Consider the following 57,671-nt stretch of genomic DNA (forward strand, 5'->3'; position numbering starts at 1 on the left):
CTCGTTGGCCTCGAACTGTGTCTACGCGCTATCCACGGTCCTGCGCAATCGATGGAGCCCGATGAGCTGCCAGAACCCGGACCAATCGGACACGAGAACCAAAGCCGAGGAAGATCATGGGCGCTGTATGTAGGCGGTATTGTGCTCATCAGCCTCGCCGGAATGGTTAAAGTTACCGGTTTCGTGGCGCTCGGCTTTGCCGGCATGTGGCTGGCCAGAAAATTCGGCAGCACCTGGAAGGCCGTTGCTCTTTCCGCAGTAGTGACGGGCGCAATAACCGTCGTCACGGCAGTCGTTGTTTCCTTAGGAACTGGTCTGGGCTTTGGTTGGATCACCGCGCAAGGTGGCGCCGCGACGGTGCGCAGTTGGATGTCGCTAACTACCCTGCTCGGGATCATCGCTGGTTTCTTCGGGAGGCTCCTGGGGCTCGGCGATATCAGCGACAGTGCTTTGCTGTTTACCCGCGGCATTGGTGTAGCGCTAGTGGCTGCCTGGCTCCTACGCATGCTGTTAGCGACGTTCCGTGGTCGCATTCACCCGCTCGGCGGCTACGGCCTGGCGATGTTCGCTCTAGTAATCCTCTTCCCCGTCGTGCACCCCTGGTACCTGCTATGGGCCATCGTGCCGCTGTCCGCTTGGGCCAACCGGGTACAATTTCGCATTGCCGTGGTTCTGTACTCGGCAATTTTCAGTTTTGTAGTACTACCACGCGGCCTGGGGTTGCCTCCGGGCACCGTCGCTCAGATTTACCTACTGGCGTTGGTATTCTTCGTCGCAGTCATGCTCGTCATCTTGGCGTACTCGACGCGATCTAAGGTATTTCGCCTTCATTAAAACTGTGAGATTAGACTGACTAACCGTGAATAACGCTGCCAATTCTCCTGCTCTGCGCCTTGAGAACGTAACGAAGAAATTCGATGACGTTGAGGCTGTATCAGACCTTTCGCTTTCCCTGGATCGAGGTAGGGTTCTTGCGCTTCTCGGCCCCAACGGCGCTGGTAAGACCACAACCGTTGAAATGTGTGAGGGCTTCATCAAGCCGGATGAAGGGCGAATTCGCATTCTCGATCTCGACCCGGTCACTCAAACCACAGCACTGCGCAGCCGCATTGGCATCATGCTCCAGGGCGGAGGTGCCTACCCCGGTGTTCGCGTTGGCGAAATGCTGAACCTCGTTGCCAGTTACTCCGCAAATCCACTGGACACTGATTGGCTCCTTGAAGTCGTAGGCCTAGAACGCCATCGTAAGACGAACTACCGCAGGCTCTCGGGTGGTCAGCAGCAGCGACTGTCGCTCGCATGCGCCCTGGTCGGACGTCCGGAGCTGGTGTTCCTCGACGAGCCGACAGCAGGCCTCGATGCCCAGTCCCGTCTAGCCGTCTGGGATCTCATCTCGTCGCTGCGCCGGGATGGAGTCACCGTAGTCCTGACAACGCATCTGATGGACGAGGCTGAATCGCTTGCCGACGACGTTGCGATTATCGACCGAGGCCATTTAGTTGTGGCCGGCACCACCGAGGAAATCACTAGCGCAGGCGCATCGGCGCTCCATGGGACGTCGTCAAGCACTGCTATGAAGGTCAGCGTTCGAGGCAGCCTTGACTTCGAAGAGGTCAACCGCAGCTTTAGCGAGTCTGGTCTTTCGCAGCGTCTGCAGCTTTCTGGCGGTGGAGAGTTCTCCCTGATTGGTGAGGCTTCACCGCGCGCCTTGACTGTATTGGCGCAGAGTTGCGAGCGACAAGAGGTGTTGATCACCTCGTTGAATAAGGCGACGCAATCGCTTGAAGATGTCTTCTTGCAGATCACTGGAACGGAGATGAGGAGCTAATGACTACCGCACCGAGGTCTGATGCCTCCCGCTTTGCTAAGGGCACTTTCGCCCCGGAGCCGCAGCGTTCGGACATGGCGACGTTGGTCATGTCGCAGGCGTGGTTGGAGACGAAGCTCTTCTGGCGGCACGGTGAGCAAATGCTCCTCACCATCATTATCCCGTTGGCGATGCTCATCGGACTGGTGATGGTGCCTGTGTTGGAACTCGATGATCCGCTCGAGCGCATCTTCCCCATGGTGCTGGCGATTTCCGTCATGTCTGCAGGTTTTACGGGGCAGGCAATTGCCGTGGGCTTTGACCGTCGTTACGGAGCCCTGAAGCGCATCGGTGCCTCAGGCGTGCCACCGTGGGGCATTATTGCAGGCAAGATTGTGTCGGTCTGCACTACTGTCACGTTGCAATACATACTGTTCAGCCTCGTGGGGCTCGCTCTTGGCGCAGAGCTCTCGATTGGCGGCTGGCTGTTGGCTTATGTGGGGATGCTTCTGGGAACGTTCGTTTTTACTTCATTGGGCTTGCTCATGGGCGGCACGTTGGGGGCCGAGCTAATCCTAGGTCTCGCCAACCTGATCTGGTTCCTCCTTATTGGTGCTACTACTTATGTGGCCGTCGCACCGTCGCTAGATGGCATCAGCTCTGTACTGCTGCACCTCTTGCCGTCCGTCGCGCTTACCGACGTGATCTCCGCGGCATTGGCCATGTCCGTCCATTGGTCAGCTGTCGGGGTGCTGATCGTGTGGGGTGTCCTTGGCGCTGCACTGGCGGTCCGCTGGTTCCGTTTTGATATGCCGAATGACTAGGAATCTATCGGGGAGTCTGCATAGAAAAGCGCAGCCCAACGCAGGGGTTTCGCTTTTACCATTTTCCGCCAGCATGGGTAGAATTTCTTAATGTGAATACTGCAGATCGAAGTTTGCCCCTATCGTTTTTGCCGCTGACACCAATCGGGCGCCAGAAGCTCTATGCCCTGCTGGTTTTGATTGCACAGGCGGCAATTGCGGTAACCGGTTCTATCGTCCGTGTTACTGGTTCAGGTCTCGGTTGTGCTTCGTGGCCTGAATGTCACCCAGGCAGCTTCGTTCCTGTCGCGGGGGAAGCAGAAATGCTCCATCAGATTATTGAGTTTGGCAACCGGCTGCTCACCTTTGTGCTGGTTGCTCTGACACTTCTGCTCTTTCTTTCGGTTATGCGTGTCGGTCGCCGTCAGGAAATCAAGTTGCTGGCCTTCCTCAACGGTCTCGGCGTTATCGTCCAGGCTGTTATCGGCGGTATCTCCGTTTGGGTTGACCTGAAGTGGTACGCCGTAGCGTTGCACTTCCTGCCTTCGATGATTCTGGTCTGGCTCGCTGGCATGCTTTTCGTCAAGATTTCTGAGCCTGACGACGGCACTGCTACCCGCATGTACCCGCGCTATCTGCGCTATTTGGCTGCCGCCTCCGGCTTGGCCCTGACGATGACGCTGATTACCGGAACTATGGTCACCGGTGCCGGACCACACGCTGGAGATGCTTCGGTGCTCCCGGAGGATCGCCTCCAGCTACCGATTGTTGACCTGGCGCATATCCACGCTGGTTTTATGTACCTCTACCTTGGCCTGGTTATCGGCCTCATTTTCGGTCTGCTGGCCTCGGAAGCCTTTGCACCTGTGCGTAAGGTTGCCATCGCACTCGTTGTGTTCATTTTGGCTCAGGGCGTAGTTGGAATGATTCAGTATTGGTCCGGTGTACCGGAGGCATTGGTGCCGGTTCACGTTGCCGGATCTGGTATCTGCACCGCTTTGACTGCAGTACTTTTCCAGCACGGTTACCGCACTGTCGGTGGGAGCGCAGAAGTCACTGGCTCGCTTGAAGGCGATGCGGCTGCCGCCACTGTTGCTTCGGAGAAGAACGTCGAGGTTACCGCGTAGCTAGCTGCCGGTCAGCGGCTGTATTAACCACTGTGGTTACCGGCTGTTGATTCCTGCTTGAACCGCCTAAACACGCGCTTTGGTTGTGCGTGTTTAGGCGGTTCTGCTGTCTGCTCGGCTCCGTGTGCTCGGATGTGCGTTTCCCAGTGGCTAGCGGGCTGCGCGGGCGGTGCGGGCTGCGCGGGCGGTGCAAGGGGGCGGTCTGCCCACCTATCGATCCGAGTTACTGACTATGTTTATGACAGAAATCGCGCGAAAAATGGCCTGAAAGTGTCATAAACTCGCACAGTTTCACATTTGCAGCCCGTGCCCATCTCCACACACAAAAAGAGACCCTTCCCGCAACCGGAAAGGGCCTCTTCAAAGGAGCTCAGCAACTGCCCTAGAACATGCTCGAAATTGTCTGCAATCCGAGTACGGCATCGAGAGAAAGCGCCACACAGACGATAGACAAGTAGTTGTTCGACATGAAGAACAGCTTCATCGACTTAATCTTGCCGCCGGTCTTAACGTGGCGGTGCAGGTCAATGGCGCCCCACAGGAACCAAGCACCAGCGCCAACGGCGCCAAGCAGATAGATCCAACCCGCGTACGGAACCAATAGCAGAGTGGTAATCACGGTCGCGGCGGTGTAGTAAATAATGCGCTTGGAAACGACGATTGCCGGCTTGACCACTGGCATCATCGGCACGCCAGCAGCCTTGTAGTCCTCCTTGTAGCGCAGGCCCAATGCCCAGGTGTGCGGCGGAGTCCAGAAGAAGATAAGCAGGAACAGGATGAATGCCTGCCACCAGTGAGCCAGCCCCGTAATCTCCGGGTTGTTGTCAGTGATTACGGCCCAGCCGACCATCACCGGCATGCACCCCGCAGCGCCACCCCAGATTACGTTCTGATCAGTACGGCGCTTCAGCCACAACGTGTAGACGAAGATGTAGAAGGCAATCGTAATCAGAATGAAAACGGCGGCCAGTAGCGAGTTACACAGCAACCACAGCCATAGGAACGACGCAATCATCAAGACAGTGCCGAAAATCGCTGCCGCTCGACGGCTAACCTGGTTGCGCGCGAGCGGGCGACGGCGAGTGCGGCGCATCTTCTGGTCGATGTCGTAATCCATGACCATGTTGAAGGTGTGCGCAGCTGCGGCACCCAGCCAACCACCGAACAAGGTGAGAAGAATCAGTCCAACGTGAACACGACCGCGATCAGCCTGAAGCATTGCGGGAATGGCCGCGACGAGCAGTAGCTCGATAATTCTTGGCTTAGTCAGTGCAATATACGCCTTGACTGTTTCCAACAAAGCAATGTCCCTTTCACGCGCCATAAACAAACCCCCCGTTTACAGATAGTCGGATGCAACGGTCGGAAAGTTCCCGACGAGTTTTTCCGGAAAATAAAATGAGGGGCAGGCAATCAGTTTACCGGTAATCATAACGGTTCCAATAATGACCGTCGTGAAGCATGTGCGGCGCGCCCTCTGAGACTTACCTCTTAGCTAATCGGCCCGGTTTGAACCCGGAGCGCGCAATCCTAGTTAGTATGGAGAAGAACTTTACTAATCCATTTGGATACTAGGAGTCATTCACGTGACACTGTCGACTGAGCATGAAGCACGGGTTGTTCGCAACTACCCCTCGGACTGGTCTGACTTGGATACGAAGGCCGTAGATACGGCTCGTGTGCTGGCTGCGGACGCCGTGGAAAAGGCAGGTTCGGGACATCCCGGCACTGCTATGAGCCTCGCACCGCTGGCTTACTCTCTTTACCAGCGCGTTATGCGCCATGACCCGAAGGATACGAAGTGGATCGGCCGTGACCGTTTCATTCTCTCCTGTGGTCACACCTCTCTGACGCAGTACGTCCAGCTCTACCTCGGCGGTTTCGGCCTGGAGCTCGATGACCTGAAGGCACTGCGTACGTGGGACGCCCTCACCCCGGGGCACCCGGAGTACGGACACACTGACGGCGTGGAAATCACCACTGGTCCGCTGGGTCAGGGTCTGGCGTCGGCTGTCGGTTTTGCCATGGCTTCGCGACGGGAACGTGGGCTGTTCGACCCGGAAGCTGCCCCGGGTGAGTCTCCGTTCGATCACTTCGTGTACGTCATCGCTTCTGATGGTGACGTTCAGGAGGGTGTTACTGCCGAGGCCTGCTCGCTGGCTGGCACTCAGCAGCTGGGCAACTTGATTGTCTTCTGGGATGACAACGGCATCTCCATCGAGGACGACACCACTATTGCTTTCACAGAGAATGTCGCGGACCGCTACCGTGCTTACGGCTGGCAGGTCATTGAGGTCGACGGCGGCGAGGACGTCGCTGCACTCGAGGCTGCTGTCGAGGAGGCCAAGAAGGATACGGAGCGTCCGACCTTCATTCGCGTTCGCACTGTGATCGCTTACCCGGCTCCGACCAAGATGAACACCGGCGCTTCGCACGGTGCTGCACTTGGTGGCGACGAGATTGCCGGAATCAAGGAAGCTCTCGGCTTCGATACCGACAAGAACTTCAACGTCGCTGACGAGGTCATTGAGCACACCCGCAAGCTGGTTGAGCGCGGTGCTGAGGCTCACGCACAGTGGCAGGTCAAGTTTGATGAGTGGGCTGCGGCTAACCCGGAGCGCAAGGTTCTGCTGGACCGTCTGACCGCCGGCGAGCTGCCTGAGGGCTTCGACGCTGAGCTGCCGACTTGGGAGCCGGATGAGAAGGGCGTTGCTACTCGCAAGGCATCTGAGGCCGCGCTGCAGGCACTGGGTAAGACCCTGCCGGAGCTGTGGGGTGGCTCAGCTGACCTGGCTGGCTCCAACAACACCGTCCTGAAGGGCGAGCCGTCCTTCGGCCCGAAGTCCATCACCACCGGTACCTGGACCACCGACCCGTACGGCCGCAACCTGCACTTCGGTATTCGTGAGCATGCCATGGGCTCGATCCTCAACGGCATTCTGCTCCACGGTGGTACCCGTCCGTACGGCGGCACCTTCCTTATCTTCTCGGACTACATGCGTCCGGCTGTCCGCCTGGCATCGCTGATGGGCATCTCCCCTATTTATGTCTGGACCCACGACTCCATTGGTCTGGGCGAAGACGGCCCGACGCACCAGCCTATTGAGCAGCTGGCTTCGCTGCGCGCTATCCCGGGTGTGTCCACCGTCCGTCCGGCTGACGCTAACGAGACCGCTCAGGCTTGGGCCGCTGTTCTCGAAGGCGAGGCAGGTCCGAAGGCTCTGGCTCTGACCCGCCAGAACGTTCCGGTTCTGGAAGGCACGAAGGAAAAAGCCGCCGAGGGTGTCCGTCGTGGTGCATACGTGCTTGTCGACGGCGCCAAGGAGACCCCGGACGTCATCCTGATGGCTACCGGTTCGGAAGTCCACCTCGCTGTCGAAGCTGCTGACAAGCTGGCTGAAGAAGGCGTCAGCGCCCGCGTTGTCTCCGTTCCGTGTCTCGACTGGTTCGAGCAGCAGGACGATGCCTACCGCGAGCAGGTTCTGCCGAAGTCCGTCCGCGCTCGTGTCTCGGTTGAGGCCGGTATTGCAATGCCGTGGTACCGCCACCTGGGTGATGCTGGTCGCGCTATCTCCCTGGAGCACTTCGGTGCATCGGCTCCGTACAAGGAGCTGTTCGAGAAGTTCGGCATCACAGCAGAGGCTGTTGTCGATGCCGCCAAGGAGTCCATCGAGGCTGCTAAGTAAGTTTGTTAAAACCTGGCGCTATCGGCCGTTGTCGGGACGGGATTTGTGAAAACCGTACCGCGCTCCGGTAGCGCCAGTATTGTTTGTGACGCACAGTAGTTTAAGGACATACAACTTTTAGCGAAGTCTTTAGGCAACGAAGCGGTATTGACAGAAAGGCGTTAAACACTATGGGAAACACCACGATGGAAGCGCTCGCCAAGGTAGGGACTTCGGCGTGGCTCGACGATCTTTCGCGCCAGCGCCTCACCTCGGGCGATTTGAAAAATCTTATTGAAGAGCTTCGGGTTGTCGGTGTCACTACTAACCCGGCAATCTTCTCTTCGGCGATGACCGCCGGTGAGGATTACGACTCTCAGCTGGCGCAGCTCACTGCAGAGGGGGCGAACCCGGCAGATGCTGTGTTCGCGATGGCAATCGACGACGTCCGCGATGCCTGTGACCTTTTCGCTGGTGTATCCGAAGAAACCGACGGTGTCGATGGCCGTGTGTCCATCGAGGTCGATCCTCGCTACGCCGACAACTACGAGGCCACGATTGCGCAGGCCCGTAAGCTCTGGGAGCGCGTCGGCAAGCAGAACGCGATGATTAAGATTCCGGCGACCGATGCTTCCCTGCCGGCTGTCACCCAGGCTCTGTCCGAGGGAATCTCGGTAAACGTCACCCTGATTTTCTCGGTGGAGCGTTACCTGCAGGTCATTGATGCGTTCATCGAGGGCATTGAGCGTGCGAAGGACAACGGCGTGGACCTGGCTTCGGTCCACTCTGTTGCGTCGCTGTTTGTTTCCCGCGTTGACACCGAAATCGATGCTCGCCTGGACAAGATCGGCTCCGAGGAGGCCCTGGCTCTGCGCGGCAAGGCTGGTCTGGCCAATGCCCGTGCAGCTTACGCCAAGTTCGAGGAGACTTTCTCGGCGCAGAATATTCGCTGGGCACAGCTGGAAAACGCCGGTGCTAAGCCGCAGCGCCTGCTGTGGGCTTCGACCGGTGTGAAGAACCCGGCTTACCCGGACACCCTCTACGTCACTGAGCTGGCTGCACCGCAGACTGTGAATACCATGCCGGAGAAGACGCTGCGTGCTGCCGCGGGCTTCGAGGGCGAGGTTCGCGACGCCGTCAGCGGCCAGGGTGACGCAGCCAATGCCGTTATGACTCAGCTCAGCGAGATTGGCATCGACCTCGATGACGTCTTCGCTGTCCTGGAGCGCGAGGGCGTGGAGAAGTTCGTGGACTCCTGGCAGTCCTTGCTCGAGTCGATTGCACAGCGCATGGAGCAGCTGAAGTAAGCCTGCTGATTATCTAGGTGCCTGTTGGTAGTGGCTGCGTTTCTGGCTGGCGCCAGCAGGTCGCCTGGCGATCCGAGTTACTGACTGCGGTTATGTCAAAAACGGCCCGAAAAATAGCCTGAAGGTGTCATAAACTTGCACAGTTTCACATCTGCAGCCCGTAACTTTTGGGGTTGTCAGTTTCGGTTCGCCTGTTGTGTTACTTAACCCGCATGTTCAACGTTGGACATGAAAAAGCTCCCCTGCGCGGGGAGCTTTTCTATTGGTGCTAGGACGTGGCGAAGGTGGGACGCACAGAGGGCAGTGGGCGTTTGTCTTCCTTTAAAGCCCAGGCCATCACGAACGCAGAGATTACGGCGATGATTGAGGCAAAGATCGGCACAGCCGGCCAGGGGGCGCCCGGTACGGAGTTGGTCACGTCCAGCAGATAGCTAAAGAGGAAGAGCGTGACCAGGGCCAGGCCAATGGTGATCGATCCTGCACGAGTGCCCTTCGCGCCGGCGACGGTGCCGACTGCGGTGCTCGCCACGGTAGCCATGAGGAAGCTCAAGAAGACGCACAGCGCGGTGAGCAGAACTGTGGTGTAGTTCTGCCCGGAATCCTCAATCATGTACAGCTCCCCGTTAGTGTCCGGAAACAGGGCCGGTCCGGAGGTGACAATGAAGCTATCGAATCCGCGGTAGTAACCGGACTTGTTCTGTTCGATGACCATCGCCGTGACGATGAAGGCGGTAGCCACCAACGATGTGCCCAAGATTGCGATGATTGCGGAGCGTACCCAGCGGGCAGTGCTCACGCCGTAGTCACGCAGGGTGACCGAACGCCGGGCTGTGATGAGGAAGAGGATGCCCAGCGCGATAATGCCAAGCAAGGTGTTGCCGGTTCCGCTGCCTACGAGCATGCGCCCGAAGGCCGAGTACAGGATGGACACGGCGGCAACACCGAGGAAGGTTTTCTTGTTGGTCGCGATGAAAGGTCCGGTGCTCATTTCTTGCTCCGTTCGATGTAGGAGGAGGTGCTTGCGAGGTCGATGAGGGCCGCGGGGTCGAGGTAGCTCACCTCAACGCCGAGGGCGCGGGCATGCGCAGCGGCAGACGAACTGAGCTCTGTAGCCAGGATTGCCTCGCAGCGCTCGCCGAGGGTTTTCTTAGCGAGCACTGGGCCGGCCACCTGCGCCACGAGATCCGTAGGGCCTCGCAGCACCGGATGGCTAGCGCGCAGCTTATCGACGTCATAGGGCCCGTACGCATCCTGCTTGTGGATGACAATCAAGGTGTCGACTAGGCCGGCTAGATCCTGGGAGTGCTGCGAGGTGACCACAAGGTCGGCCGATTCGGCCGAGTCGATAAGCATGCCGCGCAATGTGGCGCGGTGCTCGACATCGAGGCCGTTGAAGGGCTCGTCGAAAAGCAATGCTTCCTTGCCCGATGCCAGGGTGGCAGCGGCGATGAGCAGCTGGCGCTGGCCCAGGCTGAGCTTTTTGATAGGGGTGTCAGCGGGGAAATCGAGGAGGGACTCCGCGTGGGGCACATCGAGCTGATCCCAGCCGGTGCGCAGGATCTGGAAATATTCGCGCGGGGTGGCACCGAAGACCTGGGTGTCGGGTGCAGCCTTCGCCAGGGCCGCCGTAGGCATCTGCGCGAGGGTACGCAGGTAGTAAGTCTTGCCGGCGCCGTTGGGGCCAATCACGCCGTAGATGCTCATTTCTCCTCCTCCAGCATGGCGATGATGTCGTGGAGCGTGAGGCCGAGAATGCCGGCCTCCGCTTTTAATGGCTCGATGTAGGTGCGCTGGAACGCTTCACGACGCTCAGCGCGAATGCGATTACGGGCGTCTGGAGTGACAAACATGCCGAGTCCTCTTTTCTTCTCCACAAGCCCCACCATCGACAGTTCCGTCATGGCCTTGGCGGCCGTGGTTGGGTTGACCTGATAGAACTCCGAGAGCTCCTTGGTTGAAGGGGCACGATCCTCAGCCGAGAGCTCCCCGGACAAAATCATTGATTTCAGATCCTCGGCGATCTGGACGTAGATGGGCCGAGGGTCCGCCTCCTTCGCCTGCATATACACCTCCGTGGTTTATGGGTATACCACCTAGGTCATAAACCTAAGGCAGAAGAAGGGACCCGTCAAGACCCCATCGGAGGAATCGGAAACGATTCCACCGGACTTTTCTCGATATGACATTATGTAAACCGTGAGTGATTCTCTGCAACGCAACGATTCGAACTCCCCTACTGCCAGCTCTCCGCACAACGGAGACGACAGCACCAACCACGACGGATACATCAACCCGCTGCGCGACCCGCAGGATAAGCGCTTGCCGCGTATTGCCGGCCCGGGCGGCATGGTGATTTTCGGAGTGACGGGCGATCTGGCCCGAAAGAAGCTTCTGCCTGCCATTTACGATCTGGCCAACCGCGGTCTGCTGCCTGCCTCCTTCGCGTTAGTTGGCTACGGTCGTCGCGAATGGTCGAAACAGGACTTTGAGGATTATGTGCGCACCGCAGTGGAACAGGGCGCCCGCACAGACTTCCGTGAGAGTGTCTGGCAGCGCCTGGCTGAGGGCATTCACTTTGTCACCGGTACCTTCACCGATGACGAGGCCTTCGATCGCCTGGCCGCACAACTTGAGGAGCTCGATCGCTCCCGCGGCACCGCTGGCAACTGGGCCTACTACCTGTCCATTCCGCCAGCTAACTTCCCCGATGTCTGTCATCAGCTCGATCGTTCGGGGCTGGCGCAGTCGGGCGAGGATTATTGGCGTCGCGTGATTATTGAGAAGCCATTCGGCCACGACCTAGCCTCCGCTCAGGAACTCAACCGGATTGTGAACTCGGTCTTCCCAGAAGACGCTGTGTTCCGCATCGACCACTACCTGGGCAAGGAAACCGTCCAGAACATTCTGGCCATGCGTTTTGCCAACCAGTTGTTCGATCCGATGTGGAATTCTCACTACATTGACCACGTCCAGATCACCATGGCCGAGGACATTGGTTTGGGCGGTCGCGCCGGCTACTACGACGGTATCGGTGCAGCTCGTGACGTGATTCAGAACCACCTACTCCAGCTCCTGGCGCTGGTGGCAATGGAAGAGCCCATCGCCTTTACCCCGGAAGAGCTGCAGGCGGAAAAGATCAAGGTTCTGCGTGCCGTCGAGCCAGTGCGTCCGTTTTCGAAATACACCGCTCGTGGCCAGTACACGGCGGATTGGCAGGGCAGCAACTTCGTGCCGGGGCTGCGCGATGAGGAAGGCTTCGACCCCGAATCCACGACCGAGACCTACGCCGCCTGTACGCTGCAGATCAACTCCCGTCGTTGGGCCGGTGTCCCCTTCTACCTGCGCACCGGCAAGCGCCTCGGCCGCCGCGTCACTGAAATTGCGCTGGTCTTTAAGTCCGCACCTCACCTGCCCTTCGCAGAGACAATGACTGCCGCACTCGGCCAGAACGCAATGGTCATCCGTGTTCAGCCAGACGAGGGCGTGCTCATGCGCTTCGGCTCGAAGGTCCCGGGCTCGGCCATGGAGGTGCGCGATGTCAACATGGACTTCTCCTACTCCGAGGTGTTTACCGAGCAGTCGCCAGAGGCCTACGAGCGCCTAATTCTGGATGCGCTTCTCGACGAGGCCAGCCTCTTCCCCACCAACGAGGAAGTCGAGCTCTCCTGGAAGATTCTTGACCCCATCATCGAGTACTGGGCCAAGCGCGGTCGTCCCGAGGGCTACCCCGCAGGTTCGTGGGGGCCTTCCTCCGCTGACCACATGCTCGAGCGCGACGGTCGCGCTTGGCGACGGCCATAGGTTGCCGACCTCTCAGTTCTTAAGAATTTTCTGACAGAAAGAACACTTTCATGATTGTCAATTTGCCAGACACTGACACCGCGAGCATTGCTCGTCAGTTGGTGCAGCTTCGAGAGCAGGGCGGCATCGTCACCACGGGCCGTGTCCTCACCCTGATTGTTTTGGCCAAAAGCGAAGACGACCTGGAAAACATTATCTCCACGGTCAACTCCGTTTCCCGCGAGCACCCATCCCGTGTGCTGGTATTGGTCTCCGATGATCCACGCCTGGACAATCGCCTCGACGCGGAACTCCGCGTCGGTGGTGATGCCGGTGCCGCTGAGATCGTCGTTATGCACATGTCCGGAGAGATTGGTCAGCACCACAGCTCTGTGGTGACTCCCCTGCTGCTGCCGGATACGCCGGTCGTGGCGTGGTGGCCGTCTGAGGCGCCGCAGGTCCCAGCGGCGACACCAATCGGCCGAATTGCCCAGCGCCGTATCACCGATTCACTCTGTGACCCGAATAGCAACGCTATCTACACGCGCCGTACGGGCTACACGCCCGGCGATTCCGACCTGAGCTGGTCGCGGCTGACGAACTGGCGCGGTGTGTTGGCATCCGCTTTCGACTTGCCGCCGCATTCGCCGGTGACCTCCGTGTCCATCTACGGCCCACAGGACTCGCCATCGGTCGAGGTCGCCGCCGGATGGTTGGCAGATCGCCTGGGGCTGCCGGTCAACCGTTACTCCACCGGTGAGAAGAAGATTCCGGTGGACGAAAAGGGCCGCGCCAAGCCACCGGTGACCTCCGTCGCCTTTGAGCGTGAAAATGGCCAGACTTTGCGCATCGATATTGAAAGCGCCACCACTGCATCGGTCACCAACGGAGAAAAACCCCCGTTCAAGGTCGCAGTATCGCGTCCAACACGCTCCGAATGTTTGGCAGAGGAGCTGCGTCACCTCGACCACGATACTGCCTACGGACGTGCCCTGCGTGGCCTCAGCCAGATTCACACGGTGGGAATGCAACCTCCGACGTCCACAACAACTAGCTTCGCTAACGAACCAGGAGTCTCTGACAAGTGACCACCGATAACGCGTCGAATACCGTCCCTGCCCCTCAGTTCCACCGCGCCGCTGACCAGGCGGGTATCGTCGAGGCTGCACGTCAGCGCTTCATCGATGCGGTTGTCGCCGTCCAACATGGCAACGCCTCTCCGGTCACCGATGACGGTTTCGTACGCGTCGTTCTCACCGGTGGCGGCGCAGGTACCGCTTTGCTCAGTGCGCTTGCCGACGATTCCGGAGACATCGACTGGAACCGAGTCCTGGTGTTCTTCGGAGATGAACGCTTTGTCGCTGCCGACTCGGCAGATCGCAATGCGTTGGCTGCTCGTAAGCGTCTCTTGTCCCCTGTCGGCGTGCCGGAGGAAAACATCTTCGAGTTTGCCGCTGCCGACAGCGGCGTGACCACCACGGAGGCCGCCGAAAGCTACGAAGCTATCGTTCGGGAGAAGGCTCCAAATGGCTTTGACCTTCACCTTCTTGGTATGGGCGGAGAGGGACACATCAACTCGATTTTCCCACATACCGCAGCGCTGGCTGAGCAGGAACGCTTGGTCGTGGACGTGCATAACTGCCCGAAGCCACCGCCGACCCGCATCACGTTGACGATGCCGGCCATCGCCAGCTCTCAGCGTGTGTGGCTACTTGTAGCGGGCGGCGAAAAGGCTGAGGCAATTGCAGCTATCGCTCAGCAGGACGACCCAGCGCAGTGGCCGGCGGCCGGGGTTCGCGGTGTTCAGGAAACCGTTGTCTTTGTTGACGATGCTGCGGCTGCGCAGCTCTAGGCTTCCGCTTCACCGCTAACAGCCCAGAAACAGCAAATTCCCGTCGATAAGCGAAATGCTATCGACGGGAATTTTTATTGCTTAAAGGCCTGCGGTGGGGCGTGCTGCGTGCGGAACCTACCAGCCGAAAGTATTGAACAGCAGCAACAGGACAATGCAGAGCAACCAGATAATCACGGTCACAATAGTGACGCGGTCAAGGTTCTTCTCCACCACAGTCGAACCGGACAGATTCGACTGCATGCCGCCACCAAAGAGGCTGGACAGTCCGCCACCCTTACCCTTGTGGAGCAGGATGAACAGCGTCATCAGGATGGATGTGATGACCAGGACAATCTGAATGGCGAGGTACACGCGCACTTCCTTTTGAAACGTCGCTTCTTTAAGAACTCCAACTATACTAGCGCAATTGCTCCGCTGGCTAGGTATCCCTAGCCGTATCCCTAGCCGGAGTTGCGCAGTGCAGTTGCCAGACCATTCATGGTCAGCTGAATGCCCCGACGCACCTTGTCGCGATTATCGCCGGCACGGTAGCGACGCAGCATCTCCAGCTGGATGATGTTCAGCGGCATAAGGTACGGGAAGCGCATGTCCACCGAGCGCCTGAGCAGCGGGTTGTCCTCCAGCAGGTGCTTGTACCCGGTTACCTTCAGGAACATCTCCAAAGTCAGGTCGAACTCAGCCTTGATGATGCCGTAGATGCGCTCACCGTCGGCCTTATCTTGGCACAGGCTAGCGTAGGCGCGCGCCAGGTTCAGGTCAGCCTTGGACATGACCTGCGCCATGTTCGACAGCACCGAATTGAAGAACGGCCAAATCTCGTTGAGCTGACGGAGCTCAGCCAGGCGGGAACCGTCTTCGTCCTCGCCGATCCACTCCTGCAGTGCAGAGCCGACACCAAACCAGCCCGGCACCATAGAACGCTGCTGCGACCAGGACAGTACCCACGGAATTGCGCGCAGGTCAGAAATGGTCTGGGTCTGCTTGCGTGAGGTCGGACGCGAACCGATGTTCAGGCTGCCGATCTCATCGACCGGGGTCGACGACGTGAAGAAGTCAATAAAGCCCGGGTCCTCGTGCATGAGCTTCGAGTAGGCCTCGCGAGACATGTCGGAAATCTCCGACATAATCTCGTGGGCGCGAGCTGGGTTCTTCAGGTCATCGACGTCGAGCAGAGTCGACTCAATCGTTGCCGAAACAAGTGCGGCGAGGTTCCTGCGTGCCGCTGCAGGGTGACCGTACTTGGCAGAGATAATCTCGCCCTGCTCGGTGATACGCACCGACCCCTGGACTGCACCCGACGGCTGCGCCAGAATTGCCTCGTAGGACGGTCCGCCACCACGGCCAACGGTACCTCCGCGGCCGTGGAAGAGACGCAGGCGAATGTCGTTGTCCTTCGCGGCTGCCACGATGGCGACCTCCGCGTCGTAAAGCGCCCAGTTTGCAGCGAAGTACCCGCCGTCCTTGTTGGAGTCGGAGTAGCCGAGCATGACTTCCTGCAGATCTCCGCGTGCGGACACGTATGCGCGGTAGACCGGAATGTCCCACGCAGCACGCAGGACGTCGGCACCAGCCTGCAGGTCTTCGATGGTTTCGAACAGCGGGATGACGTCAACAGAACCGGTCGGCTGCGAGCCATTCGGGCGAATCAGACCGACTTCCTTGAGCAGAATCATCGGCTCCAGCAGGTCGGAGACCGATGTACACATCGAAATGATGCAGTGCGGTACCGCGTCGTGACCGTACTTGCGCACCGCACGAGATGCCGCACGCATAATGCCTAGCTCGCGAGCCGTAGCTTCGGAAAGATCTGCGGAAGTCGAAACCAGCGGACGGGAGGACTGCAGTTCCTTGGTCAGCAGTTCGACCTTGTCGGCTTCCTTCAATCCCGCGTAGTTGTCCACCACACCGGCAGCGGAGAACAGCTCGGTGAGGATTTCCTCATGAGAGTCCGAATTCTGGCGGATATCAATCGAGTACAGGTGGAAACCAAATACCTCCACTGAATCCATCAGGTCGCGCAGGCGGTGATCGGCGATGAGGTCATCGTGGCTGGACCGCAGGGAGTCGTCGATAATCGAGAGCTCTTCAAGTAGCTCCTCGGCGCTGTCATACGGAGTGAATTCCGACCAGTCGCCCTCGATGATGGACTCGTCGAAGAAGTTCACCGCTGTTGCCGCCACGCGACCGCGGATACCGTGAACCGCACGACGGTACGGCTCATCTTCGCGGTTAGGAACGTCATTGTGGCCGCGGCTGGCCAGAGCGACCAAATCCACGGTGACCTTGGTCAGGCGGTCGCTGAGACTGAGCTCGCGCTCCAGCAGGTGCAGCTGCGAGAAGTAGTGACGCAGGATCGTACCCGCCGCCCTATCGGAGGCATAGCGCAGCGTCTCCTCTGTCACGTATGGGTTGCCGTCGTGGTCACCGCCAATCCACGAGCCCATGCGAATCGTTGGGTTAGCCGGCAACTTGTCCCCGCCGAGCTGACGCAAGTGCTTGACGACGTCTCGGTTAATCTGTGGCACAGCTTCCAGCAGAGAAAGCTGGTAGTAGCGAAGACCAACTTCGACCTCGTCGCGAATATCCGGGCGGTTCATGCGAATCAGAGCCGTTTGCCACAGCGTCAGGATCCGGCGACGGATATCGGCATCAATCTCAGCGAGTCGGTCCGCGGTGCGCGCATTCATCGGGGCTGCCTGGATCTCGTGGCGGCGCCGCATTGCGGCCGTGATGTGCTTCTGCACATCGAACACTGTGCGACGACGAGTTTCCGTTGGGTGTGCGGTCAGAACCGGGACGACCTCAATGTGGTCCATCATGTCCGCAATCGCGCCGCCGGAAACCTTGGCGTCGCGAAGCTTCTGCCATGTTGCCTCCAGCGTGGAGTCCTGCGGTGGATCGCCAGCATCGAGAGATGCCTCGATGCCCAGCTCCTCGTGCAAATCCTCAGCGAGGTTGGCCAAAAGTGCGAAGTGCGTGAAAGCACGGATGACAGGGCTTGCCTCGGCTGGGTCAATATCGCGGAAGAGGCCGGTGAGCTTCTCGATGTCGCCATCGCCACGATGGAGTTCGAAGGCTGCACGGCGAGCATTTTCGACCAGGTTAAAGACCTCGTCACCCTCTTGCTCGCGGATTACCTGCCCAAGAATTCGACCCAGGTGGCGAATATCCTCCCAGAGCAAGTCCTGCTGCTTCGCGGTAGCGGTCGATGAGGATTGCTCATTGCTTGCAGTGTGTCGGTCAGTGTCACCATGTACTTGTTCGTTCATTGAGCACGTCCTTTGAAAATTGCCGGGCATTCCAAGTGGAAAGCCTCGGGAAATGTATCGCGCTAAAACATTGCCAGTCGGTGTGCCTGGATTGAGTCCGCCTAAAGGCAATAACCCCGAATCGGTTTTATGAGAATCAATAAAACCAATCCGGGGTCGCGCATGGCGCCTATCTTATCAGTTGTTCTGAATTTATATGCACTTAGGCGTTCTGAGCGGCATCTGCAGCAAGTGCGCAGAGCTTCGCGAATGCTTCACCGTCGAGCGAAGCGCCACCGACGAGGCCGCCGTCGACGTCGGGCTTGCCGACGATCTCAGCGACGTTCTCGGCCTTGACGGAACCACCGTAGAGGATGCGCATCTCCTTTGCGATGTTCTCGTCCGCAATTTCTGCGACGGTCTCGCGGATAGCTGCACAGACTTCCTGCGCGTCTGCAGCCGATGCGACCTTACCGGTGCCGATAGCCCAGACAGGCTCGTAAGCGATGACGGTCTTGGCCAGCTCAGCGTTGGTCAGGTTAGCCAGGGAGCCCTTGACCTGAGAGACAACGTACTCGACGTGCTCTTCGGCCTCTCGGACCTCCAGCGGCTCGCCGACACAGACGATTGGGTTCATGCCCTCGCGCAGTGCTGCCTTGGCCTTCTTTGCGACCAGCTCATCGTCCTCTGCGTGCATATCGCGACGCTCGGAGTGACCGACGACGACCCAGGTGCAGCCGAGCTTTGCCAGCATCGATGCGGAAATCTCGCCGGTGTAAGCGCCGGACTCGTGGACTGAGACATCCTGCGCGCCGTAAGTGACGCCGAGCTTATCGCCCTCAACCAGAGTCTGGACCGAACGCAGGTCGGTAAACGGCGGGATGACAGCGACGTCAACCTTGTCGTAGTACTCCTTTGGCAGAGCGAACGCGAGTTTCTGCACCACACCGATAGCTTCGAGATGGTTCAGGTTCATCTTCCAGTTACCAGCAATAAATGGTGTACGTGCCATAGTGGTGGAATTCACTTCCCTATCAATTAGCGGATTTTTAAGCGATGAAAATCCGGTGGTGGAAAAATCTTAGTCTTCCAGGACGGAGACGCCCGGCAGAGTCTTACCCTCGAGGAACTCCAGCGAAGCGCCACCACCAGTGGAGATGTGGCTGAAGCCGTCCTCGTTCAACCCCAGAGTACGTACTGCTGCTGCGGAGTCGCCGCCACCGACGACGGAGAAGCAACCGTTGTTAGTGGTGGCATCGATGATGGCCTGTGCAACCTCGCGGGTGCCAGCTGCGAAAGCCTCCATCTCGAACACGCCCATCGGGCCGTTCCAGAACACAGTCTTGGACTCAGCGAGCACCTTGCCGAATGCCTCGGCGGAAGCCGGTCCGATGTCCAGGCCCATCCAGCCTTCCGGAATCTCGGTGGCGTCTACCACCTTGTTTTCAGCGTCTGCAGCGAACTTGTCAGCCACGACTACGTCGGTTGGCAGAACGATCTTATCGCCGTAGCGGTCCAGCAGATCCTTACAGGTGTCAATCATCTCTTCCTGCAGCAGGGATGCACCAACGGCGTAGCCCTTGGCAGCCAGGAAGGTGAAGCACATGCCGCCGCCGATGACCAGGGAGTCAACCTTCGGCGCGAGAGCCTCAATAACGCCCAGCTTGTCGGAAACCTTGGAACCGCCGAGCACGACGGTGTACGGCTTCTCCGGGGTCTCTGCGACCTTGCGCAGAACTTCTAGCTCAGCCTGAACCAGGTTGCCGGCGTAGTGCGGCAGCTTCTTAGCGACGTCGAAGACGGAAGCCTGGGCGCGGTGAACAACACCGAAACCGTCGGAAACAAATGCTCCGTCCGGAACAAGTGCAGCCAGCTCGGCTGCGAACTCGGCGCGCTCTGCCTCGTCCTTGGAGGTCTCGCGCGGATCGAAGCGGACGTTCTCCAACAGGAGTACATCGCCCTCGGTCAGGCCATTAGCGCGCTCGTGCGCGTCCTCACCGGAGACATCACCGGCGAGCGCGACGTACTGCTCCAGGCGCTCAGACAGCGCCTCAGCGACCGGGGCCAGGGAGAACTCGGACTTAACCTCGCCCTTCGGTCGACCCAGGTGAGCCATAACAACGACCTTGGCACCGGCCTCGACAAGCGCGGACAGGGTGGGCAGCGAAGCATCGATTCGACCCGGATCGGTGATAACGCCGTCCTTCAACGGAACGTTAAAGTCGGAGCGGACGAGGACGTAACGGCCTTCAATACCTTCGTTGATCAGGTCTTTGACAGTCTTAACAGTCATCTCAATGAAATCCTTGTGAAAGTGTGTAAAAAACGGGCCGTGGGTGGCGTGCCCTACCCAGGCACAGCCACCCCGGCCCGTTCGGGGTCTGGGATTAACCAGGTGTGTTATTAGAGGCGCTCACCGACGTAGACAGCCAGGTCGACGAGGCGGTTGGAGTAGCCCCACTCGTTGTCGTACCAGGAGACAACCTTGACCTGATCGCCGATGACCTTGGTCAGCGGTGCGTCGAAAATCGAGGAACGCGGGTCGCCCTCGATGTCCTTGGAAACGATTGGGTCCTCGTTGTAGCCCAGAACACCCTTGAGCTCGCCCTCTGCAGCTTCCTTGATGGCGGCATTGACGGACTCGACGGTGACCTCGCTCTTAGCAGTGAAGGTCAGGTCGGTGACAGAGCCGGTCGGGGTCGGAACACGCAGTGCGTAGCCGTCCAGCAAACCCTTGAGCTGCGGCAGAACCAGAGCAACTGCCTTTGCAGCGCCGGTGGAGGTCGGAACAATATTCAGAGCAGCAGCGCGGGCGCGACGCAGGTCCTTGTGCGGAGCGTCGTGCAGACGCTGGTCACCGGTGTATGCGTGAATGGTGGTCATGAGACCGCGCTCGATGCCGAACTTATCGTCCAGAACCTTAGCCATCGGAGCAAGGCAGTTGGTGGTGCAAGAAGCGTTCGAAATGATGTTGTGCTTCTCCGGGTCGTAGTCAGTGTGGTTGACGCCGACAACGAAGGTTGCGTCTTCGTTCTTAGCCGGAGCGGAGATGATGACCTTCTTGGCGCCAGCCTCGATGTGAGCCTTGGCAGCGTTGGCATCGGTGAAGAAACCGGTGGACTCAATGACGATGTCGACCTCGTGCTCACCCCACGGCAGGTCCTTCGGGTCGCGCTCAGCGTATGCCGCGATGCGCTTGCCGTTGACGGTGAGGGACTCATCGTCGTAGGTGACCTCTGCGTCAAGCTTGCCCATGATGGAGTCGTACTTGAGCAGGTGAGCCAGGGTCTTGTTATCAGTGAGGTCGTTTACAGCAACGACTTCCAGGTCAGCGCCCGAAGCGAGCAGGGAGCGGAAGAAGTTGCGGCCAATGCGACCAAAACCGTTAATACCTACACGAACCGTCACAATAATCTCCTTAATGGATTGGCGAATCGATGCCACTTGTCAGGGCGCTGATTGCGCTCCAACAGGTTCACTACAGAAGTGTACGTTGGGTTTTTCATTCGCGCAGCGATGCTTTCGCTCGAAAATCCCAAATAAACGGAGATTTATCCAAAATTATGCATCTGACTAGGCATGACAGGTGCTTTACTCGTCAACTTCTTTGTCAAAAAGTTCGTCTGTAACGACTGCAGTTGTGGGGGGAATTCCGAGTTCGTTTGCTCTTTTGTCCGCCATGGAGAGCAAACGACGGATTCGCCCTGCGACTGCGTCCTTGGTCATTGGTGGATTAGCGAGCTGCCCGAGTTCTTCCAATGATGCCTGCTTATGCTCAATGCGCAGCTGTCCTGCAGAAACCAAATGATCTGGTACATCGTCACCGAGAATCTCTAAAGCTCGCTCTACTCGCGCTGCTGCAATAACGGCCGCACGAGCCGAGCGCCGCAGGTTGGCATCGTCGAAGTTCGCCAAGCGGGTGGCCGTCGCTCGCACTTCACGACGCATACGCTGTTCTTCCCACTGCAGACGAGTAGTCTGGGCTCCCATTCGCGTGAGGAGCGCACCGATTGCATCGCCCTCCCGGATGATTACGCGATCGCCACCGCGGGACTTATTTTCCTTGCTCTTAGCCGTAATTCCGAGCCTACGAGCACATCCCACCAATGCAAGTGCCGCTTCAGCAGAGGGAGCAGTGACCTCCAAAGCTGAGGAACGCCCCGGCTCAGTCAATGAACCATGTGCCAAAAAAGCACCCCGCCATGCAGCTTCTTGATCAATCTTCTGTCCCATGATCAGCTTGCGTGGTAGGCCACGTACGGGACGTCCTGCAGAGTCAATCAGGCCAGTTTGCCTAACGACGAGTTCCGCGCCATCGGTTACCCGCACGATGTACTTCGAGGTCTTCCGCAAGCCACCGGGAGACAAGACATTGAGGCTGGCTTTGACATCGTAGAGTTCGGCCAGCATGGAGCGCAGGCGGCGTGCGACAGCGCCGGAATCCAACTCAGCCTCCAGCACTATCGAACCTGCCACCAGGTGGAGTCCTCCTGCGAAGCGGAACAGGGTCGCAATCTCCGCTGCTTGAGCGCTTTCCTGCGAAACTGACACGCGGGCTAGTTCGTCTTTGACCTTCGCCGTCAATGCCACGATGCTGTCCATCCTCATTTCATGTGTACGAGCTGGGTTTGGGCCTGGCTAATTTAGGTTTAATTAACCCCATTTGTGCTTTAGCAATAAATCTCAAGGATAGTATCCGGAACCAATCGAGTGGCAATTAGTTGATTGCCTGCTGCATCCCCGCAGGAGAATGCGTAAAACCCTCGACTGGCCGGACGCTTTAGAGGAACTGACGAAGTGCGATAGCTAGCTTCTCCGGGGAATGCCGACCCGTCAGAGCTCCGTGGTCGTCAACTTCTTGCACATCGGCGAAGACAACCTTCGCGTCTAGGCTGTCCGCCGCTCGCTGCAGGTATTCCCGTTCGGTATCCGCGAGCGGCGTGTTGTCGTCGACAAGTACGTAATTGAGCTTCAAGTTAGGTGCATGCTGTGTGAGCATGTGGATGTGCCGTTCAGATGAAAATCCAGCGGTCTCCCCCGGTTCGGCGACGAGATTCAGCACCACCACGGTTGTGGCATCGGTTTCTAGTAGTGCGTCCCGCAAACCCGGCACCTGAAGATGTGGCAGAACAGAAGTGAACCACGAACCTGGTCCAAGCGTCACCAAATCAGCATTGAGAATCGCCTCAATGGCCTCCCCGGATGCCGGCGGTGTCTCAGGGATGAGTCGGATCCGGCGCACCTGACCAGGTGTGGTGGCCACTGCGACCTGGCCACGGACTTGGCGCACGACGCGGGCATCCTGCTCCAGGCCAACGACCTCGGCCTCAATCTCTAGCGGGATTGGCGACATGGGCACGACGCGACCCTGGATTTGCAGCAATCGGCCAATTTCGTCAAGTGCGTCGACTTCATTTCCCATCACACTGGTGAGGCCAGCGATGATGAGATTGCCAATCGCATGGCCTGCGAGTGCGCCGGTTCCGCCAAAGCGGTGCTGTAGCGTCTCTTCCCACAGATTGCCTTTCTCCGTATCCGCGGAAAGGGCGGCGAGCGCCATGCGAAGGTCTCCAGGGGGAATCTGTCCCAGCTCACGACGAAGGCGACCAGAGGACCCTCCATCGTCAGCAACTGTGACCACCGCTGTGACATGGTCCGCAACCTGACGGTCAGCTCTCAGCGTGGCAAAGAGACCATGACCGCCACCCAGACTGGTAATTGATGTCAATTTCTACACCTCCACGAAAACCACTAGTTGCGGTCAATATCACGGTGGACGACGTTGACGTTGATCCCGGAAACTCTCTCGAGCTTCTTAGCCAGCGCCTCCGACATGGCCACACTTCGGTGATGGCCTCCGGTGCATCCCACAGCGATAGTCATAAAACCCTTTCCCTCACGGCGGTACCCGGGCAAAACCAATTCAATCAAGTTTGTGACATTATCCAAGAACCCCTGAGACTCAGGTTGGGACAGCACGTAGTCGGCCACTGCTTTGTTGGTACCGCGGCCCGCACGCAGCTCAGGTACCCAATAGGGGTTGGGGAGAAAACGGACGTCGAAAAGCATGTCGGCATCGCGCGGTGCACCGTGCTTAAACCCAAAGGATTCGATGGTGATCTGCTGAATCTTGCTAGCGGTATCCGACAGCTGATGCTCTAACTCACGGCGCAAATCGTGCACGCTCATGTCAGAAGTATCCACTACTAAATCCGACATGCCCTTTATTGGCAGCAGCATCTGACGTTCAGCGGCAATGCCCTGTGAAAGCGTGCCATTTTCCTGCAGCGGATGGGTGCGGCGGACAGAGTCGTAGCGGGCGATGAGGGTGTCGTCGTTGGCATCAAAGAAGATGACATAGGGCTGGCGCCCCTCATTGCGGAGTCCGTCGAGCACCTCCCCCAAACTGCCGGCGAACGCGCGCGAGCGCACGTCGGTGACGATAGCGAGGCGCTCTACGGGAGAGTCCGCCTCAAACGACAACTCGACCATGCGCATAATCAACTCCGGGGGCAGGTTGTCTGCGACATACCAGCCCATCTCCTCCAAGACGCTGGCGGCCGTATTGCGTCCGGAACCGGACATGCCGGTAATCAACACAAGTGACTTTTCAGCCTGAGGGGAATAACCCGAAGTAATCATGCCATCACTCTAATACAGTTCCGCCCAACCGCTCTCGGTTTTACTAGCGGAAGTAAACCCGCTAGCACTGTTTCAAGTGCGGTTTTAGCCACTTGTTTACCTACTTCTACGCCCATTCTCCGGTACCGAAATCCGATTATGGTTCCGACGATTTTTCGTCTGGGTGGAGGTAATCGTAGACAGTTTTCGCGAGCATTGGCCCGAAACCATCGACCTCTTCGATCTGCTCGACGCTGGCTTTCTTCAGCGCCGCAACAGAGCCAAAGCGCTTGACCAACTCACTGCGGCGTGCTGGCCCCAGCCCCTTGATGCCATCGAGTACCGAAGAGCGCATGCGTTTAGAGCGCTGCTGGCGGTGATAATTAATGGCAAAGCGGTGCGCCTCATCACGAATTCGCTGAATAAGGTACATCGCTTCCGAATTGCGCGGCAGAATAAGTGGCTCATCATCGTCGGGAATCCATAGCTCTTCTAAGCGCTTGGCAATCCCCACCAACGTCACATCGGTGACCTCTAGTTCATCGAGGACCGACTGAGCGGCTGCGACCTGCGGTGCACCACCGTCGACGATGAACAACTGTGGCGGGTAGGCAAACTTGCGGCTACTCCTCGACTGCTCATCGACGGCATCAGTCGTCTCTTCGACGAACATTTCGCTGGCATCATCGGGCATGGCGAGCTTGTCCTCGTTATGGCGCAGAAAACGACGACGCACCACCTCAGCGATGGAGCCGACGTCGTCGGAGCGACCGTCACCCGCTGCATCCTTGATTCGGTAGCGGCGGTAGTCGGACTTCTTGGGCAATCCATCTTCGAAGACCACCAACGAGGCCACCACATCGGTGCCCTGAATATGCGAGATGTCAGTGCATTCGATACGCAGCGGCGCTTCATCCATAAACAGCGCGTCCTGAAGTTCGGAGAGAGCCTGCGATCGAGTAGTTAGATCTCCACTTCGCTTAAGTTTGTGCTGGCGCAGCGCTTCAGCGGCATTTTTCTGCACGGTCTCCATGAGCGTCCGCTTGTCACCGCGCTGTGGGACGCGAATATCCACATTGGTGCCGCGAATATCGGCCAAAAATGCAGCAACCTCGTCAAGATCGTCGGGCGTGGTCTGGACGAGAATTTCGCGTGGCACAACCTGGGCGGCAGTGGTCGATTCATCGCCGTCTACATCGGCGTGCTTGGCGGCATCGCCATAGAACTGTGTCAGGAACTGCGTTAGCAGCCCACTCAAGCTGGGGTCAGTTTCTCCCTCTCGAAACTCAGTAGTCGCGTACTCGCCGGATTTCTCCACTACCCAGCCGCGCTGACCGTAAATACGTCCTGCCCGTACGTGGAAAATTTGCACGGCCGCTTCCAGTTCGTCGGTTGCTAGCGCAATAAAGTCGGCATCGGCGGCGTCGGAAAGCACGACAGACTGCCGCTCCATGACCTTATCGATGGCAGCGAGGTTGTCGCGCAGGCTAGCGGCGCGCTCGAAGTCTAACTCGCCGGCAGCTTCCTCCATTTCCTCTTTCAAGCGGCGGGTGACCGGGCCCGTATTTCCCGACATGAAGCTGGTAAAACCACGGACAATTTCGCGGTGCTCCTCGGCACTGACACGGCCTACACAAGGCGCCGAGCATTTGTCGATATAGCCGAGCAAACAGGGCCGCCCCAGAGCCTGCTGCCGGTTGAAAACTCCCTTTGAACAGGTGCGGGCTGGGAAAACTCGTGTAAGCAAGTCGAGCGTTTCCCGGATAGCCCACGCGTGCGAATAGGGCCCGAAATAACGCACGCCCTTCCGGCGTGGCCCTCGGTAGAGGAACAGCCGCGGGTACAGCTCTCCGACACTGACGGCCAACATCGGATACGACTTATCGTCGCGGTACATCACGTTGAACCGCGGATTAAAGCGCTTGATCCAGGTGTACTCCAACTGCAGCGCTTCGACCTCATTGTGGACGACAGTCCACGTCACCTTCGAAGCGGACTGCACCATCTGACGGGTGCGGGGATGCAGCCGAGTTAAGTCCTGGAAATAGTTAGACAAACGTGCACGGAGATTCTTCGCCTTGCCGACGTAGAGAACACGCCCGGTTGAATCGAGAAAACGGTACACCCCCGGCTCCGTGGGAATGGTGCCGGGGGCGGGACGGTACTGAGAAGGGTCAGTCACTTACGGTGTCCTTAAAACGTGTCCTTGGGTTAGTCCTCCGGCATGAACTTGTCTTCAAGTTCACGGAACCGGCGGATGTCTTCCACGACGCGACTGCCGTCGGCCGACTGGATTGCGAGCATCGGCACAAACTCAAAGTCAGGCAGCTCCAAGCGAGCCCAGCGGGACTTCTTTGGAAAACTCAGGCCGTAGATATCGACCCACGGGTAGAACTTCGCATTGAGTAGATTGCGGACTTCCACGCCCCTGGCATTTACGCGAACGCGAGCTCGAGTCAGCAGCAGGATTACCCCGGCGATGATCAAACCAATCAGTGGGAAAGCCAGCTGGTCAATAGCGGTCACCGAAGCGCCGGTGTTACCAAAGTCCACCACGATACCCATGAAGATATGGATAGCGAAGACCACGACTGCAGCGATAATCGCCCACATACGCAGCTTTTGCGAGGTGATTTCCAACAGCCATTTGTCTTCGCTACCGGTGTCGACGGCAGTCGAATTGCTGTGGCGTTCGGAGTTACCCATTCTTACTCAGCTCCACCTTCACGAAGGGACTTCAACACTGCGACGGTATGCAGCGCTGCGGCCATGGCCTCGCGACCTTTATTCTCCGCAGCGCCCTCACCGCCGGCACGATCAATTGCCTGCTGTTCAGTGTTGCAGGTCAACACACCATTGCCAACTGGCGTTTCACAGTCCAGTGCGATCCGCGTCAGCCCCTCAGTCACCGAGTCGCAGACATAGTCGAAGTGCGGCGTACCACCGCGGATAACGCATCCCAGCGCCACCACGGCGTCGTGAGTTCGCGCGAGCTGTTGTACCACAACCGGAATCTCCAGAGCACCGACGACCGTCACATCCGTAACTACAGCGCCGACCTCCTCGGCCTGTGCCAGTGCTTCACGACGAAGCTGCCCAGTAATCTCCTCGTTCCAGTGAGAGGTGACCAGACCGACGGTCACACCAGTGGAATCGGGAACGGAAATTTCAGGAAGACCTGCGCCACTCATCTACTGTGCTCCTTCTGTCGAAATGCCGTTGGTCTCCATGTACTCATCCAACCAAGGAAGTTCATGGCCCATGCGTTCGCGCTTTGTCAACAAGTATTTCAAGTTATCCTCGTTGACCTCAACTGGCACCGGTACCCGGCGGCTCATTTCCAGCCCATAACCACCTAGGCCGGCACGCTTGGTCGGATTGTTCGTCAGCAGCGCCATAGAGGTGACTCCAAGATCCTGCAGAATCTGTGCACCAGTGCCGTACTCGCGGGCATCCGACGGCAAGCCGAGCGCAAGATTGGCATCAACGGTGTCAGCGCCTTCATCTTGCAAGTGGTAGGCCTGCAGCTTCGGCATCAGACCAATGCCTCGGCCTTCGTGACCGCGCATGTAGAGGATGACGCCACGACCCGCTTCGTGAACCATGCGCATGGAGTTGTGCAGCTGCTGACCGCAGTCGCAGCGGCGAGATCCCAGTGCGTCGCCAGTGAGGCATTCGGAGTGCACACGCACGAGGACGTCCTGACCATCGTTAGAAGACACATCCCCCACAACGAGAGCGACATGCTCGACACCGTCGATAAGGCTGCGGTACCCAATGGCACGGAACTCGCCGTAGTCGGTCGGCAGCTTGGTTTCGACAACGCGTTCAATCAAGTGCTCGTTGTGGCGACGGTATTCAATCAGCTGCTCAATGGAGATCAGCGCTAAATCGTGCTTGTCGCAGAAGCGACGCAGTTCCTCCGCGCGCGCCATACCGGTCGGGTCTTCCTCGGAGACAACCTCACACAGCACGCCGGCAGGACGAAGCCCTGCCAGGCGGGCGAGATCGACCGCAGCCTCGGTGTGACCGGCACGGACGAGGACGCCACCATCGCGAGCTCGCAACGGAACCACGTGTCCTGGTCGGGTGAAATCGTGCGGACTCGACGTGGGGTCAGCCAAAGTACGAATGGTGTTCGCACGATCTGTGGCGGAAATACCGGTCGTACCGGTGTTGGCATCCACGGTCACTGTGTATGCGGTACCGCGGGCATCCTCATTCTCTGACACCATCGGTGGCAGATTCAGACGCTCGCAGTCCTCGACGGTCAGCGGCGCGCAGATGTAACCAGAGGAATAGCGAACCATAAAGGCAACAAGTTCAGGCGTTGCCTTCTCGGCGGCGAAGATGATGTCGCCCTCGTTCTCACGATCTTCATCGTCGACGACGACCACGGCCTTACCGGCTGCGATGTCCGCAATGGCCCGCTCTACAGAATCGAACTTAATCACAGTCTTGTAGCTTATCTTTCCAACATTTTCTCGACGTACTTGGCTAGCACATCGACTTCCAAATTGACCTTGGCACCTACCGCGGTCGAACCAATAACGGAGTCCGTCAGCGTCGTCGGTATCAGGCTGACCTCAAAGAACCCCTCGCCTACTGCAGAGACGGTCAACGAAGTACCATCCACGGCAATTGAGCCCTTTTCCACGACATACTTCGAGAGATGCTCCGGCAGCGAAATCCGCACTACTTCCCAGCGCTCCCCTGGCGTGCGCGAAATAACCTCGCCGGTGCCATCGACATGTCCCTGCACGATATGGCCGCCGAGGCGTTGACCGACTGCGGTTGCACGTTCGAGGTTGACCTTGGAGCCGACCTCAACCTGGCCGAGGCTCGACCTATCCAGAGTCTCTTGCATGAGATCAGCGGTAAAGAAATCATCGCCAAACTCCACGACGGTCAAACAAACGCCATTGACAGCAATGGAATCACCGTGGTGCACGTCGTCAAGCACGGTGGTCGCGCGAATGGCCAGAGTAATGGAATCGGCTTCGCGGTGGATTTCGCGAATTTCGCCGAGTTCCTCAACAATTCCCGTAAACATAGTGGTCAGGAAAATCCTTTACCGTTTGTTATAAATTGAAAGATTTTTACAAAATTAACTCTAGCCGGTCTACCCGCGATCTTTGCCACTGCGGAGTGCCGTGATCAAAATGTCATCCCCCAGAGTCTCGACCGCGACGGTACGGAAACGGGAGATGTCAGTGATGGTGGTCTCGTGGTTGGCCGATGCCACTGGCAGACCAGCGCCGAGAAACGCCGGGGCAATGTAGGACTCAATCGCGTCGACAGCGTCGGCTTCTAAGAAAGCGCTGGCGAGCCGTGGGCCGCCTTCTACCAGCACGTCAATAAGTCCCATATCCGCCATTGTCTCCAGCGCCACTTCCACATCGTGAGTGCGAATGTGGCGGAAGTTATCGCCGCGGATATTCGCATCGGCGGCGACCTCCGAAGTGCCAATCGCGATGCGCAGAGGTTGCGTTGACATCTCTTCGCCCTCTGGGGTGCGCGCGGTCAACCGGGGATTGTCAGCGAGTACCGTCCCCGTTCCGACGACAATCGCTTGCCGACGTGCACGATCGATATGTACCCGTGCCCGCGCCTGCTCCCCTGTGATCCACTGCGAGGTGCGGTCGGTAGCGGCGGCGAAACCATCCAGTGTGCCCGCAGTCTTTAGCGTGATATGTGGGCGCCGAGTGCGCTGCCAGTGTAACCATGGACGTAAGTAGCCGGCGGCTACTCGGTCACGCTGGAATTCTTCCACGACCTCGATGTCTTTATAACGCAACCACTCGCTGCCGCCAGCGGCCACGGGATTAGGATCGGCGACCGCAAATATGACGCGGGAAACACCGGCTGCCGCAAGTGCCTCGGTGCACGGTGGTGTACGGCCGATATGATTGCACGGCTCGAGTGTGACCACTGCAGTGCCGCCCTGAGCTCGAGGCCCCGCCATCTCCAATGCCTGTGGCTCTGCGTGCCGCCCGCCTACAGGCTCAGTTCCGGCCACACCTACCGCGATCCCGGTGGTATCGAGAATGACGCAACCAATCGGTGGATTGGGATAGGTGGTGCCTCGAACCCGCTGACCGGCTTCTATGGCCAATGCCATAGCTTGGGCGTCAGTCAGCGGCTGTGCGGAGACGAGATCCGGAAACTGTGCCACCGTTTCTCACCGCCGTCTACTTAGTTGCAGCAGCGGTGGCCAATGCGCGCAGCTCATCGACAGCCGCCGCACGATCATCAGCGCCGAAAACGGCCGACCCTGCAACGAAGGCGTCGCAACCAGCGGCGGCAGCGGATTCGATGGTCTTGGTGGAGATACCACCGTCAATCTCGATCAGAGTATCCAGACCTTCGGAATCAATGCGTTCACGTAGTTTCTCGACCTTGGCCAGCTGATCCGGCATAAAGGACTGGCCCCCGAAACCGGGTTCGACACTCATGACCAGCACCTCGTCGAATTCGGCGAGGTGATCCAGCCACGGCTCAATTGGGGTGCCCGGGCGCAGCGAGAACCCGGCCTTCACGCCCCGGGAACGAATGCGGCGTGCCAGTGCGATGGCGTCGTCGGCGGCTTCCACATGGAAGATAACGGAGCTCGCCCCCGCCTTAATGTAGGTGTCGACCCACTTCTCCGGGTTTTCAATCATGAGATGGACATCCAAGTACTTGTCCGTCACCGCAGCTACGGCCTCCAGCACCGGAGCGCCGAAGGACAGGTTGGGAACGAAGTGGCCATCCATGACGTCGATATGTAGCCAATCTGCATTGGCTACAGCCTCAACCTCGCGGTCGAGGCGAGCGAAGTCAGCAGCGAGAATGGACGGGGCAATAATTGGTGCGCTCATAACCTCTGAGCCTAGTCGTTCTTGCGCAAAACTGAGAAGAACATCGCATCGGTCCCGTGGCGGTGTGGCCACATCTGCACAGATGGATACGGTCCGACATCAGTCATCGGCGCTACCAACTCGTGTGCATTCAGCTCAGTCACCGGTAATTCCGTCACTGCCCTGTCGACAATGCCCCTGGTTTCCCGTAGATGCGGAGAACACGTGGAATAGACAATGATGCCACCCGGCCGTGCCAGACGCACAGCTTCGCTGAGCAGTTCAAACTGCAGCGTAGTTAACGAGTTCAGATCGGACGGCGACTTCCGCCAGCGCGCTTCCGGTCGACGGCGGAGCGAGCCCAAGCCAGAGCACGGTGCGTCTACCAAGATGCGGTCAAAGCCTGTGTCCAGCCCGGTATCACGACCATCCGCGACGCTTACAGTCACTGGTAGCCCGGCCGTGGCCTTTCTCACCAGTTCTGCGCGAGTCGCAGATACTTCAACGGCATCGAGCTTTGCGCCCTCAATTGCTGCGATTCCGCCGATAAACGCCGACTTCCCACCGGGGCCCGAACACAGATCCAACCAGCGGCCAGTGTCTGCGCCGGTCACTGGCGCCGTGGTGACGGCACGTGCAATGAGCTGAGATCCCTCGTCCTGCACCGCAGCCAAGCCCTGCCGGACCGGCTCTAATTCTCCTGGGGCGCCGGAGTCCAGGCGCACGCAGTACAGCGACCACGGTCCCTCTTCACCGCCGGTAATCAGTGCCAATTCCTCTGCGGTAATCTCGCCCGGACGAGCGACCAAGTGCACCAGCGGGCGGGCATCGTCGGCAGCGAGTGCCTGCTGCAGCTCACCGGCTTGTGCACCGAGTGCGCGGGCAAACTCCATCGCAATCCAGCGCGGGTGGGCATGCTTCATTGCCACGTAGCCAATCGGATCGGTCGCAGGATCCGGCGCAATCTCAGCCACCCATTCGCTTTCGGTCTTCGAGGAGACCTTCCTCAAAATGGCGTTGACAAAACCGCGCGCACCAGGTCCCGCCGCCTTCGCCACTGCCCGCACCGAGGTATCGACCGCCGCGTAGGCGTCGACGCGCGTACGCAGCAGCTGGTACGTGCCCAGGCGCAGCACGTCCATCACCGGTCCAGCAATATCGCTTAACGGGCGTGACGACGATGCCTCAATCACGGCGTCCAACAGGCCTTCCGCCCGCAGTGTGCCGTACGTTAGCTCCGTTGCAAAAGCAGCATCCCGACCCTTGAGCTTGTGTGCCTTCAGCAACTTGGGCAGGAGCAGGTTCGCGTAAGCATCATTCTCGCGAACGTCGGCTAGTACCTTCAGTGCGACCTTGCGCGGCTGGTCGATGCCACCGCGATTGTCCCCACCTCGGTTGTCACGGTTTCGGTTGCGGTCATTGCGGTTCTGTCCGCCGCGGTTGCTGCGCTGCCGTCCGCCACCGGTGTGGCGGGGTTTGTCGTTGCCCATTTACTCGCAGACCTTTCCGCCGGGTTGGCTACCTCGCGCCCAGTCGGACGCATCCATCATCTTCTTACCCTGTGGCTGCACCTTCACCAGCTGCACATAGCCATCGGCACAACGCACTGATACCCGGTGCTTCTCCACTACCAACTCACCCGGTGCGGCGGCTGCCGTCTCCGGAGCAGCCGCCTTTCGCACCTCGTCGACCGCGGCGCTGTCCTCGTCGGAAAGCGGGGCGAGCTCTCCGACCTTTAGACGTGAGCCGTCGAGAGTCGTCCACGCACCTGGGGCAGGCGTGAATGCACGAGCGCGGCGGTCGAGAAGATGTCGCGGCTGAGTCCAAACGATTCGGGCATCCTCCGGCCCGAACTTAGCGGCGTAGCTGACATCCTGTTCCGGCTGAGCGGTCGGACGCAACGCACCGGCTTCGATGCCGTCCATGGTGGTAGCTAGAAGATCCGCGCCGGAGTATGCCAGGCGGGTCAAAAGGTCGTCGGCATTATCGGTCGGGCGAATCGCTTCGGTGACGGTACCGAAAACTGGTCCGGTATCCAGACCCTTTTCAATCCGGAAGGTACTGGCACCCGTGACTTCGTCGCCGGCAGCGATAGCTGCCTGCACCGGCGCGGCACCTCGCCAAGCAGGAAGTAGCGAGAAATGCAGATTTACCCAGCCGTGCGTCGGTACATCGAGCAATTCCTCCGGCACGAGATTGCCGTAGGCGACCACCGGGATGCAGTCGGCGTTTAGTTCGCGGATCTCCTGTTGAATTTCCTCATCGCGCAAGGTCGTCGGGGTGAGAACGGGAATGTCGTGTTCCAAGGCCAGCGCCTTCACCGGCGAGGGCGAAAGCGACTTACCGCGGCCACGGCGGGCATCGGGACGAGTGAGAACAGCGACGATCTCGTGATGGGAGTCTTCGAGCAACTTCTTCAGTGCAACGACAGCGGGTTCCGGGGTTCCGGCAAAAATCAGGCGCACAGTAAGTGGATTCCTTCCTGGTGGACCTAGTTGTTCTAGTTAATCTAGTGATGAAACTCGGGGCGCCACACCCGGGGGCTAGGCGCAGGTGAGTTAACCGCGGTTGAGGAACCAGTCCTGCTCACGAAGAGAACGCATTGCGGTCTTGCGCTCGTCGCCCTCGAGACGCTTCAAAAACAGCACACCATCCAGGTGGTCGCTTTCATGCTGCACGCAGCGAGCCAGCAAATCATCGGCTTCGAAGCTCACCGGTGTGCCGTGGCGATCCTGGCCAGTAACGCGCACACGCGCGTGTCGAGTCACGGGTCCATTAATACCCGGGATAGATAGGCATCCTTCGATTTCGTGGACAGTCTCGTCGCCGATGGCTTCCCATTCCGGATTGACGATGTGCCCGCGGGTGCCATTGCAGTCGTAGACGAAAACGCGCTGCAGCACGCCGACCTGGTTTGCCGCGAGCCCGACACCCTGTTGCTCGTCCATCGTGTCGAACATGTCATCAATCAGGTGCGACAGCGTCGCGTCGAAATCAGTGACGGTATCCGCCTTGGACAGCAACACCGGATCGCCGAAAAGACGTACCTCACGAACTGCCATGAACTTAAAGCCTCCAAGAAAACTGGTGTGAATCAAGCGATAACGGAGCTATTTTAGCAGCTAGCCGAAATTAATCGGATCGACGACAACGCGCACCGGCGTCGGGTCCTTCCTGGTCGCTCGAACGACCTGTGCTGCCTTCAACGCCGCTCCCACTGCCCGTGCTTGCCGACGGTCACAGCGCACCAACATCCGCTGAATAGGTGTACCCGGTTCCACGCCTGCTGGTGGCCTGGCGTTGCGGGGAAGGTCTACCGGACCCAGGATTTCCGCACCCGATGGAATTTCCAGGGACTCCATGAAGCTACGCAGGCCCTCTTCAGTCCCATCCACCGCTGCCACGTGAAAAGCTGGAGGCAGAGCGGCAGCTGTACGGTCGGCCAATTCCCTGTTCGCAGCGCCTACCGCGTCCCATGCCAGAAGATCGGCCACAGTCGGGACTGCAGCATCCGCATCGATAACCACTGCCCCGCCTTGCTCCCGCGGGCGCGCAAGCGTGACAGCCCGAGACCAATGCGCATAGGCCTCTTCATGCGCGCGCAAGTCCTGCCGGCCGAGCATCGCCCAAGTGTCTAGCAGCATCACTGCACCGTAGCCCTCCGGCGCATAAGGCTCGGCTCCCGGCGTGGCCACCACGACCCTCGGGCCTTCGGGAATGTCGTCAACAATCCGTTCGCCAGAAGAAGCGATGACTGGGTATGGACTGAAAATTCGGCCAAACTCTTCCGCCGTACGTTCACTGCCGACCACGACTGGCCGAATCTTGGTGGAACCGCAGCTATGGCAACGGTGGTGGATGTCGATGCGACCACACCACCGACAGGTCGGCGGCGCCTGATCATCCGGGTTATCGGACGGTGGAATTCCCAGTGGACCGTTACACCAGCGGCAGCGCGCAGGCGCGCCACAGGAGCGACACGACAGTGTCGGCACATATCCCTTACGGGGTACCTGGACCAGAATCGGAAGCTCTTCGCGCAGCGCGGCTTTTGCCCGTCGGAAAGCGATGGCAGGAAGGCGTCCCCGACTGACGTCATCCGGGTCTTCGGAAGTGTCCGTCGAGGCGATCATCTCCGGCATGGACTCAGCCAGGGCGTCAGTGCCTGCGACCAGATTGTGCGCCCAACCTGAGGAGACCAGCAGCTGCACCTCGGCTGTACGGCTATACGACGCAAAAATAAGAGCGCACCCCTCCTGCGCACTTCGCGTGACCAGAACCTCGCGAGAGTGGACGTAGGGTGCGCGGGGGTCTACGAGGTTGTCATCGCCATCATCGACAATCACTGCTAAACGCAGGTTCTTCACTGGCGCGTACGCTGCCGAGCGCGTGCCGACGACTATGCGCCCCTGGCCGTGCAGGATATCCAGGTAGCGGCGATAGCGGGACTCGGGACCGAGACCAGCCCCGAGAAGAGTGAGCTGACGGGCAGAAATGAGCTCGCGAAAAGCGCTCTCGAAGCGCGCCTGCGTGCGTGCGTCCGGAACAATGATGAGAACACCGCCACCATCGCGGGCGACCGAAACACTGAGCGCGGCGAGCATGGCTGCCACCTGTTCGCCTGGAACCGGCTGCCACGCTGCGCGTGCCGGGGCGCCTTTGCGGACGGAATCGACAAAGGATTCGCCGAAGACATAGTTGCCCCAAGCGGAAAGGTCCGGATCTTCGGTGGCAAGCTTTCCCAATTCCTCCCACGTCGGGGGCATGTTCTCCTTGCGAGCACGTTCGGCCCGTGCATGACGGGTTGGGATGGCGGAGCGAATGATGTTGGAGCGCGTTGCGCCGTAATACTCCGCCAGAGAATCCACCAACCGTCGAAGCTGTGGTGGATATACAACCTCAGAGCTGATGACATCCTTGAGATAGGACAGTTTGCCGTCGTGAGTGGGCGTGGCACAGCGCTCCAGCACCAGCGCATTGACCAATTGGCCGTGGAAGCGAATCCGCACGCGGCAACCGACAACCGTTTCCTCCGCTAGCGCGCGCGGAATCAGGTAATCGAAGGGGCGATCTAACTGCGGCAGCCCCAAAAGTGGAAGCACCCGCGCGACTGGCAGCTTCTCAGCTGCGGCGGCGGGTGCGAAGGGGGCGTCGGTCATAGAGTCTTACTCTACTTCGCCACCCCAGGGTCATGCTGGCGGGTGGTGTTTATCCCAGGCCAGCGGCTGCGCGGAGCTCTTCGACGCGGTTGAGTTGCTCCCACGGCAGGTCCAAGTCAGTTCGGCCGAAGTGACCGTAGGTGGAGGTCTGCGCATAAATCGGGCGAAGCAAGTCCAGGTCACGAATAATAGCGGCCGGACGAAGGTCGAAGACCTTGTTGATAGCCTCGCGGATGGTGTCGTCCGAAACGTGACCGGTACCGAAAGAATCGACGTAAAGGCCAACTGGGCGAGCGCGGCCGATAGCGTAGGCGACCTGAATCTCCAGGCGGTCAGCCAGACCCGCAGCCACGGCATTCTTCGCAACCCAACGGGTGGCATAAGCGCCGGAGCGGTCCACCTTTGACGGGTCCTTACCCGAGAAGGCGCCGCCACCGTGTCGAGCCATACCGCCATAAGTGTCGACGATAATCTTGCGGCCGGTCAGGCCGGCATCGCCCATCGGGCCACCGATAATGAACTGGCCAGACGGGTTGACCAGCAGCTTCAATTCTTCGGTAACAAAGCGCTCGCGCAAGTTAGCGTCGTCGAGCACCCAATCGACTACGTGAGTCTTAATCTGTTCGGTAATCCACTCCTGGGTCACATCCGGGTCGTGCTGCGTGGACACCACAACGGTGTCCAAGTACACCGGGTTATTGTCTTCGTCGTAAGCGAAGGTGACCTGAGTCTTACCATCCGGCCGAAGTGATGGGACGATGCCTTCCTTGCGTACCTGCGTCAAGCGGCGAGCAAGGCGGTGCGCCAGCGCAATCGGTAGCGGCATGTACTCCGGAGTTTCGTTGGTAGCGTAGCCGAACATCAGACCCTGGTCGCCAGCGCCCTTGAGATCTTCTGCTTCGACTTCTCCACCAGAGCTGCGTGCTTCCAGAGAAGTGTGCACACCGTCGTGGATGTCTGAGGACTGCTCACCGATCGAAATGGAGACACCACAGGTTTTGCCGTCAAAGCCCTTTTCAGAAGAATCGAAACCGATCTCCTTCAATCGACTCCGGACAATACCGGGGATGTCGACGTAGCTTTTCGTGCGAACCTCGCCAACAACATGGACTAAACCGGTAGTCACCACAGTCTCGACGGCGACCATCGATGCAGAATCCTGCGCGAGCATAGCGTCAAGGATGGAGTCCGAAATCGAGTCGCAAATCTTATCTGGGTGCCCCTCGGTAACAGATTCACTGGAAAACAGTCGAAGATTAGAGGCCACGAGCAGTACAACTTTCTTCTAGATTATTTCCCCACCCCTGCGGTGTCGCTGCGGCGTGGGTTTTTCGTTTGATTCGATAATTATAGACCAAGCGGTTCAGTCGCCGTAGTAGGCACCGGCTACTCCGCTGGCTGAGGTTCCTGTCGCAGCTCGGAAACTGCATCCAAAATCGAACCGGCCACCGAGAATTTTGAGCCCCGCGGCACGTCCCACTGCTCGCCATCGAGAGACAGCAACCATCCGACATTGTCAGTCGCACCGAAAGTTTGCCCACCCGAGACGTCGTTACACATGAGCAAATCGCAGCCCTTGCGAACAATCTTCTGCTTCGCAAGCTCGAGCGGCGTCGTCGTCTCGTCACCGGTCTCAGCCGCAAAGCCCACCATCGTCGTGGTCGCCGGAATCTCGCCCGCTTTACGACGCTCCACAGTGGTAGCCAAAATATCTGGGTTTTCTACGAGCTGAATGTTGCTCAACGCGTCGTCTGCGACGCCCTTCTTCATCTTGGCCCCAGCGGTCGATGCCGGACGGAAGTCGGCGACGGCGGCGGCAAAAATGCAGACATCGGCCAGCTTGGAGTGTTCGTGCGCGGCCTCGGCCATCTCCAAAGTGGAATCAACCCTTACAACATTCGCGCCCAGCGGTGTCGGCAACTGATCCGTATGTCCTGCCACCACGGTGACCTGAGCGCCACGCTGTGCTGCCATCTCGGCTAGCGCGAAGCCCTGACGACCTGAGGAGTGGTTGCCGATAAAACGTACCGGGTCGATAGCCTCACGGGTGCCACCGGCAGTAATCATGAAGCGTACGCCCTCGAAGTCGCGGCGGAAGTGGCGTGGATTCTCGACCGCTGCCAATGCTAGTGAAACAATCTGCTCTGGCTCCGGCAGGCGACCTGGACCGGTGTCCTTACCAGTCAAACGGCCATGGGCCGGATCGAGGACAATAGTGCCATGGCGACGAAGAGTCGCGACATTATCCCGCGTAGCTGGATGGTTCCACATTTCGGTGTGCATCGCAGGGGCCAACACCACTGGGCAAGTCGCCACAAGCAAGGTTGCGGTGAGCAGGTCGTCGGCACGCCCGTGCGCGGCGCGCGCCATAAAGTCGGCAGTCGCGGGAACCACGACGACGAGGTCGGCCTCCTGCCCCACGCGGACATGCTGAACCTCATCGACTGCGTCAAAAACTGTAGTCGACACCGGGTTCCCCGACAGCGCCTCGAAAGTAGCTGCACCTACAAAGTTCAATGCGGACTCAGTGGGAACGACACGAACATCGTGACCAAGTTCCTTGAAGCCTCGAACAACGTGTGCGGCCTTATATGCAGCGATGCCGCCGGCAACCCCGACGACAACCTTTAAACATTCGGATACGTCAGCATTACCGGCGGCATGCATACAGATATCTCCCCTTAAGGAAATGCTCTAGCCCTCAGTGTGGTCCAGCAGACCAGCGTTGATTTCACGAAGAGCGATGGACAGAGGCTTCTCAGCGACCCCCGGAGTAACCAGCGGGCCAACGTACTCCAGCATGCCTTCGTCAATCTGCTGGTAGTAGTCATTAATCTGGCGTGCACGCTTGGCAGCGAAGATAGCCAGAGCGTACTTCGAAGAAGCCTTACCAAGCAGCTCATCGATCGGCGGGTTGGTAATACCAATTGGCGGGTCGAACACTGCCTCGGTGGCGGTATTTTCCTGGGTCACGAGAAATCTTTCCTCAATAGAACGTGAGTTACTGGGGTGACAATAAAAATCGTCATAGCAATAGAAACACCATTGCTCGAAAGCGATTTCTACTATCTATGATGTGGAGTCGCCCTGTTACTTACCAGTAGTCAGCGCCCGAGCGATGGCCGCGACAGCATCATCGACGTTGTCGTTGACAACGACCTCATCGAATTCGTGCTGAGCATCCATTTCCACTCGTGCGGTTTCCAGGCGACGCTTGACTTGCGCCTCGGTTTCCGTGCCACGACCAGTGAGCCTGCTGACGAGAATCTCCCAGCTTGGCGGAGCCAAGAACAGCAGGTGAGCATTGGGCGCTACCTTACGGATGGAGCGGGCTCCCGCCAGATCCACCTCAACGAGTACTGGACGCCCCTCGGCGAGAGCTTTATCCACCGGGCCGCGCGGCGTACCAGAACGCTGCAGACCACCGTGGATTTCAGCCCACTCGAGCATCTCTCCTGCATCAATATGCTGTTGGAACTTCTCTGGGGTCACGAAGAAATAGTCGCGGCCATCGACCTCCCCCGGCCGTGCGGCGCGGGTGGTCATGGAAACGCTGAAGTACAGTCCGGGAACCTCGGCACGAAGCCGACTGACAACAGTGGATTTTCCTACACCGGCAGGGCCGGCGAGGACTACCAACTGACCGTTTTCATTCCCGGCCACTGCGACTAGTCCTCCACTGCGTAGCCGAAGCGCTCCAGCAGAGCGCGACGCTGACGGTCACCCAGGCCACGCAGACGGCGGGTCTGAGCAATCTCCAGGTCATTCATGATGTCCTGCGCCTTGACCTTGCCGACCTTCGGCAGAGCCTCGAGCAGAGCGGAGACCTTCATCTTGCCGATGATCTCGTTCTCGTCAGCCTGCTTGAGAACCTCTGGCAGGTCGATAGCGCCACGCTTCAGCTTGTCCTTGAGCTCTGCGCGTACCTTGCGGGCCTGAGCTGCCTTCTCGAGTGCTGCTGCACGCTGCTCCGGGGTCAACTGCGGAAGGGCCACGTGTTCCTCCGTAAAAATAGATTGGTTAGCTTCTTATTTACTTGCACGAGCCTCGCGTCCACCAAGGGCAGGCAACGACACCGTGCTTAACGATTGGAGACCGTACCGCACTTACCGGTTGTTGAGGCAAATGCTGACGGGGTGTCGATAAAAATGACACCAGGGCTTTATCCGCCCTACCTTTCGGTCGTGGTCAACCAACTCCGGCGATTGTAGCACCGTTTGCCCAGGAGAATGGAAATTGACCACGGTTTTTGTACGAAATCTCCCAGGAATCGTCACAGTAACTTGCCTATACCTACTCCGCCGCCACCTGAGGCTCATTAGGAAAATCTCGGCAGCTAGGTACGGAAGAAGCCCGCAGGGGCACCTGTTCTATGAGGTGCGCCCTGCGGGCTTCTTCCAAATCGTCGATTCGCTGCTACCTCTCGGATAGGAACGGAGCCGCAGCTTCAATAGTTGCGCGCCGCAGCGCAGCAGGATCAGGCCCAGCGGAGAGAATTGCACGCGAAATATTTGGCAGTGCAAGCCCCTTGGATTCCCCTGCCAGACGATCTACATCGGCCGGGGTTCCACCCTGAGCTCCCACACCGGGCATGAGAATGGGACCGCGCAGGTCACTGAGCACCGGGGCGTCGTCAAGCGTTGCGCCAACAACAACGCCGATGCTGCCCGCCTTTGCACCAGCGTCAATCTGGCGGGCATTAATAGCGGCTGCCTGGTTGACCATGGTCTGAGCCAAACTCTCACCCGAAACCGTCGCCTTCTGTACGGACGCACCTTCCGGATTGGACGTTGCGGCCAGCACGAACAGGCCGCGTCCGTTCTCCAACGCCAACGAAACCGCCGGATCAAGAGCACCGAACCCAAGGTACGGAGATACCGTCAGTGCGTCGGCGGCTAGCGGCGAGCTATCCGACAGCCAGGCATCAGCGTATGCAGCCATCGTCGAACCGATATCGCCACGCTTGGCATCTGCAATCGACAGCGCACCGGCGTCCTTCAGATCCGCCAACGTCCGCTCCAGGACGGCAAAGCCCTTGGAACCGTAGGCTTCGAAGAACGCCACCTGGGGCTTGACGACGGCAACGATGTCACCGAACGCCTCGACGCATGTGGCGGCAAAGCGCTCTAGACCGTCAGCCGAATGCGGTAACTGCCAGGCATCCAGCAGCCCCGGGTGCGGGTCGATGCCCACGCAGAGCCGACCGCGCTCGGCGACAACCTCGCTGAGGCGATCGCCGAAACCTTTGACTGTCCGCACTGCGGAACCTTCAGCTTTCGCGGTCATGTTAGGCCTGCTCCTGAGCAGCCAACTCTGCCGGGTGGAGTTCCTGCAAAGCCTTAACGCTCATCTCACCGTTGCGCAGTGCCAGAATGCCCTGCAGTGCGGCGACGGCCCCCTGAGCGGTGGTCACACAAGTTACGCCCTGGCTCACAGCAGCGGCGCGAATCTCGTATCCGTCAGAGCGTGCGCCAGCAGAACCGGACGGGGTGTTGATAATGATGTCAACCTCACCGTCGCGAATCATGTCGACGATGTCGCGCTCGTCCGTCGGTGCTTCGGAATCAGTCGTACGCTTTGCGACGACCTCACACTCAACACCGTTGCGGCGCAGCATACCGGCCGTACCCTCCGTTGCCAGGATGCGGAAGCCCATATCCGCCAGCGTGAGGATCGGGAAGACCAGAGTGCGCTTATCGCGGTTGGCCAGTGAAACGAAGATCGTGCCCTCGGTCGGCAGCTCACCGAAACCGGCCAGCTCGCCCTTGGCGAAAGCGGCACCAAAGTTGTCGGCCAGGCCCATGACTTCACCGGTGGACTTCATCTCCGGGCTCAGCAGACTGTCGAGAGCGCGGCCCTCGAAGTCGCGGAAGCGGTTGAACGGCAGGACCGCTTCCTTAACCGCGATCGGAGCGTCAGCAGGCAGAGAGCCGCCGTCGAAGTTGGACGGAATCATGCCCTCTTCGCGCAGTTCCGCGATAGTAGCGCCCATCATGACGCGGGACGCGGCCTTAGCCAGCGGAACCGAGGTTGCCTTGGAGACAAACGGTACGGTGCGAGATGCACGCGGGTTGGCCTCGATGACGTAGAGGGTCTCGTCCTTGAGTGCGTACTGAACGTTCATCAGGCCCTTGACACCGATGCCGTGTGCCAGTGCCTTGGTGGATTCACGCACCTTGTCGATGATGCCTGCAGACAGAGTCATCGGAGGCAGCGCACACGCGGAGTCACCGGAGTGAATACCGGCTTCCTCGATGTGCTCCATAACGCCGCCGAGGTAGACCTCTTCCCCATCACACAGTGCATCAACATCAATCTCGATGGCGCTGTCCAGGAAGCGGTCAACCAGTACCGGGTGCTCATTGGACAGCTCGGTAGCGCGGTTGATGTAGTCCTCCAGAGTGGCCTCATCGTAGACGATTTCCATGCCACGGCCGCCGAGGACGTAGGACGGACGGACCAGCACCGGGTAACCGATACCAGCGGCAACCTGGCGAGCTTCTGCGAAGGAGGTGGCGGTACCGAACTCCGGCGCCGGCAGCTTGGCCTCAGCCAGCACCTTGCCGAACTCACCGCGGTCCTCAGCCAGGTCGATTGCCTCTGGGCTAGTGCCGACAATCGGAACACCTGCGGCCTGCAGACGCTCCGCCAGGCCCAGCGGGGTCTGGCCACCGAGCTGAACAATGACGCCTGCGACCTTTCCGGACTGGCTCTCAGCGTGGTAGACCTCGAGGACATCCTCGAAAGTCAACGGCTCGAAGTAGAGGCGATCTGCGGTGTCGTAGTCGGTGGAAACCGTTTCTGGGTTGCAGTTGACCATGACGGTCTCGTACCCAACCCGGGAGAGCTCGAGCGCCGCGTGGACACAGGAGTAGTCGAACTCAATACCCTGGCCGATGCGGTTAGGACCGGAACCGAGGATGATGACCTTTTCCTTTTCGGTCTGCGGGGCGACCTCGGACTCAGCAGCCGGGTCCAGCTCGTATGCCGAGTAGTGGTACGGAGTCTGTGCTTCGAACTCGGCGGAGCAGGTATCGACAGTCTTGAATACGGGGTGGATGTTCAGGCGCCAGCGCAGCTCGCGCACGCCGTCTTCCCCGGCCAATTCCGGACGCAGCGCAGCAATCTGGGCGTCGGACAGTCCCCAGTACTTAGCCTCACGCAGCAGGTCGGAGGTCAGCACCGGAGCGTCGATAAGCTCCTTGCGGATATCCTGCAGGTTTTCCATCTCGGCGATAAACCACGGATCCAGGCCGGAAGCTTCGTGGATCTGCTCGATGGATGCACCCAAACGCTGAGCCAGCTCAACGTCGTAGATGCGGCCTTCAGTCGGACGCTTCAGATCCTCAAGGACAGCGTTGACATCGCTTGCGCGCTCACCTGCGAAGTCCTCATCCGGAACAGTCCAGAAACCAGCTGGCTTGTTCTCCAGCGAACGCATAACCTTACCGAGCGCGCCGATGTAGTTACGGCCGATAGCCATGGCCTCACCGACGGACTTCATGGTGGTGGTCAGCGTGTCGTCAGCACCTGGGAACTTCTCGAAAGCAAAGCGTGGAGCCTTGACAATCACGTAATCCTGCACCGGCTCAAACGCTGCCGGGGTTTCACCGGTGATGTCGTTGGTGATCTCATCGAGGGTGTAGCCGATAGCCAGCTTGGCAGCAATCTTTGCAATCGGGAAACCAGTTGCCTTGGAAGCAAGCGCCGACGAGCGGGAGACGCGCGGGTTCATCTCAATGGTGATGATGCGGCCGTCATTCGGGTTGATGGCGAACTGGATGTTACAGCCACCGGTGTCAACGCCGACCTCACGCAGAATTGCGATGCCCTGGTCACGCATGGTCTGGAACTCGCGGTCGGTCAGAGTCATCGACGGAGCGACAGTCACCGAGTCACCCGTGTGGACACCGAGGGCATCAACGTTTTCAATGGAGCAGACCACGACAACGTTGTCGTCGCCATCGCGCATGAGCTCGAGCTCAAATTCCTTCCAGCCGAGGATGGACTCCTCGATCAGAACATTGGCCTCGGGCGATGCGGCCAGGCCGCCACCTGCAATACGGTCGAGGTCTTCCTGGTTGAAGGCCAGACCGGAACCCAGACCGCCCATGGTGAACGACGGGCGAACAACGACCGGAAGACCGAGCTCTGCAACAGTCTCATGGACTTCTTCCATGTTGTGGCAGACGCGGGAACGTGCGGATTCGCCACCAATCTTGGCGACGATGTCCTTGAACATCTGGCGATCCTCACCGCGCTGAATGGCCGGAATATCAGCACCAATCAGCTCGACATTGTACTTCTCCAGAATGCCCTCGCGGTCCAGCTGAATAGCTGCGTTCAGTGCAGTCTGGCCACCGAGAGTTGCCAGGACAGCGTCAATCGGGTTGCCCTCTGCAGCTTCCTTGGCCAGGATCTTTTCGATGTACTTGGTCTCAATCGGCTCGATATAGGTGGAGTCTGCGAACTCCGGGTCAGTCATAATCGTTGCCGGGTTGGAGTTGACCAGCGTGACTCGCAGGCCCTCTTCGCGTAGCACGCGACAAGCCTGGGTGCCGGAGTAGTCGAACTCGCAGGCCTGACCGATAACAATCGGGCCGGAGCCGATAACCAGTACGTGGTTGATGTCTGTACGACGTGGCATGGTGTTAGGTCCCTTAGCCCTTTCCTACTTGTTCGAGTTTCCGGTTGCGGACTTGTTGAAATCGACCTTCTGGATCAGCGCCAGGAAGTCATCAAAGAGAGAGTGCGCATCGTGCGGGCCGGCTGCGGACTCCGGGTGGTACTGCACAGAAAAGGCCATGCCGTTCTTCAGTGCGACACCTTCCACGACGTCGTCGTTAAGGCAGGTGTGCGTAACCTCTGCCTCGCCCCACGGGGTATCGAAACTCTCGCCGGCCTTGCCTTCAAGTGCGAAACCGTGGTTCTGAGCGGTGATAAAAATACGGCCAGTGCGGTGGTCCTTCACCGGAACATTGACGCCGCGGTGACCGAAGACCAGCTTGTAGGTATTCAGGCCGAGTGCGCGGCCAAGAATCTGGTTACCGAAGCAGATACCGAATAGCGGCATGCCGTCATCGAGGGCAGCCTTGGCGACCGCAACCATCTCATCAGCAGTTGCCGGGTCACCCGGGCCGTTGGACAAAAAGACACCGTCCGGCTGGTATTCCTTCTTAATATCCTCGTACGGAGTGTTAGCCGGAACAACTACGACTTCCAGGCCACGCTTAGCCAGCTCACGCGGGGTGTTGGACTTGATGCCCAGGTCGTAGGCCACAACACGTGCCTTCTTCTCCCCCTGTGGTTCCACGACATAGGCCTCATCGGTGCTGACCTCGCGAGCCAGATCCGCGCCCTTCATCGCAGGCTGAGCGCGAACGATTTCCACCAGCTTATCGACGGGCTGCTGTGCGTCCTCACCGGAGAAAATACCAGCGGCAATCGAGCCATTGTCGCGCAAATGGCGAACCAGCGCGCGGGTATCAATCTGGCGGATACCGATGATGCCCTGTGCCTTCAGTTCATCTTCCAAGCTGCGCTCCGAGCGCCAGTTGGAGGGAATGCGCGACAAATCGCGGATAATAAAGCCAGCTGCCCAAATCTTGTTTCCGCGGGACTCGTAGTCCTCATCGTTCCAACCGGTGTTGCCGATCTGTGGTGCGGTAGCCACAATCAGCTGGCGGTGGTAGGACGGGTCCGTCAGGGTTTCCTGGTAGCCCGTCATAGCGGTGGTAAAAACTGCCTCACCCAGGGTTGTACCGGTGGCGCCGAAACCGCGTCCGCGGAACACTCGGCCATCTGCCAATACCAGGACTGCCGCTGTAGCGGCCGCGGCCTGCGACTCGTTGCTCACGTTATTGCCTTTCAGTTGGGTAGCGTGCGAGGAATTTACATTAATCATACGGGACGCATGTGAATTTTTATGCGTTGACATGAATATTATCCAGCGACCTCTCCGTTAAGAGCGGTCACCTTACCGCGCAGCACGGTAGCTGCCACGGACACGGCCATCTCCATTTCCTCATAAGGAGTGTTCTCGGACTTCGACGCCAGGTCTTCGCCGCGGACCGTCCACTTTTTGCCCGGGTCAACAACGGTCAGGTTGGCAGGCTCACCGACAGCAATCGGACGGCCGTGCCCCGGTAGCTTCACGATTTGAGCGGGACGCTCACTCATGACCTTGGCCAGCCAGCGCCAATCACAATCGCCCTTCAAAACGAACTCTTCGGCGATGATTGGCATCGAGGTCTCCAGACCAAGCATGCCGGGCTTAGCGTGCTCGAACTCGCAGCACTTTTCTTCAGAGCCGTGCGGAGCGTGGTCGGTAGCGACACAGTCAATGATCCCGTCAATCAGAGCCTGACGCAGAGCCAGGGTGTCGCGCTGCTCACGCAGCGGCGGATTGACGCGGTAGACGCCGTCGTAGGTCTCCAACTTCTCATCGGTGAGAATCAGGTGATGCGGGGTAACCTCGGCGGTCAGCGGAATATCATGCTCCTTTGCCCACTTGACCAGCTCAACCGTGCCTTCGGTGGAAGCGTGGCAGATGTGCATGCGTCCGCCGTAGTCGCGAGCCATAATGGCATCTCGGGCCACGATGGACTCCTCAGCTACGCGCGGCCACCCGGTCAGGCCGAGTCGTGCGGCGGTTGGACCTTCGTGAGCCGATGCATCTGCGGTCAGACGCGGATCTTCGCAGTGCTGCGCCAGCAATACGTCTTCGCCGCGGGCGTATTCAATCGCGCGGCGCATAATCAGCGGATTGTCAACGCACTTACCGTCATCGGAGAACATGCGTACCTTCGCCTGCGAGTCTGCCATCATGCCGAACTCAGTCAGCGTATCGCCCTTCAGCCCCTTAGTAATGGATCCGACCGGGTGAACGTCGCAGAGGTTCAGCGCCTGGCCCTTGAGCCATACCGACTCAGCAATCGAGGGGTCATCGGTTACCGGCGCGGTATTGGCCATAGTGAACACTGCGGTGAAACCACCGCGTGCTGCGGCGGCGGAACCAGTGGCCAGGGTTTCCGTATCTTCACGGCCCGGCTCGCGCAGGTGCACATGGATGTCAACCAGACCTGGCAGAAGGACCAGCGAGTCGAACTCCAGGACCTCTACCCCGTCCTCGGCCGTGAGATCTTCTCCAATCTCAGCGATAACGCCATCTTCGATCAAGACGTCGACGTCTTCGCCTTCACCGTAGGGACGCACACCCTTCAGCAGCAGCTGTCCCCGTGCGGGTGCTGCCAATGGTCCTACCTCGGGGTACGAGGCTTCGTCATACTCATTGCGATTCGACATTTATGCCTGCCCTTCCAAGTTGGCGGAAACACCTGAGGTCAGCAGTGTGAAAAGAACTGCCATGCGGACGTGGACACCGTTGGCTACCTGCTGCAGCACGGCGGTGCGCGGCAGATCAGCGACGGCGTCGTTAATTTCCATGCCACGAAGCATCGGACCTGGGTGCATCACGATGCAGTCGTCGCGAAGCATCTTCTCGCGAGCCTTCGACAGCCCGTAGCGAGTGGCGTATTCGCGATGGGATGGGAAGAAGCCTCCGTTCATGCGCTCCTGCTGAACGCGGAGCATCATCACGGCATCAGCATCGCGGATCTCGTCTTCCATGCGGTAGGCAACACGCACCGGCCAGGTCTCGATGCCAAACGGCAGCAGCGTCGGTGGCGCGACGAACACGACCTCGGCGCCGAGCTTGCTTAGCAGATCGGCGTTAGAGCGAGCGACGCGAGAGTGCAAAATATCGCCAACGATGACGACCTTGCGCCCCTCAATTCCACCGAGGCGCTGACGCAACGTCACCGCGTCCAGGAGAGCCTGCGTCGGGTGCTGGTGCTTTCCGTCACCCGCGTTGATGATCGATGGGCCGTTGCCAAATTCCTCAGTCCACTTGGCGATCAGCTGTGCCGCGCCCGACGATGGGTGCCTAACGACGATGGCATCGCCGCCGATAGCATCCAAAGTCAGCGCGGTGTCTTTCAGACTTTCGCCTTTCTTCACAGAGGAAGAGGAAGCCGAGATATTAATAACATCGGCGCTCATCCACTTACCCGCAGTCTCAAAAGAAGAGCGGGTACGCGTGGAATTCTCGTAAAAGAGGTTGTAAATAGTGCGGCCGCGCAGGGTCGGCAGCTTCTTAATTTCCCGACCGCGGATGACCTCCTTGAAACGATCGGCCTCATCCATCAGGCCGACAATTTCATCCTTGGTCAAATCCGCAATGCTAATCAGGTGTTTCACTGTTCCTCCGCCCGGGTGAGAATAACCGCGTCACGGCCGTCAAGTGCCTCTACCAGCACATCGACGTCTTCGTCGCGGGAAGTTGGCAGATTCTTACCGACGTAATCGGCGCGAATTGGTAGTTGACGATGACCACGATCAACCAGCACTGCAAGCTGAATTACTCGCGGGCGACCGATGTCAGCAATAGCGTCGAGTGCGGCACGAATTGTGCGACCTGAGAAGAGGACATCGTCTACGAGAACAACGGTGGTACCGTCGATTCCGGAGTTTGGAATGTTCGTGGGCTGCAGGGCGCGGTGCGGGCCCTTGCGCAAGTCATCCCTGTACAGGGTGATATCAAGCGATCCAGTTTCCGGGCGAATGCCGGAGAACTGTTCAATCAAATCGGCTAGTTTCTCCGCCAGCGGTACGCCACCAGATGGAATGCCGAGGAGAACTACGCGCCCAGCATTTGGGCTATCCAGCGCAGTTTTTTCAATAATTTGGTGCGCGATGCGCGCGATGGTACGTGCAACTTCGTCTGCATTGAGCAGCTCGGTTGTTTGCGGCGTTCCTTCGCTCATCGTGACCTCCTTCCCCGCCTCTCAGTGCGGTCCGTTAAAGGATGTCTTGATTGTGGATATTTGATTATCAGTTTGCGTGACCCGCAACTACGGTCGCGGTGCAAACTTCCGCTGACCAGAATAGCACTCACACTTAAATTGCCTCTAAATGCAACAAAACTCCAAGCCCCCAAAAAAGGGACTTGGAGTTTCAGACAATCCGCGAGAACCGACTGCGATCGGCTCGCAGTGAGCCCGGCCGCTTTGATTGGCTAGGACCCGTTCTCGCTCTTAGCCACGTCTTCAGCCACCAGCTTGGCAATATCGCTCATGTCCAGGCCGGTAATCTTAGCCATCTCATCGGAGTCAGCCAGTGCCTTGTCAGCTTCCTCATTTGCAGCAGCCTGTGCCTGAATAGCCTCGTCGAACTGGGACTCGCCCACCGAAGTGCTAACAGCTGCTGCTGCCAGGCGTGCCTGGTCGGCAATCTTGGCCTCGGCATCGAGAACTGCGTTGATGTACGGTGCCGCCACATCAGTGGAGTATTCCGATGCCAGCTCAACGCCTTCCACCACGGCCACACGCGGAGGCACGTCGGAGTTGTAGAACAGCTCCCAGGTGGAAAGACGCAAGATAGCACGGTCGACTGCCGGTAGGCGACGCAGCGGCCACTCCTCCGTCAGGTACGAGGAAATCGTCGAGTCGATACCGATAATTTCGGCAGCTACACCGCGCACGATCTGCTCGGTGTACTCCGCAATTGGATTCACATCCAGATCTGGATTACGGACCATTTCCAGCCGCTCTTCAAGAAGCTTGACGACGTCGACGCCTCGCTGCTCGGCCTCAAATAGCAGATCTACCGCACGACGGCGCGCACGGTAGCGCGCGCCGTGGCGCTTGTAGTTAGGTTCGCGAACTTTCGCGGACTCCTGCGCATCCGGGGTCTCGACGGACTTGTGATCCTTTTCAGTCATGGATGTGTATGTATCGCTCTCAACAAAAGGGTGAACTAGATGAGGGAATTAGTGGTTGACGCGGGACAGGTAGGAGCCGTCACGGGTGTCGACCTTCAGTACGTCGCCGGTTTCGATGAACAGCGGCACCTGAATCTCAGCGCCAGTCTCCAAAGTTGCCGGCTTGGTGCCACCGGTGGAGCGGTCGCCCTGCAGACCCGGGTCGGTCTGCTCAACCTTCAGTTCAACCGAAACAGGCATTTCAGCGAAAAGAACGTTGCCCTCATGGAAGGACACCTGGCAGGTGGTTTCCGGAAGCAGGAACTTAGCACCCTCCGGCATCTGAGCGTCCAGGATGGAAATCTGGTCGTAGGTCTTGTCGTCCATGAAGACGTATCCTTCACCGTCGTGGTACAGGTACGTCATGTCGCGACGGTCGACGGTAGCAGTCTCAATCTTGACGCCAGCGTTGAAAGTCTTGTCAACAACCTTGCCGGTCAGAACGTCCTTCAGCTTGGTGCGGACGAATGCCGGACCCTTACCTGGCTTGACGTGCTGGAACTCCACGATCTGCTGAAGCTTATTGTCGTGCTTGATAACTAGACCGTTTTTAAAATCTGCGGTGGTAGCCAACTAAACTCTCCTGAAATTGTTAAAAAGCTCTCTGACGAAACCACGATACTCCGTATCTCATCGAGAGAAAAATAAAACGCCGTGATGTTAGGCCCGCGGTTTCGGCAGCTGCGTAATAATTTCCGGCTCGGTGTCGGTGATAATCAACGTATCTTCGATGCGCACACCGCCGAACCCCGGCACATAAATACCAGGCTCGATGGTCAACGTCATGCCAGCTGCCAACTTCCCCTTGCCGGTGCGAGCAGCAAATGGAGCCTCATGCACCTCAATACCGATTCCGTGGCCGGTGGAATGAACGAAGTGCTCCCCATAACCAGCCTTTTCAATAATGTTCCGGCATGCTGCGTCTACAGCCACAACATCAGCCCCTGGCACGGCCGCTTTTACGCCAGCCAGCTGGGCTTCCAGCACGACATTGTAAATCTCTCGGGCCTTCTCGTCTGCGAACTCCACCCCGGCAACAATCGCGCCGTCCAAATCTGACGACGTATTGTTCGGATCGTTTTCGCTTGACGACGTTCCCGTCTCACCGGCAAAGAGGGTACGTGTCATATCTGAGTTGTAGCCCCCGGCAAAGGCGCCAAAGTCAATAGTGACCAGGTCACCTGCCTCGATTACGCGATCTTCCGCTCCGTGGTGTGGCTTGGCGGAATTCGGGCCGCTCGCGACAATCGTGTCGAAGCTTGGCCGATCGGCGCCATGCATGCGCATGCGGTACTCCAACTCTGCGGCGACTTCGCGCTCCGTGCGGCCGGCGACCACGATGCCGTCGTGAAGCAAGTCCTCGAATGCGCGGACCGCGATGTCGGCGACCTGGCGCAGAGCGACGAGTTCTGTATCGGACTTGACCTCCCGCAGTTTAGAGACGACGCCCGTAGTCGATACCAGCTCGAGTGCCTGTGGCCGGGCATCCTCTAGCTCTTGATAAGCGGCCATAGTGAGGAACTCAGATTCAACACCAAGACGCGAGATATCCAGCTTTCGGCATTGACCGACGAGTGCCACGCCGGTGTTGCGGGCGGTGAGTAACTCCACGTCCGGTGCCTGTTTGCCAGCCTGAACCGTATAGCGGCCGTCGGTGGAAAGCAGCGCTTCCCCACTGGCCGCAACAATCAAACCAGCATTCGAGCCGTGGAAACCTGTAAGCCAACCAACATGCGTCGGATCGACTGTGAGGAAACCGTCGCAGTCGTTGTCGGACAATGCGTCGATAAGAGCGGCTCTGCGGGCGGCGTAGTTCGTGGAGATATCTGTCATAGTTTCGTACTCACCCTTCTCAGTGCCATGGAATACCCATCAGTTCCGCATCCGACGATAACGCCCGCGGCAAGCGCCGACAGGTACGAGTGGTGCCGAAACTCCTCCCGGGCGTGAATGTTTGAAATATGGACCTCGTGGAAGCCCGCGCCGTCGGCAATTTCGGCAAGCGCGTCACGTAGGGCGACGGAGGTGTGTGTCAACCCCCCTGGATTGATAATGACTGGCCAACCGTAGTCGGCAGCTTCGTGAACCCACTCGATGAGTTGACCTTCATAGTTGGATTGGCGGCAATCCACTACGACGCCAAGCTCCTTGGCTAGGGTGCGAAGTTCAGATTCGACATCGGCCAAAGTAGTGGCACCGTAAATTTCTGGCTGACGCTTGCCCAGACGATCGAGGTTCGGGCCGTTCAGAACAAGCACGGTCGGAATCGCCGTTGTGGCATCAGTTGCTGCGCGAAGAGAGGTCATGAGCGGGCTGACTCCTCTGATGCGGCGTGCTCATTGTTGCAGAGCAGTTCGTATGCACGCTCGAGGTCATCCATTCCCGGGCCTTCAAGACGGGCTGTTTCACCGGGGTTTTCTAGAATAACGAATCGGATCGCACCGTCGCGGTTCTTCTTATCCCTGGTCATCGCATCGTAGAGCTCGGTAAAACGACCTGTCTGGTAGGTCGTTGGCAGACCAATGGACTCTAGGATGCGACGGTGGCGGTCGACGAGTTCCTGATCAATATGTCCGGTGATCTTGGCCAGCTCGGCAACATAAACCATGCCTACAGCTACGGCATGGCCATGGCGCCAGCGGTAGTTTTCAAAGTGCTCAACGGCATGACCGAAAGTGTGGCCATAGTTCAGGATCTCACGGAGGCCAGATTCCTTCAGATCCTCAGCGACAACGCGTGCCTTGACAGCAATCGCGCGCTCGACCAGTTCTGGCAGGTCACCGTCAACATCGAGGCAGGCCTGCGGGTTTGCCTCGTAAAGATCGAGAATCTTCGTGTCCGCGATAAATCCAGCCTTGATAATCTCTGCCGAGCCCGCGATCAGCTCGGCCTTCGGCAAGGTGCGCAGGACATCAAGGTCACAGAACACCGCGGCAGGCTCGTGGAAAGCGCCGACCAGGTTCTTGCCGGCTGCAGTGTTGATACCGGTCTTACCGCCGACAGCTGCGTCGACCATGCCGAGCAGCGTCGTCGGGACCTGGATAACCTTCACTCCACGCATCCACGCGGCGGCGACGAATCCACCGAAGTCTGTAGCTGCACCGCCGCCAATCGCGATTACCGCGTCACGCCGGCCCAGACCGCGTTCACCAAAAGTGTCCCAAACTGTTTCAGCAACTGCGAGCGTCTTGCCCTCCTCCGCATCCGGAACCTGGATGCTGAAGGAGTCGACTCCTTTGTCCGCCAGAGCCTTGATGACGCCGAAGCTCAGCTCTTGAACGCTCCCCTGGTGAATTACCGCAACCTGGGAAGCAAAGGTAGCGGCCTCCGCAATCTGCTCGGTGAGTCCATGCCCCATGGTCACCGTGTACGGCGATGGGCCTTCAACACGGATTGTGCGGGTTGAGTTCATTGTCAGTCCCTAGTCGTTAGCGTAAGAAATGTATGGAGTTGCTGGTTATACGGCAGTGATTAGCTGCCGCCTTTTAAGAGTCGCCAGTTAAGCCTCGTCGCAGGTTTCATCGAGGTAGCTGAGGATCTCGGCCACAACGCGCTGCGGGGAACGTTCGTCGGAACGCACCTTGAAAGTGGCTGCATCTTCGTAAAAAGCTCGGCGAGCCTCATAGAGCGCGCGGTAATGAGCCTCAGGATCATCCGCCTGGAGCACCGGGCGCGAATTGTTACCCGCTGTACGACGGACACCCTCTGCAATGCTGATCTCGAGGTAGACGACGTTATGGTCTGCCAGCAGGTCACGGGTCGCCTGCGAAATCACGGCACCACCGCCAAGTGAGACGATTCCGTCGTGGGTCAGAGCCTCCGCCACGATTTGTTCCTCGATACGGCGGAATTCCGGCTCTCCCAGCTCGGAAAAGACTTCCCCACAAGTCTTGCCCATGCGCTGTTCAATCATCTCATCGGTATCGGTGAGTTTTGTGCTCAATGCACGAGACAGTCGACGACCGATGGTGGACTTTCCCGATCCGGGCGGTCCGACAAGGACAATAGTAGGAACGGACATTCCCCTCGTTTTACCCTTCTTCGTGTGCGCGACTGTGGCGCTATTTCCAATCAAGGCGACGTCGAGTCTGCTCCAAGTAGCCCTCAACGTTACGCTTGGTTTCCTCCAGGCTATCGCCGCCGAACTTTTCCATCACTGCACGCGCCAGTACCAGCGCGACCATTGCCTCTGCGACAACACCGCCGGCCGGGACCGCGCAGACATCAGAGCGCTGGTGGATTGCGGTAGCTGCATCGCCGCTGGCCATATCGACGGTCTTCAGCGCACGCGGAACGGTCGAAATTGGTTTCATCGCAGCACGCACAACGAGAGGTTGAGCATTAGTCATGCCACCCTCCAGGCCACCGGCGCGGTTAGTTTCCCGATCCACGCCGTCGTCGGTACGCACCATTTCATCGTGAGCCTCGGTGCCACGGCGACGGGCTTCCTCAAAACCGTCGCCGATCTCCACGCCCTTGACGGACTGAATTCCCATCAAGGCAGCCGCAAGCTGCGAATCCAGACGGGCATCACCGGAAATGTGCGATCCCAGACCCACCGGCAGACCGTGGACAACGACCTCGACGATGCCACCGAGGGTGTCGCCCTGCTTCTTGGCGGCCTTGATTTCGTCAATCATCGACTCCTCCGCAGCTGCGGAGAATGCACGCACTGGCGACTCGTCAATCTTGTCCTGATCAGCGAAGGTCGGCAGTGGCCCCTCGTAGGGCTCCGAACGACCGATGGAAATAACGTGGCTGACAACTTCCACACCGAGAGTCTCACGCAGAATTGAGCGTGCCACAACCGATGCCGCCACACGTGCTGCAGTCTCGCGAGCCGATGAACGCTCCAGGATGTTTCGAGCATCGGTGTGGTTGTACTTCAGCATGCCGTTGAAATCGGCATGTCCCGGGCGCGGGCGGGTTAAGGTGGCGCCACGAGCTGTATCCAAAACAACTGGGTCAACTGGATCCGGGCTCATGACCTCAGTCCACTTGGGCCATTCGGAGTTGCCGACCATAATGCCAATCGGCGATCCCAGCGTCTCACCATGTCGAATGCCAGTCAGCAGGGTGACCTCATCAGCCTCAAACTTCATTCGCGCCCCGCGACCATAGCCGAGGCGGCGGCGTGCGAGGTGGCGTGATACGTCATCTGTAGTCAGGGGAAGTCCGGCTGGCGCGCCTTCTACGAGAGCGATAAGCGCTTTGCCGTGAGATTCACCCGCGGTAGTCCAACGAAGCATAGGTATCATAATGTCACGTTTGCCGTACTTCTTGTGCATTTGGGGGCATACAAGTTTCAAATATGCCCCAATTCATCGCCCCTGGTCTACCGCTTCAGGGGACTTGTAGGTACCCTCCGCTTATCCCCCACACAATGGCGGTTGCTGCAAGCATCGCAGGCCCATGAGGCACGCTCGCCGGTACAGGCGCTGTTTTTGCTTTACGACGGTCACCCCAGCCCCGCTTTCCCGCGGTGACTCCTGCCATGAGGAGAGTGAGTCCGGCAGCCAACAGAATTGCCACTGCAATCCAAATTGCTGTCGCCACTGGCTCGCCCGATACCAGACCGACACCGCCCCCGAGAATTGCTGCGAGCTTCACATCTCCAGCCCCCATAGAGCGTGGGTTGAAGATGAAGACTGCTACATAGAGGCCAAACCAGAGGCCTATTCCTGTTCCTATGGCTGCGACTGCACTGGCGAGATTGTCAGCCAAGGTGCTCTTTTGCTGGAGCACCATTCCAGTGGTTGCTATCAGACCCACTGCCCCTAGCACTAACCACCAGTTCGGTAGTCTTCGCCGAGTCACATCCAACCAGCAGCCAATACCGCCCCAGCCGAGTACAAGCATCACGACTAGGAAATAGAAAACCCGGTCAAGGTAGACCGGGTCAATCCTGTGCTGTCCAATCGGAGACAGCCCTATCTCAGTTATTCCCCACCCCATAACTTTGGGATTGTAACGGTTGTGAGCTAGTTCGGCAGCGCTGCACGCATCGCCTCGACATCGGGAGTGCGTCCAGTAAACTGCTCAAACTGTCCCACCGCTTGATGTAGCAACATGGACAATCCACCGACCGCCTGTGTCCCTCCGCGTTCCGCTGCTTTCACAAGTGGGGTTGGCCAGGGATTGTAAATGACGTCGAGAATCTTCGGTGCTCGAGCGAGGTAGCCAGCAACCGACTCAATTGCGGCTGACGGCACCGTAGAGACCAACACGTCGGCATTACCAGCAATATCTGCCAGGTTTGGAACATCAAAAGTCACCCAAACAAATTCCATCCCCAGCGCGGCAGCTAATGGTTCAATGTCATATGCGCGCTCGGAGCGCGCTACTACGGTCACATGATTGACACCCAGCTGCGACAGCGCCCAAAGTGCCGGTCGTGCCGTGCCACCGGCACCAACAACAACGGCGCGGCCACGTGGTGCGTTCGTGCAGTCTATCTCCCGCAGTGCTCCCACTACGCCGTCGCCATCGGTGTTGTCGGCAAACCAGTCCGAATCGCGACGGACCAGAGTGTTCGCTGAACCTATGAGCCGTGCGCGCTCACTGACTTCATCCGCGAAGTCCAGCGCGGCAAACTTGCCAGGCATCGTGACGGAAAATCCCTGGAAACTGGGGTCTGCTCCACCAACGACGTCGGCAAGTTCTTCGGCGTTGCAGCGAATGCGGTCATAGTGCCAGTCATTCATTCCCGCAGCGCGGTAACCGGCGTTGTGAATAGCCGGCGAGTACGAGTGATCAATCGGATCTCCCAGCACGGCTGCGCGATGAGTTATAGGCATAGGAGTTCTACCTCTTAGCGGTTGGAATCCAGCACGCCATTGTTGCGTGACTCGTCGATAGCGGCCTCGTGCTCTTCGAAGGTCGTGCTAAAGACAGTATTTCCTTCCTTGTCCACCGTGACAAAGTACAGCCAGGTGCCGTCAGCCGGATTTTCCATGGCACGAATCGCCTCGATGGAGGGCGAAGCAATGGGGGTTTCCGGCAGCCCCTCCTTGGCGTAGGTGTTCCACGCGGTCTTTCGCGCGCGGTCCTCATCCGTGGTTGCGATTTCCTGATCTGGCAGGTCGTAGTTGACTGTCGAGTCGAACTGCAGCTGCATCGGTTCGTCGAGACGGTTGAGAATAACGCGAGCGACCTTATCGAAGTCGCCATCTGGCGCCTCCATCTGGATCAAAGAAGCTGCGGTAATCAGCTCGTATGGAGTAAGACCAACCATGTCCGCTGAAGCCATGAGACCCGTGTCCTCATAATTCTTCACCGATTCCTTGACCAATTTTGCCAGCATCTGTTCGGGCGTCTGCTGCGGGTCAAGGTGATGAATACCCGGCGTAATGAGTCCCTCAAGACGACGAGGGTCGTTGCCACGCGCAGCTACCGCGTCCCGTGCCCATTCTGGAACACCCAGCGCGGCCAAATCGGCCTCGCCAGCAGCACGTTCGAGATCGGCCTTGGATACGCAATCATTGTCTTCAACACAAGTGGCCTCAGAAATAAGCGAGAAAATTCCCTTACGTACATCCGATGAGGACACAATGCGGGTATCGGCGAAACGGGCGCCAGTCGGAATGTCAACGGTACCGACCTGATTTTCGACATCCAGAAGAGCCTCGACGGTCTCGTCGG

The 57,671-nt window shown here is 58.7% G+C and carries 52 protein-coding genes and 1 pseudogene (2 of these 53 running past the window's edge); 9 read left to right on the forward strand and 44 right to left on the reverse strand.

What is annotated here, in order from left to right; all coding sequences use genetic code 11:
* The 4 genes from mptB to HMPREF2787_RS05465 all read left to right on the forward strand — a co-directional run.
* A protein-coding gene (mptB, locus tag HMPREF2787_RS05450) for a polyprenol phosphomannose-dependent alpha 1,6 mannosyltransferase MptB (RefSeq protein WP_070858601.1) crosses the window boundary here: on the forward strand, positions 1-834 show its end. The gene continues 906 nt to the left of window position 1, outside the view; the window shows 834 of its 1,740 coding nt (coding positions 907-1,740); its start codon lies off the left edge, out of view; it ends in the stop codon at positions 832-834.
* 25 nt (positions 835-859) lie between these two features.
* A complete protein-coding gene (locus HMPREF2787_RS05455) occupies positions 860-1,828 on the forward strand; it encodes an ABC transporter ATP-binding protein (RefSeq protein ID WP_049170623.1) in 969 nt (322 codons plus the stop codon).
* Positions 1,828-2,631: an ABC transporter permease gene (locus HMPREF2787_RS05460; RefSeq protein ID WP_070856741.1), complete on the forward strand. Its 804-nt coding sequence runs from the start codon at positions 1,828-1,830 to the stop codon at positions 2,629-2,631. Before HMPREF2787_RS05455 ends, HMPREF2787_RS05460 begins: the two co-directional genes overlap by 1 nt.
* Positions 2,632-2,723: 92 nt before the next feature.
* Complete coding sequence (locus HMPREF2787_RS05465) at positions 2,724-3,737, forward strand: COX15/CtaA family protein (RefSeq protein WP_016422745.1); 1,014 nt, start codon at positions 2,724-2,726, stop codon at positions 3,735-3,737.
* A gap of 382 nt (positions 3,738-4,119) precedes the next feature.
* On the opposite strand, the gene HMPREF2787_RS05470 is transcribed toward HMPREF2787_RS05465, so the two are convergent.
* Complete coding sequence (locus HMPREF2787_RS05470) at positions 4,120-5,034, reverse strand: heme o synthase (RefSeq protein ID WP_210401196.1); 915 nt, start codon at positions 5,032-5,034, stop codon at positions 4,120-4,122.
* Between the two features lie 289 nt (positions 5,035-5,323).
* On the opposite strand from HMPREF2787_RS05470, the gene tkt reads away from it, so the two are divergent.
* Both tkt and tal read left to right on the forward strand, forming a co-directional pair.
* A complete protein-coding gene (tkt, locus tag HMPREF2787_RS05475; RefSeq protein ID WP_070858603.1) occupies positions 5,324-7,423 on the forward strand; it encodes a transketolase in 2,100 nt (699 codons plus the stop codon).
* Positions 7,424-7,593: 170 nt separating this feature from the next.
* Positions 7,594-8,709, forward strand: coding sequence for a transaldolase (gene tal / locus HMPREF2787_RS05480; protein ID WP_070595254.1), 1,116 nt, complete (start codon positions 7,594-7,596; stop codon positions 8,707-8,709).
* 268 nt (positions 8,710-8,977) lie between these two features.
* On the opposite strand, the gene HMPREF2787_RS05485 is transcribed toward tal, so the two are convergent.
* From HMPREF2787_RS05485 to HMPREF2787_RS05495, 3 genes are read right to left on the reverse strand one after another with little or no spacing between them, the layout of a single operon-like run.
* Complete coding sequence (locus HMPREF2787_RS05485) at positions 8,978-9,697, reverse strand: hypothetical protein (protein ID WP_070858604.1); 720 nt, start codon at positions 9,695-9,697, stop codon at positions 8,978-8,980.
* Positions 9,694-10,413: an AAA family ATPase gene (locus HMPREF2787_RS05490; RefSeq protein WP_070858605.1), complete on the reverse strand. Its 720-nt coding sequence runs from the start codon at positions 10,411-10,413 to the stop codon at positions 9,694-9,696. The genes HMPREF2787_RS05485 and HMPREF2787_RS05490 overlap by 4 nt, the downstream gene beginning before the upstream one ends.
* Entirely contained in the window at positions 10,410-10,772 is a 363-nt protein-coding gene (locus HMPREF2787_RS05495; RefSeq protein WP_049190738.1) for a GntR family transcriptional regulator, read from the reverse strand. The genes HMPREF2787_RS05490 and HMPREF2787_RS05495 overlap by 4 nt, the downstream gene beginning before the upstream one ends.
* A 133-nt stretch (positions 10,773-10,905) precedes the next feature.
* Here HMPREF2787_RS05495 and zwf point away from each other — a divergent pair, with 133 nt between their 5' ends.
* The 3 genes from zwf to pgl are packed head-to-tail and all read left to right on the forward strand — an operon-like array spanning position 10,906 to position 14,341.
* A complete protein-coding gene (gene zwf / locus HMPREF2787_RS05500) occupies positions 10,906-12,510 on the forward strand; it encodes a glucose-6-phosphate dehydrogenase (RefSeq protein ID WP_016422737.1) in 1,605 nt (534 codons plus the stop codon).
* A 50-nt stretch (positions 12,511-12,560) separates the two neighbouring features.
* Positions 12,561-13,577, forward strand: coding sequence for a glucose-6-phosphate dehydrogenase assembly protein OpcA (locus HMPREF2787_RS05505; RefSeq protein WP_016422736.1), 1,017 nt, complete (start codon positions 12,561-12,563; stop codon positions 13,575-13,577).
* The gene (gene pgl, locus HMPREF2787_RS05510; RefSeq protein WP_048731884.1) at positions 13,574-14,341 is read left to right on the forward strand and encodes a 6-phosphogluconolactonase; all 768 of its coding nucleotides are present in this window, start codon (positions 13,574-13,576) and stop codon (positions 14,339-14,341) included. The genes HMPREF2787_RS05505 and pgl overlap by 4 nt, the downstream gene beginning before the upstream one ends.
* Before the next feature lie 117 nt (positions 14,342-14,458).
* On the opposite strand, the gene secG is transcribed toward pgl, so the two are convergent.
* The 40 genes and pseudogenes from secG to mltG all read right to left on the reverse strand — a co-directional run.
* On the reverse strand, positions 14,459-14,695 hold the full coding sequence (secG, locus tag HMPREF2787_RS05515; protein WP_005510775.1) for a preprotein translocase subunit SecG: 237 nt from the start codon (positions 14,693-14,695) through the stop codon (positions 14,459-14,461).
* A gap of 89 nt (positions 14,696-14,784) precedes the next feature.
* Positions 14,785-17,613 (reverse strand): phosphoenolpyruvate carboxylase, encoded by a 2,829-nt coding sequence (gene ppc, locus HMPREF2787_RS05520; protein WP_070858606.1) that lies wholly within the window; start codon positions 17,611-17,613, stop codon positions 14,785-14,787.
* A gap of 202 nt (positions 17,614-17,815) precedes the next feature.
* On the reverse strand, positions 17,816-18,604 hold the full coding sequence (tpiA, locus tag HMPREF2787_RS05525; RefSeq protein WP_049190741.1) for a triose-phosphate isomerase: 789 nt from the start codon (positions 18,602-18,604) through the stop codon (positions 17,816-17,818).
* 69 nt (positions 18,605-18,673) lie between these two features.
* Positions 18,674-19,885: a phosphoglycerate kinase gene (pgk, locus tag HMPREF2787_RS05530; protein WP_049172950.1), complete on the reverse strand. Its 1,212-nt coding sequence runs from the start codon at positions 19,883-19,885 to the stop codon at positions 18,674-18,676.
* Positions 19,886-19,995: 110 nt separating this feature from the next.
* Positions 19,996-21,000: a type I glyceraldehyde-3-phosphate dehydrogenase gene (gene gap / locus HMPREF2787_RS05535; protein WP_070858674.1), complete on the reverse strand. Its 1,005-nt coding sequence runs from the start codon at positions 20,998-21,000 to the stop codon at positions 19,996-19,998.
* Positions 21,001-21,183: 183 nt separating this feature from the next.
* Positions 21,184-22,182 (reverse strand): DNA-binding protein WhiA, encoded by a 999-nt coding sequence (gene whiA, locus HMPREF2787_RS05540; protein ID WP_049190810.1) that lies wholly within the window; start codon positions 22,180-22,182, stop codon positions 21,184-21,186.
* Positions 22,183-22,372: 190 nt separating this feature from the next.
* Entirely contained in the window at positions 22,373-23,320 is a 948-nt protein-coding gene (gene yvcK / locus HMPREF2787_RS05545; protein ID WP_070858607.1) for a gluconeogenesis factor YvcK family protein, read from the reverse strand.
* A gap of 23 nt (positions 23,321-23,343) precedes the next feature.
* Positions 23,344-24,234: an RNase adapter RapZ gene (gene rapZ, locus HMPREF2787_RS05550; RefSeq protein ID WP_070858608.1), complete on the reverse strand. Its 891-nt coding sequence runs from the start codon at positions 24,232-24,234 to the stop codon at positions 23,344-23,346.
* A 136-nt stretch (positions 24,235-24,370) separates the two neighbouring features.
* Positions 24,371-26,395, reverse strand: a complete 2,025-nt coding sequence (gene uvrC / locus HMPREF2787_RS05555; RefSeq protein ID WP_070858609.1) for an excinuclease ABC subunit UvrC — start codon at positions 26,393-26,395, stop codon at positions 24,371-24,373.
* A gap of 29 nt (positions 26,396-26,424) precedes the next feature.
* On the reverse strand, positions 26,425-26,919 hold the full coding sequence (locus tag HMPREF2787_RS05560) for a PH domain-containing protein (RefSeq protein WP_070858610.1): 495 nt from the start codon (positions 26,917-26,919) through the stop codon (positions 26,425-26,427).
* Between the two features lie 2 nt (positions 26,920-26,921).
* Complete coding sequence (gene ribH / locus HMPREF2787_RS05565; RefSeq protein ID WP_048731874.1) at positions 26,922-27,404, reverse strand: 6,7-dimethyl-8-ribityllumazine synthase; 483 nt, start codon at positions 27,402-27,404, stop codon at positions 26,922-26,924.
* A complete protein-coding gene (locus HMPREF2787_RS05570) occupies positions 27,405-28,667 on the reverse strand; it encodes a bifunctional 3,4-dihydroxy-2-butanone-4-phosphate synthase/GTP cyclohydrolase II (protein ID WP_070858611.1) in 1,263 nt (420 codons plus the stop codon). It abuts the gene before it with no gap.
* A gap of 11 nt (positions 28,668-28,678) precedes the next feature.
* Positions 28,679-29,266, reverse strand: coding sequence for a riboflavin synthase (locus tag HMPREF2787_RS05575; RefSeq protein WP_070858612.1), 588 nt, complete (start codon positions 29,264-29,266; stop codon positions 28,679-28,681).
* Positions 29,267-29,335: 69 nt separating this feature from the next.
* The gene (gene ribD / locus HMPREF2787_RS05580) at positions 29,336-30,388 is read right to left on the reverse strand and encodes a bifunctional diaminohydroxyphosphoribosylaminopyrimidine deaminase/5-amino-6-(5-phosphoribosylamino)uracil reductase RibD (protein ID WP_070858613.1); all 1,053 of its coding nucleotides are present in this window, start codon (positions 30,386-30,388) and stop codon (positions 29,336-29,338) included.
* 16 nt (positions 30,389-30,404) lie between these two features.
* Positions 30,405-31,073: a ribulose-phosphate 3-epimerase gene (gene rpe, locus HMPREF2787_RS05585; RefSeq protein ID WP_070858614.1), complete on the reverse strand. Its 669-nt coding sequence runs from the start codon at positions 31,071-31,073 to the stop codon at positions 30,405-30,407.
* 11 nt (positions 31,074-31,084) lie between these two features.
* Entirely contained in the window at positions 31,085-32,542 is a 1,458-nt protein-coding gene (locus HMPREF2787_RS05590; protein WP_070858615.1) for an RsmB/NOP family class I SAM-dependent RNA methyltransferase, read from the reverse strand.
* Positions 32,543-33,517, reverse strand: a complete 975-nt coding sequence (gene fmt / locus HMPREF2787_RS05595; protein ID WP_070858616.1) for a methionyl-tRNA formyltransferase — start codon at positions 33,515-33,517, stop codon at positions 32,543-32,545.
* Positions 33,518-33,610: 93 nt separating this feature from the next.
* Positions 33,611-34,114: a peptide deformylase gene (def, locus tag HMPREF2787_RS05600; RefSeq protein ID WP_016422719.1), complete on the reverse strand. Its 504-nt coding sequence runs from the start codon at positions 34,112-34,114 to the stop codon at positions 33,611-33,613.
* A 60-nt stretch (positions 34,115-34,174) separates the two neighbouring features.
* Positions 34,175-36,211, reverse strand: coding sequence for a primosomal protein N' (locus tag HMPREF2787_RS05605; protein ID WP_070858617.1), 2,037 nt, complete (start codon positions 36,209-36,211; stop codon positions 34,175-34,177).
* 49 nt (positions 36,212-36,260) lie between these two features.
* On the reverse strand, positions 36,261-37,478 hold the full coding sequence (gene metK, locus HMPREF2787_RS05610) for a methionine adenosyltransferase (RefSeq protein WP_070858624.1): 1,218 nt from the start codon (positions 37,476-37,478) through the stop codon (positions 36,261-36,263).
* 119 nt (positions 37,479-37,597) lie between these two features.
* Positions 37,598-38,878, reverse strand: coding sequence for a bifunctional phosphopantothenoylcysteine decarboxylase/phosphopantothenate--cysteine ligase CoaBC (gene coaBC / locus HMPREF2787_RS05615; protein ID WP_070628576.1), 1,281 nt, complete (start codon positions 38,876-38,878; stop codon positions 37,598-37,600).
* A 27-nt stretch (positions 38,879-38,905) separates the two neighbouring features.
* Positions 38,906-39,184, reverse strand: coding sequence for a DNA-directed RNA polymerase subunit omega (rpoZ, locus tag HMPREF2787_RS05620; protein WP_005510796.1), 279 nt, complete (start codon positions 39,182-39,184; stop codon positions 38,906-38,908).
* Positions 39,185-39,301: 117 nt separating this feature from the next.
* On the reverse strand, positions 39,302-39,874 hold the full coding sequence (gene gmk, locus HMPREF2787_RS05625; protein WP_016422715.1) for a guanylate kinase: 573 nt from the start codon (positions 39,872-39,874) through the stop codon (positions 39,302-39,304).
* Positions 39,875-39,879: 5 nt separating this feature from the next.
* Positions 39,880-40,206: an integration host factor, actinobacterial type gene (gene mihF, locus HMPREF2787_RS05630; protein ID WP_016422714.1), complete on the reverse strand. Its 327-nt coding sequence runs from the start codon at positions 40,204-40,206 to the stop codon at positions 39,880-39,882.
* Between the two features lie 421 nt (positions 40,207-40,627).
* Complete coding sequence (pyrF, locus tag HMPREF2787_RS05635; protein WP_048731858.1) at positions 40,628-41,497, reverse strand: orotidine-5'-phosphate decarboxylase; 870 nt, start codon at positions 41,495-41,497, stop codon at positions 40,628-40,630.
* A 1-nt stretch (position 41,498) separates the two neighbouring features.
* Entirely contained in the window at positions 41,499-44,858 is a 3,360-nt protein-coding gene (gene carB / locus HMPREF2787_RS05640) for a carbamoyl-phosphate synthase large subunit (protein WP_070858626.1), read from the reverse strand.
* Positions 44,859-44,882: 24 nt separating this feature from the next.
* Positions 44,883-46,115, reverse strand: coding sequence for a glutamine-hydrolyzing carbamoyl-phosphate synthase small subunit (gene carA, locus HMPREF2787_RS05645; protein ID WP_255465687.1), 1,233 nt, complete (start codon positions 46,113-46,115; stop codon positions 44,883-44,885).
* A gap of 38 nt (positions 46,116-46,153) precedes the next feature.
* Complete coding sequence (locus tag HMPREF2787_RS05650) at positions 46,154-47,515, reverse strand: dihydroorotase (protein ID WP_070858628.1); 1,362 nt, start codon at positions 47,513-47,515, stop codon at positions 46,154-46,156.
* Positions 47,516-48,469 (reverse strand): aspartate carbamoyltransferase catalytic subunit, encoded by a 954-nt coding sequence (locus HMPREF2787_RS05655; RefSeq protein ID WP_016422709.1) that lies wholly within the window; start codon positions 48,467-48,469, stop codon positions 47,516-47,518.
* The gene (gene pyrR, locus HMPREF2787_RS05660) at positions 48,466-49,035 is read right to left on the reverse strand and encodes a bifunctional pyr operon transcriptional regulator/uracil phosphoribosyltransferase PyrR (RefSeq protein WP_016422708.1); all 570 of its coding nucleotides are present in this window, start codon (positions 49,033-49,035) and stop codon (positions 48,466-48,468) included. The genes HMPREF2787_RS05655 and pyrR overlap by 4 nt, the downstream gene beginning before the upstream one ends.
* A gap of 434 nt (positions 49,036-49,469) precedes the next feature.
* A pseudogene (gene nusB / locus HMPREF2787_RS05665) lies at positions 49,470-49,991 on the reverse strand (transcription antitermination factor NusB); the annotation flags it as partial.
* A gap of 48 nt (positions 49,992-50,039) precedes the next feature.
* Positions 50,040-50,603 carry an elongation factor P gene (gene efp, locus HMPREF2787_RS05670; RefSeq protein ID WP_016422706.1) on the reverse strand — a complete coding sequence of 188 codons (564 nt, stop codon included), beginning with the start codon at positions 50,601-50,603 and terminating at the stop codon, positions 50,040-50,042.
* Between the two features lie 87 nt (positions 50,604-50,690).
* Positions 50,691-51,863: a M24 family metallopeptidase gene (locus tag HMPREF2787_RS05675; protein WP_048731850.1), complete on the reverse strand. Its 1,173-nt coding sequence runs from the start codon at positions 51,861-51,863 to the stop codon at positions 50,691-50,693.
* The gene (aroQ, locus tag HMPREF2787_RS05680; protein ID WP_016422704.1) at positions 51,860-52,336 is read right to left on the reverse strand and encodes a type II 3-dehydroquinate dehydratase; all 477 of its coding nucleotides are present in this window, start codon (positions 52,334-52,336) and stop codon (positions 51,860-51,862) included. The genes HMPREF2787_RS05675 and aroQ overlap by 4 nt, the downstream gene beginning before the upstream one ends.
* Positions 52,333-53,442 carry a 3-dehydroquinate synthase gene (gene aroB / locus HMPREF2787_RS05685; protein WP_070858629.1) on the reverse strand — a complete coding sequence of 370 codons (1,110 nt, stop codon included), beginning with the start codon at positions 53,440-53,442 and terminating at the stop codon, positions 52,333-52,335. The genes aroQ and aroB overlap by 4 nt, the downstream gene beginning before the upstream one ends.
* A gap of 87 nt (positions 53,443-53,529) precedes the next feature.
* On the reverse strand, positions 53,530-54,051 hold the full coding sequence (locus HMPREF2787_RS05690) for a shikimate kinase (protein ID WP_070858631.1): 522 nt from the start codon (positions 54,049-54,051) through the stop codon (positions 53,530-53,532).
* A gap of 40 nt (positions 54,052-54,091) precedes the next feature.
* A complete protein-coding gene (gene aroC / locus HMPREF2787_RS05695) occupies positions 54,092-55,279 on the reverse strand; it encodes a chorismate synthase (protein ID WP_187400145.1) in 1,188 nt (395 codons plus the stop codon).
* 94 nt (positions 55,280-55,373) lie between these two features.
* On the reverse strand, positions 55,374-55,985 hold the full coding sequence (locus tag HMPREF2787_RS05700) for a prepilin peptidase (RefSeq protein ID WP_049190770.1): 612 nt from the start codon (positions 55,983-55,985) through the stop codon (positions 55,374-55,376).
* 26 nt (positions 55,986-56,011) lie between these two features.
* A complete protein-coding gene (locus HMPREF2787_RS05705; RefSeq protein WP_070858633.1) occupies positions 56,012-56,827 on the reverse strand; it encodes a shikimate dehydrogenase in 816 nt (271 codons plus the stop codon).
* A gap of 14 nt (positions 56,828-56,841) precedes the next feature.
* Positions 56,842-57,671, reverse strand: the 3' portion of a protein-coding gene (gene mltG, locus HMPREF2787_RS05710; protein WP_070858635.1) for an endolytic transglycosylase MltG. The gene runs 397 nt beyond the window's last position; the window shows 830 of its 1,227 coding nt (coding positions 398-1,227); its start codon lies beyond the right edge, outside the window; its stop codon occupies positions 56,842-56,844.

The sequence above is a fragment of the Corynebacterium sp. HMSC061H03 genome, from assembly GCF_001838215.1.
GTDB classification, from domain to species: Bacteria; Actinomycetota; Actinomycetes; order Mycobacteriales; family Mycobacteriaceae; genus Corynebacterium; species Corynebacterium jeikeium_D.

What these genes read in the sequence shown, in the direction of transcription:
- HMPREF2787_RS05460 (WP_070856741.1), top strand. Translation starts at nt 1,828, where the DNA reads ATGACTACCGCACCGAGGTCTGATGCCTCCCGCTTTGCTAAGGGCACT.
- tal (WP_070595254.1), top strand. Translation starts at nt 7,594, where the DNA reads ATGGGAAACACCACGATGGAAGCGCTCGCCAAGGTAGGGACTTCGGCG.
- HMPREF2787_RS05485 (WP_070858604.1), bottom strand. Translation starts at nt 9,697, where the DNA reads ATGAGCACCGGACCTTTCATCGCGACCAACAAGAAAACCTTCCTCGGT.
- HMPREF2787_RS05490 (WP_070858605.1), bottom strand. Translation starts at nt 10,413, where the DNA reads ATGAGCATCTACGGCGTGATTGGCCCCAACGGCGCCGGCAAGACTTAC.
- HMPREF2787_RS05495 (WP_049190738.1), bottom strand. Translation starts at nt 10,772, where the DNA reads ATGCAGGCGAAGGAGGCGGACCCTCGGCCCATCTACGTCCAGATCGCC.
- HMPREF2787_RS05505 (WP_016422736.1), top strand. Translation starts at nt 12,561, where the DNA reads ATGATTGTCAATTTGCCAGACACTGACACCGCGAGCATTGCTCGTCAG.
- ppc (WP_070858606.1), bottom strand. Translation starts at nt 17,613, where the DNA reads ATGAACGAACAAGTACATGGTGACACTGACCGACACACTGCAAGCAAT.
- tpiA (WP_049190741.1), bottom strand. Translation starts at nt 18,604, where the DNA reads ATGGCACGTACACCATTTATTGCTGGTAACTGGAAGATGAACCTGAAC.
- pgk (WP_049172950.1), bottom strand. Translation starts at nt 19,885, where the DNA reads ATGACTGTTAAGACTGTCAAAGACCTGATCAACGAAGGTATTGAAGGC.
- rapZ (WP_070858608.1), bottom strand. Translation starts at nt 24,234, where the DNA reads ATGATTACTTCGGGTTATTCCCCTCAGGCTGAAAAGTCACTTGTGTTG.
- HMPREF2787_RS05560 (WP_070858610.1), bottom strand. Translation starts at nt 26,919, where the DNA reads ATGGGTAACTCCGAACGCCACAGCAATTCGACTGCCGTCGACACCGGT.
- ribH (WP_048731874.1), bottom strand. Translation starts at nt 27,404, where the DNA reads ATGAGTGGCGCAGGTCTTCCTGAAATTTCCGTTCCCGATTCCACTGGT.
- HMPREF2787_RS05575 (WP_070858612.1), bottom strand. Translation starts at nt 29,266, where the DNA reads ATGTTTACGGGAATTGTTGAGGAACTCGGCGAAATTCGCGAAATCCAC.
- rpe (WP_070858614.1), bottom strand. Translation starts at nt 31,073, where the DNA reads ATGAGCGCACCAATTATTGCCCCGTCCATTCTCGCTGCTGACTTCGCT.
- HMPREF2787_RS05590 (WP_070858615.1), bottom strand. Translation starts at nt 32,542, where the DNA reads ATGGGCAACGACAAACCCCGCCACACCGGTGGCGGACGGCAGCGCAGC.
- def (WP_016422719.1), bottom strand. Translation starts at nt 34,114, where the DNA reads ATGGCAGTTCGTGAGGTACGTCTTTTCGGCGATCCGGTGTTGCTGTCC.
- HMPREF2787_RS05605 (WP_070858617.1), bottom strand. Translation starts at nt 36,211, where the DNA reads ATGACCGACGCCCCCTTCGCACCCGCCGCCGCAGCTGAGAAGCTGCCA.
- coaBC (WP_070628576.1), bottom strand. Translation starts at nt 38,878, where the DNA reads ATGCATGCCGCCGGTAATGCTGACGTATCCGAATGTTTAAAGGTTGTC.
- pyrF (WP_048731858.1), bottom strand. Translation starts at nt 41,497, where the DNA reads ATGACCGCGAAAGCTGAAGGTTCCGCAGTGCGGACAGTCAAAGGTTTC.
- carB (WP_070858626.1), bottom strand. Translation starts at nt 44,858, where the DNA reads ATGCCACGTCGTACAGACATCAACCACGTACTGGTTATCGGCTCCGGC.
- carA (WP_255465687.1), bottom strand. Translation starts at nt 46,115, where the DNA reads ATGATTAATGTAAATTCCTCGCACGCTACCCAACTGAAAGGCAATAAC.
- HMPREF2787_RS05650 (WP_070858628.1), bottom strand. Translation starts at nt 47,515, where the DNA reads ATGTCGAATCGCAATGAGTATGACGAAGCCTCGTACCCCGAGGTAGGA.
- pyrR (WP_016422708.1), bottom strand. Translation starts at nt 49,035, where the DNA reads ATGAGCGAAGGAACGCCGCAAACAACCGAGCTGCTCAATGCAGACGAA.
- HMPREF2787_RS05675 (WP_048731850.1), bottom strand. Translation starts at nt 51,863, where the DNA reads ATGACAGATATCTCCACGAACTACGCCGCCCGCAGAGCCGCTCTTATC.
- aroQ (WP_016422704.1), bottom strand. Translation starts at nt 52,336, where the DNA reads ATGACCTCTCTTCGCGCAGCAACTGATGCCACAACGGCGATTCCGACC.
- aroB (WP_070858629.1), bottom strand. Translation starts at nt 53,442, where the DNA reads ATGAACTCAACCCGCACAATCCGTGTTGAAGGCCCATCGCCGTACACG.
- HMPREF2787_RS05690 (WP_070858631.1), bottom strand. Translation starts at nt 54,051, where the DNA reads ATGTCCGTTCCTACTATTGTCCTTGTCGGACCGCCCGGATCGGGAAAG.
- aroC (WP_187400145.1), bottom strand. Translation starts at nt 55,279, where the DNA reads ATGCTTCGTTGGACTACCGCGGGTGAATCTCACGGCAAAGCGCTTATC.
- HMPREF2787_RS05700 (WP_049190770.1), bottom strand. Translation starts at nt 55,985, where the DNA reads ATGGGGTGGGGAATAACTGAGATAGGGCTGTCTCCGATTGGACAGCAC.
- HMPREF2787_RS05705 (WP_070858633.1), bottom strand. Translation starts at nt 56,827, where the DNA reads ATGCCTATAACTCATCGCGCAGCCGTGCTGGGAGATCCGATTGATCAC.